This window comes from Tenacibaculum sp. SSH1-16, assembly GCF_040104435.1.
Classification (GTDB): domain Bacteria; phylum Bacteroidota; class Bacteroidia; order Flavobacteriales; family Flavobacteriaceae; genus Polaribacter; species Polaribacter mesophilus.
The window spans coordinates 230,687-288,357 of the sequence record NZ_JBECOV010000001.1 but is presented as its reverse complement, the minus strand read 5'-3'; the positions used below and the strand labels follow the sequence as shown (position 1 = coordinate 288,357).

At 30.6% G+C, this 57,671-nt stretch carries 55 protein-coding genes (1 of these 55 cut by a window edge); 31 read left to right on the top strand and 24 right to left on the bottom strand.

Annotation, left to right across the window (positions count from 1 at the left end):
- Positions 1–271 precede the first annotated feature (271 nt).
- The 4 genes from ABMY20_RS01440 (at position 272) to ABMY20_RS01425 (ending at position 3,813) form a co-directional block, all read left to right on the top strand.
- On the top strand, positions 272–2,266 hold the full coding sequence (locus tag ABMY20_RS01440; protein WP_047788452.1) for a urocanate hydratase: 1,995 nt from the start codon (positions 272–274) through the stop codon (positions 2,264–2,266).
- An 11-nt stretch (positions 2,267–2,277) separates the two neighbouring features.
- Positions 2,278–2,805 (top strand): DUF4136 domain-containing protein, encoded by a 528-nt coding sequence (locus tag ABMY20_RS01435; RefSeq protein WP_159613565.1) that lies wholly within the window; start codon positions 2,278–2,280, stop codon positions 2,803–2,805.
- Between the two features lie 82 nt (positions 2,806–2,887).
- Complete coding sequence (locus ABMY20_RS01430; protein WP_159432107.1) at positions 2,888–3,052, top strand: DUF5522 domain-containing protein; 165 nt, start codon at positions 2,888–2,890, stop codon at positions 3,050–3,052.
- Between the two features lie 53 nt (positions 3,053–3,105).
- Positions 3,106–3,813, top strand: coding sequence for a DUF4197 domain-containing protein (locus ABMY20_RS01425; RefSeq protein ID WP_159613567.1), 708 nt, complete (start codon positions 3,106–3,108; stop codon positions 3,811–3,813).
- A gap of 1 nt (position 3,814) precedes the next feature.
- Here ABMY20_RS01425 and ABMY20_RS01420 read toward each other — a convergent pair whose 3' ends face one another.
- Both ABMY20_RS01420 and ABMY20_RS01415 read right to left on the bottom strand, forming a co-directional pair.
- Positions 3,815–4,534 carry a LytTR family DNA-binding domain-containing protein gene (locus ABMY20_RS01420; RefSeq protein WP_349264452.1) on the bottom strand — a complete coding sequence of 240 codons (720 nt, stop codon included), beginning with the start codon at positions 4,532–4,534 and terminating at the stop codon, positions 3,815–3,817.
- Entirely contained in the window at positions 4,531–5,559 is a 1,029-nt protein-coding gene (locus tag ABMY20_RS01415; protein WP_173359871.1) for a histidine kinase, read from the bottom strand. Before ABMY20_RS01415 ends, ABMY20_RS01420 begins: the two co-directional genes overlap by 4 nt.
- Before the next feature lie 206 nt (positions 5,560–5,765).
- Between ABMY20_RS01415 and ABMY20_RS01410 the strand changes: the two genes are divergently transcribed.
- Both ABMY20_RS01410 and ABMY20_RS01405 read left to right on the top strand, forming a co-directional pair.
- A complete protein-coding gene (locus ABMY20_RS01410) occupies positions 5,766–6,635 on the top strand; it encodes a DUF5694 domain-containing protein (RefSeq protein WP_349264451.1) in 870 nt (289 codons plus the stop codon).
- A gap of 227 nt (positions 6,636–6,862) precedes the next feature.
- Entirely contained in the window at positions 6,863–7,060 is a 198-nt protein-coding gene (locus ABMY20_RS01405) for a hypothetical protein (RefSeq protein ID WP_047788449.1), read from the top strand.
- Here ABMY20_RS01405 and ABMY20_RS01400 read toward each other — a convergent pair.
- On the bottom strand, positions 7,043–7,801 hold the full coding sequence (locus ABMY20_RS01400) for a helical backbone metal receptor (protein WP_073181601.1): 759 nt from the start codon (positions 7,799–7,801) through the stop codon (positions 7,043–7,045). The genes ABMY20_RS01405 and ABMY20_RS01400 overlap by 18 nt on opposite strands.
- 33 nt (positions 7,802–7,834) lie before the next feature.
- Entirely contained in the window at positions 7,835–8,605 is a 771-nt protein-coding gene (locus tag ABMY20_RS01395) for a LytTR family DNA-binding domain-containing protein (protein WP_159613575.1), read from the bottom strand.
- Between the two features lie 379 nt (positions 8,606–8,984).
- Between ABMY20_RS01395 and ABMY20_RS01390 the strand changes: the two genes are divergently transcribed.
- The 4 genes from ABMY20_RS01390 (at position 8,985) to ABMY20_RS01375 (ending at position 18,452) form a co-directional block, all read left to right on the top strand.
- On the top strand, positions 8,985–12,059 hold the full coding sequence (locus ABMY20_RS01390; RefSeq protein WP_349264450.1) for a TonB-dependent receptor: 3,075 nt from the start codon (positions 8,985–8,987) through the stop codon (positions 12,057–12,059).
- A 10-nt stretch (positions 12,060–12,069) separates the two neighbouring features.
- Entirely contained in the window at positions 12,070–13,266 is a 1,197-nt protein-coding gene (locus ABMY20_RS01385; protein WP_349264449.1) for a RagB/SusD family nutrient uptake outer membrane protein, read from the top strand.
- 455 nt (positions 13,267–13,721) lie between these two features.
- A complete protein-coding gene (locus tag ABMY20_RS01380; protein ID WP_349264448.1) occupies positions 13,722–16,790 on the top strand; it encodes a SusC/RagA family TonB-linked outer membrane protein in 3,069 nt (1,022 codons plus the stop codon).
- A gap of 12 nt (positions 16,791–16,802) precedes the next feature.
- A complete protein-coding gene (locus tag ABMY20_RS01375; protein ID WP_349264447.1) occupies positions 16,803–18,452 on the top strand; it encodes a RagB/SusD family nutrient uptake outer membrane protein in 1,650 nt (549 codons plus the stop codon).
- 102 nt (positions 18,453–18,554) lie between these two features.
- Here ABMY20_RS01375 and pyrF read toward each other — a convergent pair whose 3' ends face one another.
- Positions 18,555–19,370 (bottom strand): orotidine-5'-phosphate decarboxylase, encoded by an 816-nt coding sequence (gene pyrF, locus ABMY20_RS01370; protein ID WP_349264446.1) that lies wholly within the window; start codon positions 19,368–19,370, stop codon positions 18,555–18,557.
- Between the two features lie 63 nt (positions 19,371–19,433).
- Between pyrF and ABMY20_RS01365 the strand changes: the two genes are divergently transcribed.
- The 8 genes from ABMY20_RS01365 (at position 19,434) to ABMY20_RS01330 (ending at position 24,409) form a co-directional block, all read left to right on the top strand.
- Positions 19,434–20,510, top strand: coding sequence for an ABC transporter permease (locus ABMY20_RS01365; protein ID WP_349264445.1), 1,077 nt, complete (start codon positions 19,434–19,436; stop codon positions 20,508–20,510).
- A complete protein-coding gene (locus ABMY20_RS01360; protein ID WP_159489905.1) occupies positions 20,511–20,984 on the top strand; it encodes a thioredoxin family protein in 474 nt (157 codons plus the stop codon).
- A gap of 59 nt (positions 20,985–21,043) precedes the next feature.
- Positions 21,044–21,802 carry a triose-phosphate isomerase gene (gene tpiA / locus ABMY20_RS01355; RefSeq protein WP_349264444.1) on the top strand — a complete coding sequence of 253 codons (759 nt, stop codon included), beginning with the start codon at positions 21,044–21,046 and terminating at the stop codon, positions 21,800–21,802.
- On the top strand, positions 21,802–22,635 hold the full coding sequence (gene prmA / locus ABMY20_RS01350) for a 50S ribosomal protein L11 methyltransferase (RefSeq protein WP_349264443.1): 834 nt from the start codon (positions 21,802–21,804) through the stop codon (positions 22,633–22,635). Before tpiA ends, prmA begins: the two co-directional genes overlap by 1 nt.
- 5 nt (positions 22,636–22,640) lie before the next feature.
- Entirely contained in the window at positions 22,641–22,916 is a 276-nt protein-coding gene (locus tag ABMY20_RS01345; protein WP_047788437.1) for an ATP-dependent Clp protease adaptor ClpS, read from the top strand.
- A 2-nt stretch (positions 22,917–22,918) separates the two neighbouring features.
- Entirely contained in the window at positions 22,919–23,191 is a 273-nt protein-coding gene (locus ABMY20_RS01340; RefSeq protein WP_047788436.1) for a hypothetical protein, read from the top strand.
- Positions 23,192–23,651: 460 nt separating this feature from the next.
- Complete coding sequence (locus tag ABMY20_RS01335) at positions 23,652–23,981, top strand: hypothetical protein (RefSeq protein ID WP_156166988.1); 330 nt, start codon at positions 23,652–23,654, stop codon at positions 23,979–23,981.
- Between the two features lie 2 nt (positions 23,982–23,983).
- Positions 23,984–24,409, top strand: a complete 426-nt coding sequence (locus tag ABMY20_RS01330) for a hypothetical protein (protein WP_047788434.1) — start codon at positions 23,984–23,986, stop codon at positions 24,407–24,409.
- A gap of 39 nt (positions 24,410–24,448) precedes the next feature.
- On the opposite strand, the gene ABMY20_RS01325 is transcribed toward ABMY20_RS01330, so the two are convergent.
- From ABMY20_RS01325 to ABMY20_RS01295, 7 genes are all read right to left on the bottom strand, one after another.
- Positions 24,449–24,709, bottom strand: a complete 261-nt coding sequence (locus ABMY20_RS01325) for a hypothetical protein (protein ID WP_047788433.1) — start codon at positions 24,707–24,709, stop codon at positions 24,449–24,451.
- Between the two features lie 21 nt (positions 24,710–24,730).
- Positions 24,731–25,012, bottom strand: a complete 282-nt coding sequence (locus tag ABMY20_RS01320; protein WP_047788432.1) for a hypothetical protein — start codon at positions 25,010–25,012, stop codon at positions 24,731–24,733.
- Positions 25,013–25,016: 4 nt separating this feature from the next.
- Positions 25,017–25,985 carry a deoxyhypusine synthase family protein gene (locus ABMY20_RS01315; protein WP_047788431.1) on the bottom strand — a complete coding sequence of 323 codons (969 nt, stop codon included), beginning with the start codon at positions 25,983–25,985 and terminating at the stop codon, positions 25,017–25,019.
- 74 nt (positions 25,986–26,059) lie between these two features.
- Complete coding sequence (locus ABMY20_RS01310) at positions 26,060–26,839, bottom strand: RMD1 family protein (protein WP_053056642.1); 780 nt, start codon at positions 26,837–26,839, stop codon at positions 26,060–26,062.
- 1 nt (position 26,840) lies between these two features.
- Positions 26,841–27,779 carry an agmatinase gene (gene speB, locus ABMY20_RS01305; protein WP_125343535.1) on the bottom strand — a complete coding sequence of 313 codons (939 nt, stop codon included), beginning with the start codon at positions 27,777–27,779 and terminating at the stop codon, positions 26,841–26,843.
- A 14-nt stretch (positions 27,780–27,793) separates the two neighbouring features.
- Positions 27,794–29,185 carry an arginine decarboxylase gene (locus ABMY20_RS01300; RefSeq protein ID WP_349264442.1) on the bottom strand — a complete coding sequence of 464 codons (1,392 nt, stop codon included), beginning with the start codon at positions 29,183–29,185 and terminating at the stop codon, positions 27,794–27,796.
- 411 nt (positions 29,186–29,596) lie between these two features.
- Positions 29,597–30,124, bottom strand: a complete 528-nt coding sequence (locus tag ABMY20_RS01295; RefSeq protein WP_047788428.1) for a mechanosensitive ion channel domain-containing protein — start codon at positions 30,122–30,124, stop codon at positions 29,597–29,599.
- 94 nt (positions 30,125–30,218) lie between these two features.
- Between ABMY20_RS01295 and ABMY20_RS01290 the strand changes: the two genes are divergently transcribed.
- The 9 genes from ABMY20_RS01290 to ABMY20_RS01250 all read left to right on the top strand — a co-directional run bounded on the left by ABMY20_RS01290 (position 30,219) and on the right by ABMY20_RS01250 (position 40,918).
- Positions 30,219–31,052, top strand: a complete 834-nt coding sequence (locus ABMY20_RS01290; protein ID WP_073181576.1) for a universal stress protein — start codon at positions 30,219–30,221, stop codon at positions 31,050–31,052.
- A 2-nt stretch (positions 31,053–31,054) separates the two neighbouring features.
- Positions 31,055–31,432, top strand: coding sequence for a hypothetical protein (locus ABMY20_RS01285; protein WP_047788426.1), 378 nt, complete (start codon positions 31,055–31,057; stop codon positions 31,430–31,432).
- 9 nt (positions 31,433–31,441) lie between these two features.
- Positions 31,442–32,506 carry a magnesium/cobalt transporter CorA gene (gene corA / locus ABMY20_RS01280; RefSeq protein ID WP_047788425.1) on the top strand — a complete coding sequence of 355 codons (1,065 nt, stop codon included), beginning with the start codon at positions 31,442–31,444 and terminating at the stop codon, positions 32,504–32,506.
- Positions 32,507–32,544: 38 nt separating this feature from the next.
- Positions 32,545–32,976: a hypothetical protein gene (locus ABMY20_RS01275; RefSeq protein WP_349264441.1), complete on the top strand. Its 432-nt coding sequence runs from the start codon at positions 32,545–32,547 to the stop codon at positions 32,974–32,976.
- A gap of 104 nt (positions 32,977–33,080) precedes the next feature.
- Entirely contained in the window at positions 33,081–36,827 is a 3,747-nt protein-coding gene (locus tag ABMY20_RS01270; RefSeq protein WP_349264440.1) for an efflux RND transporter permease subunit, read from the top strand.
- A 55-nt stretch (positions 36,828–36,882) separates the two neighbouring features.
- A complete protein-coding gene (locus ABMY20_RS01265; protein WP_349264439.1) occupies positions 36,883–38,052 on the top strand; it encodes a TolC family protein in 1,170 nt (389 codons plus the stop codon).
- 4 nt (positions 38,053–38,056) lie between these two features.
- On the top strand, positions 38,057–39,757 hold the full coding sequence (locus ABMY20_RS01260) for an efflux RND transporter periplasmic adaptor subunit (protein WP_349264438.1): 1,701 nt from the start codon (positions 38,057–38,059) through the stop codon (positions 39,755–39,757).
- Between the two features lie 13 nt (positions 39,758–39,770).
- Positions 39,771–40,217, top strand: coding sequence for a heavy-metal-associated domain-containing protein (locus tag ABMY20_RS01255; protein ID WP_349264437.1), 447 nt, complete (start codon positions 39,771–39,773; stop codon positions 40,215–40,217).
- Between the two features lie 122 nt (positions 40,218–40,339).
- Positions 40,340–40,918 (top strand): DUF1801 domain-containing protein, encoded by a 579-nt coding sequence (locus ABMY20_RS01250; protein WP_073181564.1) that lies wholly within the window; start codon positions 40,340–40,342, stop codon positions 40,916–40,918.
- A 73-nt stretch (positions 40,919–40,991) separates the two neighbouring features.
- On the opposite strand, the gene ABMY20_RS01245 is transcribed toward ABMY20_RS01250, so the two are convergent.
- Both ABMY20_RS01245 and ABMY20_RS01240 read right to left on the bottom strand, forming a co-directional pair.
- On the bottom strand, positions 40,992–41,435 hold the full coding sequence (locus ABMY20_RS01245; RefSeq protein WP_047788419.1) for a carboxymuconolactone decarboxylase family protein: 444 nt from the start codon (positions 41,433–41,435) through the stop codon (positions 40,992–40,994).
- Between the two features lie 383 nt (positions 41,436–41,818).
- Positions 41,819–42,013: a hypothetical protein gene (locus ABMY20_RS01240; RefSeq protein WP_349264436.1), complete on the bottom strand. Its 195-nt coding sequence runs from the start codon at positions 42,011–42,013 to the stop codon at positions 41,819–41,821.
- A gap of 216 nt (positions 42,014–42,229) precedes the next feature.
- On the opposite strand from ABMY20_RS01240, the gene ABMY20_RS01235 reads away from it, so the two are divergent.
- From ABMY20_RS01235 to ABMY20_RS01220, 4 genes are read left to right on the top strand one after another with little or no spacing between them, the layout of a single operon-like run.
- A complete protein-coding gene (locus ABMY20_RS01235) occupies positions 42,230–42,985 on the top strand; it encodes a hypothetical protein (protein WP_349264435.1) in 756 nt (251 codons plus the stop codon).
- Positions 42,986–42,987: 2 nt separating this feature from the next.
- Positions 42,988–43,410, top strand: a complete 423-nt coding sequence (locus ABMY20_RS01230) for a DUF5675 family protein (RefSeq protein ID WP_349264434.1) — start codon at positions 42,988–42,990, stop codon at positions 43,408–43,410.
- Positions 43,388–43,639 (top strand): hypothetical protein, encoded by a 252-nt coding sequence (locus tag ABMY20_RS01225; protein WP_349264433.1) that lies wholly within the window; start codon positions 43,388–43,390, stop codon positions 43,637–43,639. Before ABMY20_RS01230 ends, ABMY20_RS01225 begins: the two co-directional genes overlap by 23 nt.
- Positions 43,629–43,799, top strand: a complete 171-nt coding sequence (locus ABMY20_RS01220) for a hypothetical protein (protein WP_349264432.1) — start codon at positions 43,629–43,631, stop codon at positions 43,797–43,799. The genes ABMY20_RS01225 and ABMY20_RS01220 overlap by 11 nt, the downstream gene beginning before the upstream one ends.
- 489 nt (positions 43,800–44,288) lie before the next feature.
- Here the strand turns inward: ABMY20_RS01220 and ABMY20_RS01215 are convergent, their stop codons facing one another.
- The 10 genes from ABMY20_RS01215 to ABMY20_RS01170 form a co-directional block, all read right to left on the bottom strand.
- Positions 44,289–47,354, bottom strand: a complete 3,066-nt coding sequence (locus ABMY20_RS01215) for a hypothetical protein (RefSeq protein WP_349264431.1) — start codon at positions 47,352–47,354, stop codon at positions 44,289–44,291.
- Positions 47,354–49,111: a hypothetical protein gene (locus ABMY20_RS01210; RefSeq protein ID WP_349264430.1), complete on the bottom strand. Its 1,758-nt coding sequence runs from the start codon at positions 49,109–49,111 to the stop codon at positions 47,354–47,356. The genes ABMY20_RS01215 and ABMY20_RS01210 overlap by 1 nt, the downstream gene beginning before the upstream one ends.
- Before the next feature lie 74 nt (positions 49,112–49,185).
- Entirely contained in the window at positions 49,186–50,142 is a 957-nt protein-coding gene (locus ABMY20_RS01205) for a hypothetical protein (protein WP_349264429.1), read from the bottom strand.
- A gap of 11 nt (positions 50,143–50,153) precedes the next feature.
- Positions 50,154–53,417: a DNA repair protein Rad50 gene (locus tag ABMY20_RS01200; protein ID WP_349264428.1), complete on the bottom strand. Its 3,264-nt coding sequence runs from the start codon at positions 53,415–53,417 to the stop codon at positions 50,154–50,156.
- Complete coding sequence (locus tag ABMY20_RS01195) at positions 53,414–54,064, bottom strand: hypothetical protein (protein ID WP_349264427.1); 651 nt, start codon at positions 54,062–54,064, stop codon at positions 53,414–53,416. The genes ABMY20_RS01200 and ABMY20_RS01195 overlap by 4 nt, the downstream gene beginning before the upstream one ends.
- On the bottom strand, positions 54,034–55,389 hold the full coding sequence (locus ABMY20_RS01190; RefSeq protein WP_349264426.1) for a hypothetical protein: 1,356 nt from the start codon (positions 55,387–55,389) through the stop codon (positions 54,034–54,036). Before ABMY20_RS01190 ends, ABMY20_RS01195 begins: the two co-directional genes overlap by 31 nt.
- A 171-nt stretch (positions 55,390–55,560) precedes the next feature.
- A complete protein-coding gene (locus ABMY20_RS01185) occupies positions 55,561–56,223 on the bottom strand; it encodes an ATPase (protein ID WP_349264425.1) in 663 nt (220 codons plus the stop codon).
- 76 nt (positions 56,224–56,299) lie between these two features.
- Positions 56,300–56,836, bottom strand: coding sequence for a hypothetical protein (locus tag ABMY20_RS01180; protein WP_349264424.1), 537 nt, complete (start codon positions 56,834–56,836; stop codon positions 56,300–56,302).
- A 229-nt stretch (positions 56,837–57,065) separates the two neighbouring features.
- Positions 57,066–57,344, bottom strand: coding sequence for a helix-turn-helix domain-containing protein (locus ABMY20_RS01175; protein WP_349264423.1), 279 nt, complete (start codon positions 57,342–57,344; stop codon positions 57,066–57,068).
- 265 nt (positions 57,345–57,609) lie between these two features.
- Positions 57,610–57,671: the final stretch of an RteC domain-containing protein gene (locus tag ABMY20_RS01170; RefSeq protein ID WP_349264422.1), read on the bottom strand. 784 nt of this gene lie beyond the right edge of the window; only the last 62 of its 846 coding nucleotides appear in the window; its start codon lies off the right edge, out of view — the gene reads right to left on this strand; it ends in the stop codon at positions 57,610–57,612.

Genomic DNA, 57,671 nt, shown 5'->3' with positions numbered 1-57,671 from the left:
AAAGGTACAATTTATTGTTAGGACAAGAGTAAAAATACAAGAAGAAGAAAAATTTATACTTTTTAAAGATGCTGTTTTTAACTGTATAGACTTATATTTGTGCAAACTTCAAAGAAATGGATTTTTTAACTCTAAAATATAAAAAGAGGATTGAAGCTCAGTACCACAGAGCCGATATCCGTTATCCATAGTTTTTTCATTTTTACGATTATAAACAGATTTAAAATTAATAAGTTTTCATTTTTTAATTGGAAACTATAAACCGTATAAAATGACTTTTAAAGAACAAATAAAACAAGGAATACCTACTACATTACCTCCAAAAAAGGAGTATGACACCACCATAAATCACGCACCAAAACGTAAAGAAATTTTAACTGATGAAGAGAAGAAATTGGCTTTACGTAATGCATTGCGTTATTTTGATAAAAAACATCATTCAGCTTTATTACCAGAATTTGCTGAAGAATTAGAGAGGTACGGACGAATTTATATGTATCGTTTCCGTCCTGATTATAAGATGTACGCGCGTCCTATTGAAGAGTATCCAGGGAAATCAGAGCAAGCAAAAGCGATTATGGTAATGATTCAAAATAATTTGGATTATGCAGTAGCACAGCATCCTCACGAATTAATTACTTATGGTGGTAATGGAGCAGTATTTTCTAATTGGGCACAGTATTTATTAACCATGAAGTACTTATCTGAAATGACCAATAAACAAACTTTGGTAATGTATTCAGGACACCCAATGGGATTATTCCCATCACATAAAGATGCACCAAGAGTAGTGGTTACCAATGGCATGATGATTCCGAATTATTCAAAACCAGATGATTGGGAAAAGTTTAATGCGTTAGGAGTAACTCAATATGGGCAAATGACAGCAGGAAGTTACATGTATATAGGTCCACAAGGAATTGTACATGGAACAACAATTACTGTGTTAAACGGATTCAGAAAAATAGGAAAGTCTCCAAAAGGTAATTTATTTGTTACTGCTGGTTTAGGAGGAATGAGTGGTGCGCAACCAAAAGCAGGAAATATAGCAGGTTGTATTACAGTGTGTGCTGAGGTAAATCCGAAAATAACGCAGGTTCGTTTAGATCAAGGTTGGATTGATGAAAAAATCACCGATTTAGATGAATTAGTAGCACGTGTTAGAAAAGCAAAGGAAAACGAAGAAGTTGTTTCGTTAGCATATTTAGGAAACATCGTGGATGTTTGGGAAAAGTTTGCTGAAGAAAATGTGTATATTGATTTAGGTTCAGATCAAACATCGTTGCACAATCCATGGGCAGGAGGTTATTATCCAGTAGATATGTCGTTTGAAGAATCAAACGAAATGATGGCGAATAATCCAGAGTTGTTTAAAGAAAAAGTACAAGAAACCTTACGTCGTCACGCAAAAGCGATTAATAAACATACAGAAAAAGGAACGTATTTCTTTGATTACGGGAATGCCTTTTTATTGGAAGCGAGTAGAGCAGGAGCTGATGTAATGAACCCAAATCCGATGTTGGGAAGAGAGTTCAAGTATCCTAGTTATGTACAAGATATTATGGGGCCTATGTGTTTTGATTATGGTTTTGGGCCTTTCCGTTGGGTATGTACTTCAGGAAAACCAGAAGATTTAGCCAAAACGGATGCGATTGCTTGTAAGGTATTGGAGAAAATTATGAAAAAATCTCCAGAAGAAATCCAACAACAAATGGCAGATAATATTCAGTGGATTAAAGGAGCGCAAGAAAATAAGTTAGTTGTAGGTTCACAAGCACGTATTTTATATGCAGACGCTGAAGGACGTATGAAAATAGCAGAAGCGTTTAACAAAGCAATTAAGAAAGGAAAAATTGGTCCAGTAGTCTTAGGTCGTGATCATCATGATGTATCTGGAACTGATTCACCTTACCGTGAAACTTCTAATATTTATGATGGTTCGCGCTTTACAGCAGATATGGCAATTCATAATGTAATAGGAGATAGTTTTAGAGGAGCTACTTGGGTTTCTATTCACAATGGAGGTGGAGTAGGTTGGGGAGAAGTAATTAATGGAGGGTTTGGCATGCTTCTTGATGGTTCTAAAGATGCATCAAGGCGCTTAAAATCAATGCTTTTCTGGGATGTGAATAACGGAATAGCAAGACGTAGTTGGGCACGAAATAATGAAGCTGTTTTTGCTATTAAACGTGCCATGGAAGTTGAAAAGAAACTAAAAGTTACACTTCCAAACTTAGTGGACGATGCGTTATTAGAAAACATGTAAACTCTTAGAAAATGAAAAATTTAAAATTACTTTTTTTGCCAATTGTAGCTTTACTAATTACTTCATGTAGTTCAGTAAGAGTAGTAACGGATTATGATACACAAACAGATTTTAATCAATACAAAACGTTTGCGTTTTACAAAACAGGCATAGACAAAGCTCCAATCTCTGATTTAGATAAAAAACGTATTATGCGTGCTATTGAAGCAGAGTTGACGGCGAAAGGGATGACAAAGTCAGCTACCCCAGATGTTTTAGTGAGTTTGTTTACAAAGTCTCGTGAGCGTATTAATGTGAATGATAATTTCTATGGAGGATTTTACTATCCATGGTATTATGGACCAAGTCCAGTAACTGTTTCTCAATATACCGAAGGTACGTTGTTTATTGATTTGTTAGATGCTGACAAAAAAGAGTTAGTATGGCAAGGGATAGGAACGGGAGCTTTGAGTACAAGTAGTGTAGAAAGAAAGGAAGCTCGTATTAAAGAATTTGTGGCTGAGATTATGGCGGAGTATCCACCTAACGCTAAAAAGTAAGATTTAAATTTTTTAAGATATACAAATACGTTAAGCAGAGCTATAAAGTCTGTTTAACGTATTTTTTTATGATATTTGTAGTATGAGAAATAAGATATTAAAACCCACTCCTGATGAGTATTATACTAATGAGCAAGGGTATAGGGTTTTTAAAGAAGCGTATCATTTACGACGAGGATATTGTTGTAAAAGTGGTTGTAAACACTGTCCGTATGGATATGATAAAAATACCGATAGTTTCAAATAAATGTGACAATAAATAGTTTATTGTTTCTAATAGATAAAATCAAACAAGTAGACATGAAAAAAATTACAGTATTCTTTATTGCACTTACTTTTATGGGATGTGCAGAATTACAAAAAGTAGTAAATCAATTACCACAAGGAGGGGTGTTAACACAAGAACAGATTGGTAATGGTTTGCGTCAAGCTTTAGATAACGGAATTCAGCATCAAGTAACTAAATTAACTTCAAAAGATGGTTTTTATAAAAATGACTTGGTAAAAATTTTATTACCAGAGGAATTACAAGCAGTAGACAAGGGGTTGAGAAAGATAGGTTTAGGTAATTTAGCTGATGAAGGATTAAAAGCAATTAATAGAACTGCTGAGGATGCTGTAAAAACAGCAACTCCAATTTTTGTAAATGCTGTTAAAGAAATTACATTTAATGATGCAAAGAATATATTATTAGGAGCAGATAATGCTGCAACTTCTTATTTAGAAGGAAAAACAACTTCTGCGTTATATGCTGAGTTTAATCCAGTTATTAAAAACTCATTTTCGAAAGTAGGAGCTGATAAAATTTGGTCAAACTTAATCACGAAATACAATAGTATTCCGTTTGTTAAAAAAGTGAATCCAGACTTAACAGACTATGTAACAACTGAAGCGTTAGATGGTGTGTTTACTATGATTGCGGTTGAAGAAAAAGGAATACGTAATAAAGTAGGGTTACGTAATACAGCATTATTGCGTCAGGTATTTGCGTTACAAGATAATAGGTAAATTATAATTGCTTACTAGCAATTTTTTCAAAAAAGGACTTTCTGTAGGTGTTACCAATAGGAAGTTCTTTTTTTTGTATCCATAATGAATCGTTTTCAATTTTATCAATAGCCTTAATTGAAATAATGTATGACCTGTGTGTTTGGATAAAATTATCTTCAGGTAAACTGCTTACTAGGTTTTTTAAGGTGCTGTAAGTAATAATTCGCTCATTTTTTAAGTAAACTGAAACGTAGTTTTTTAAGCCTTCAATAAATAGAATATCATCTAAAAAAACTTTTGAAAACTTGTTTTTTCCATCTGTTTTTAGAAAGAAATAATCATTTTCAGTGTTCTGGTTTATTTTTTGGTCTGACTTGGTAATTTTTTTATTAACTTTTAAAACAGCTTTGTAAAATCGGTCAAAATCAAAAGGTTTTAGCAAATAATCAATAGCAGCAATATCATAACTCTCTAGGGCAAATTGAGGATAAGCTGTCGTAAAAATGATATTAGTTTTATTACTAATAATTTTAGACAATTGTATGCCTGTAATTTCAGGCATTTGTATGTCTAAAAAAACTAAATCAATAGTCCCTTTTTCTATTTCTATTAAGGCTTCTAACGGATTTGTGTAAGTACTGTTTACTGAAAGAAAAGGAACTTTATCTACATACTTTTCTAACAAGCGAATAGCTGGCGGTTCATCATCAATGATAATACAAGTTAGTTGTTTACTCATAATGGAAATTGTAGGTATGCGTTAAAAATATTATTACTTTGCTGAAAAGTTAGTAAAAAATTGTCATTATATAGAACTTCTAATCTTTTTCGAATGTTTTCGGTTCCAATACCAGTTTCCATATATTTTTCAGAAGTGTTTGTGTGGTTTTCAGTGGTAACTACCAAGCTAATATCATCAATAGTTATGTTTATATTGGCAGGTTTATTCGGGTTGTTTATAACTCCATGCTTACAAACATTTTCAATAAAATTGATTAAAATTAACGATGGTATTTTATGGCTTTTAGGATTTCCGTGAATAGTTAAACTAACATAAAAATTACTTTCATATCTACGTTTAAAGAAGTGTAGATAGTCATTAAGAAACTGTATTTCATTTTCTAACAAAACAAAATTTTCAGATGTTTCATAAGTAACATAACGTAGTAGATGTGAGAGTTTTAAAATGTCGTTAGCAGTTTCTGGTTGTTCATCATATAATTCTATGTAAAAACCATTAAGTACATTAAATAAAAAATGTGGGCTTATTTGAGATTTTAAAGTGGTTAATTGTGCTTGTTGATGTTTTATTTCTAATAAATGAAGTTTGTTTTTGTTTTCTCTATATCTAAAAAATAAATATACCAGAGTACTATATAAAGAAGCTTTAAAGCTGAAAATGAAGCTATCGAAAAAATAAGTAAAAACTATACTTTGATTGTTAATGTTGTAATTATTAATATTGAATAATATGGGAGATAGAATTTCTTCTAGTAAAAAACGAATTCCTGCAAAAACAAAAACCATAAAAATAACCGAAGCTCCAAATAGTATATACTTTTTCGTATTAAAAAGTCTAGGGAGTAAATAGTAGTAGTTAAGAAAATATACCGTAAAAAAACTAATACTAAATGTTAGTGTAAAAAGGAGGGAGTAATTTATAGGTAACCTGTTAGATGAGGTAAAAAAATTCCAACCAAAATCTAATAAAATTAGTAGGGCTATAATGAGTAAGTTGTATTTTAATTCTTTTGAAAACTTCATTATTCAAAAATAAGTGGAATATTCTTTAAGAGATTAAAAATAGGATAAATCAATGTTTTGTTATTACAAAAGCATGTTTTTATAAAACTAACATGAGTTCTTTGTTAAAAGAAACTGTTTGTTTAAAAGAATTAGAGGTTGGTGTAATAAAAATTGGTATACTGAATTAACAATGTACTCTTGTGTAAAATTTTAAATACAAAAGAATGAAGAAATATTTAGTATTGTTATTTGGGGTATTGTTACAGTTTTCTTGTCAAAATAAAGAAAAAAAACTATTAGATAAAGACCAGGCAATTTTGAAGCCTTATGCATCTTATTATCCAAGTAGTAAAACCAAAGTGTTGGTGGTTGGAACCTTTCATTTTTCTTATCCAGGGTTAGATTATACTAAAACAAAAGAAAATGATAAGATAGATGTGCTAAGGGAACCAAAAAAATCAGAAGTAACAGAATTAGTAGAATATATCAAAAAGTTTAAACCAACTAAAGTAGCTATTGAAGCAAAACCAAGTTGGAATATGAATAAAAGGTATAAAGAATATAAAAAAGGGGAGCACAGAAACGAAAGAGGTGAAGATTATCAGTTAGGGATGCGTATAGCAAATGATTTTAATTTAGATACTATTTACTCTATAGATGCAAATACATTAAGTAATGATTTGTCTAAATTAAACCCTGAGTTCATGAAAGAGTTATCGAAAGATTATGACTTTAAATCAGATGATCCTTATAGTAAAATGGTTCAAAAATCATTTGATGAGGACGCTAAAATTCCTTCTAAAGTGAATTTACTAGAATATTTTAAACACATGAATTCTATTGAGGGGCACAAAAATAACTACGGTGCTTATTTGGTTGGAGATTTTAAATTGGATAATAATAGAGGTGCAGATTTTTTATCTATTTGGTGGTATAACCGTAATCTTCGAATTTTTAGAAATATTCAGAAGATAGACCATACAAAAGAAGATAGGGTTTTAGTAGTTATAGGTAATGGACATGCGTCTGTATTAAGGCATATGATAGAATATTCCCCAGAATATGACTTTGTAGAATTCAGTAGTTTACTATAAAATAGAAGAAGTTTTATAGAGATAGTTTAGATAAAAAAATAATTTTTGGATGGTATATGATATTTTTTGAAGATTTTAAGAGTAGAAATATGATTTGTAAATTACAGAATAAGGGTTGTTAATTATAATAAAAGAGGGTTTTCCCCTTTTTTATTATTTGTAGGTTTTTATGTTTTTGTAAATCAAATAATTATGTATATTTATAATCCGTGTTAACCCAATTATAAATGTCAAGAATTAATCAATTACGTAGATACAGAAAACATCTTGAAGAGAGATATCTAAGGTTGGTTGAGACAGCTAATGATTATAAATATGAAGATGAGTGCAAAAGTGATCGCTCAGCATTCAAAGCGATGAAGATATTGGAAAAACTAAATAGAATAAAATATTTAGATGAAGATATGTCAAGCCCTGTTGTGTAACTCCTTAAAGTAATCAAAAGCTTTTAACAGTCTACTACCGTACCAAGAAAAGTATTCACCGTCAACCAATATAGGAGTCAGGTTGTTAGTGTGTTCTATAATCTCAAGAATGTGTTTTTCTTTGAAAGGAAAAGGTTCAGAAGAAAGTAAAATTAATTCTGGTTTTTTCTTATTGATATTTTTTATGTCAACTTCTGGATACCTTTTTTCGTTAGCATAAACATTTTCAAATTTGTTTAATTCTAGCAGGTGATTTATAAACGTATTACTTGCTGCAACCATCCAAGGATTTCTCCAAATAAAATAAGCAACTTTTCTACTTTTTTTATTTTTAATAAACTTTTTAAAATCAATTATTTTTGACTCTAATTTATTAGTTATTTTTTTAGCTTCAATTTGCTTCTCAAAAAAACTTCCGTACAAAGAAATTAACTCTATGGAGTCTGTAAGTGTAAAAATATCAGAAACATGGGTAAACGCTACTTGCTGGCAGGCTTCTACTATTTCTTTGGTGTTTTCTTCTCTGTTACAAAGAATAATGTCTGGTTGAAGCTCTTTAATTTTATCTATTTTTATGTTTTTGGTGCCACCAACAATAGTTTTTGTTTTAGTTAAGTGTGTTGGGTGAACGCAAAATTTTGTTATTCCTAATATATTGTCTTCGAGACCTAAATCAACTAAAAGTTCTGTTTGACTAGGAACTAAAGAAATAATTCTTTTATATTTTTTGTTAGTGTTCATTAAACAAAATTAATGATTCAAAAGAAAGGATTGTTATTTAACTCCCATAAGTTCTTGAAAATCTTTTTTATAGCTTTTACTTACTCTAAAGGTTTTGTTATCGTTAATTTTTACATCTGTCTCACCATAATTGGAAGTGATGATCTCATCAATAAAATTAGAGTTGATTATAGTAGATCTGTGAATTCTAACAAAAAAATTAGAGTTTAACCTTTTAATTATGCTTGATAAAGATTCACGCAGTAGATACTTTTTATTATCAGTAGTGAAAATTTCTACATAATAACCTGAAGCGGATATATATTTAATAGCGTTTCGTTCTAAGAAAATTATTTTGTTTCCCGATTTAATATTAATCTTGGTTCCTTTTACAGGCATTTCAATAGGAGTCTTCTCTTTTACTAGATCTATGATGTTATCTAAATCTGAAAGTTTTTCTATTTTCTTATAATCAATAACCTTTTTAATAGAAGCATAAAAACGATCTTCTTTTAATGGTTTTAAAAGATAATCAAAAGCAAAGTAGTCAAAAGCTTTCACAGCATGTTCGTTAGAAGAAGCTGTGAAAATAAAAATAGGCTTTTTAGGTAGAGTTATTTTTTCGATAATATCAAACCCAGTCATATCGTTTATTTTGGTGTCAAGATATACAACATCTGGGTTTAAAGTGTTGATTTTCTTTATAGCGTCTAAGCCATTAGAACATTCATCAATAATTTCTATAAAATTATAATTACTTAGTAATTTTTTAAACCTTAATCTAGCAGCTTTTTCGTTATCAACGATTAGAATAGATAATTTCATTTACATTTTGTTTTCTTAACAGATATAACATTCGAACCTAATGAGGGTCTTAAATTTAAGCTAGTTAAAAATTAGTTAAAATAAAAGTCAAAATTTAAGAATGTCAAATTAGCTCTATAGACATTGAAGGGGACCAATATTTAATTATAATATTAAGACGCTGCAAAAATAAAGAAGAATCTTTTTCTAATTGAACTAAAATAAGTTTTTTTAAAAGAATTAACATTATTTAGTATTTGGTTGTTTTATTCTTTTTAAGTCTCACTTCTTAAAATTGTTTTTTCGCATCAAAATAAAGGATGTTAACTTCAAATAGCTGTTAACAAAAACTTATAGCCTTTAGATTTACAACTGTTAATTAATAAAAATTTAATAATTTATGAATCTACATTTAAAAAATGTGATCTGTGTTTTATTCTTTTTCAGCTTTATGCTGAATGTGAACGCACAGGAGAAAAAAATCACTGGAGTGGTGTCTGATAGTTCAGGGCCTTTACCTGGTGTAAATGTAATTTTAAAAGGAACAACCACAGGTACTGAGACAGACTTTGATGGGAAGTATTCATTAAATGCAAAAGAGGGAGATATTTTAGTGTTCAGTTTTGTAGGAATGAAAGTGACTGAAAAAGTCGTAGATGCAGGATCAGAGCTTAATGTTTTAATGCAAGAAAACGCTAACTTATTAGAAGAGATAGTCATTGTTGGATATGGATCAACTTCTAAAAAGGACTTGACAGGATCGGTAGCAACTATAGGCGTGGAACAGTTACAAGATAAGCCAGTAGCCAATGTAACACAGGCTTTGCAAGGTAAAACTTCTGGTTTACAAATTGTAAGTACAGGTGGTAGAGCAGGTGATGCTACTCAAATTAGTATTAGAGGTAACGGTTCTTTAAGTGCTTCAAATAGTGCTTTATACATTATTGATGGTGTGCCACAAGAAGATATGTCAGGGATTTCTCCTGAAGATATTAAGAGTATAAGTATCTTAAAGGATGCTGCTTCTACTGCAATTTATGGATCTAGAGCCTCTAATGGAGTTGTTTTAATTCAGACAAATAGAGGAGGATATCAAAAAGATATATCCGTATCTTTTAATACTTCTTATGGTTTTCAAAATATTATAAAAAGACCTAGTTTATTAAACGCGGAGCAATACAAGCAAGTATCAGATGCAGCAAGAATAAACTATGAGCAAGATATTGCTTCCGGAGCTTTAGCTGGGCCAAAAGATCCAACAATTTTAACTCCATTGCCAAATAGTCCTTATAATACTGATTGGTTGAAGCTAGTATTAAGAGATAATGCTACAGTTAAAAGATATCAATTTAGTGTTGCTGGAGGAGGAGAAAATACAAGAGCATATTTATCAGCGTCTTTATTTGATCAAGAAGGAATTATTAAAAAGGATAATTATAAGATCGGGCGTATAAAGTTAAATGTGGAGCAGAAGATGAATGATTATGTAAAGTTAGGAGTAAATTCTTACTTTTCTTTTTCAGAAGCAACACCTTTTGCAGATGATAATAATACATATCAACCTTATTCAAATGCGTTAGGAGCAAGACCAGATGTTAGTCCTTATGATGCAGACGGTAATATAGCTGTTCATAACTTTTCAAACCCATTATTTGCTTTTGAAAGACAAGTGACTGACAAGTGGCAAAACTTGGGAGGTACATTATTTTTCGATGTAACCCCTATTGAAAGTTTAGTATGGCACTCAGCTTTTAGTGGTAACATAAGAAGTAATAGATACAATAGATATGATGCTCCTAACACAAGAAGAGGTTTAAATGGAGATGGAGTACCAACAGGTTACGGTTACTATAGTACAGAGAATAACAGAGATTATTTAATTGAGAATACAGTAACCTATACAGATAGGTTTGCTAATGATAAGCTAAAATTAACATTATTAGGAGGACACTCGTTCCAGAAATGGGAATATGAAGATTCTTTCGTATCTGGAGAAAACTTTCCTTCAAGTGATTTGAGTTGGTTAGTTTCTGCAGGGGAGATAAATCAAGGACGTAGCTTTTATAAAGCAATGGCATTAGAATCATATTTTACAAGGTTGCAGTTATCTTGGGATTCAAAGTATCATTTTATGGTGTCAACAAGATATGATGGGTCTTCAAAATTTACTAAAGAGAACAGATGGGGAAGTTTCCCAGCAGCATCTATTGGATGGACCATTTCTAACGAGAAATTCTTTAATGTACCGGCGATTAATGAATTAAAAGCAAGAGCTTCTTTTGGATATACAGGTAACCAAACAGGTATTTCTTATGCTTCAGGGCAAAGCTTGATAGGTTCTGGTGAAAACTATGATCAAGCACCAGGTTTAGCTGCTACCACTATTTTTAACCCTGACTTAAAGTGGGAGAAAGGTCAAGCTTTAAACTTAGGTTTAGACATTACTTTATTCGATAGGATAGATGTTAATTTAGATTATTATGAAAAAGAAACTCAAGATCTTTTAAGTAGAGTTAATGTACCACAAGAAAGTGGATTTAGAACTATGTTAGCAAATGTAGGTAATATTTCAAATAAAGGATTCGAAGCTAATATTAATGCAAGAATAATCGAAAAAGAAAATTTCAAATGGAATTTTGGAGCTAACTTTTCATATAACGATAATGAAGTGTTAAAGGTTGGATCTGAGACAGGACAATATACGACAGGGTTCACTTCTATTGTTAAAGAAGGAAGTGCTTTAGGTTCGTTCTTTATATTAGAATCAGCAGGAGTAGCTTCAGAAGAGTATACATATAAAGATGCTGACGGGGTTGATGGACAAACAGTTGCTGCTGGAGATATGATTTATGTTGATCAAAATGGTGATGGTAAAATTACTGATGAGGATAAAAAAGTATTTGAAGGAGGTATAGCTCCTATTTATGGTGGTTTTAATACTTCTATTGAATACAAAGGATTTGATTTAGGAATTAGTGGGCAGTACTCTATAGGTAAAAAAGTATACGCACTTTTTAAAGAGGACGGATTAAATGGAGGAGCAGTCGGAGCACCATCTTATTCTGAAAATATGTTAACAGAAATGTTAGACTATTGGACACCAACAAATACAAATGCTTCTAATCCGAGGCCTCATTTATCTTCTGAAATTTCTGCATGGAACACTCAAAGATCTAGTAGATACTTAGAAGATGCAGATTATTTAAGAATTTCAGATATTACTTTAGGATATAACTTTAACTTCTTAAAAGATTCAGATGTGAAGTTTATAAAAAGTTTGAGACTTTATGCTCAAGTAAGAAACCCATTTACATTTACTAAATATTCTGGTGGAGATCCAGAAGTAAGCTATGTAGATCAAACAGCTCAAAGTGGTCAAGACAGAACTGACGGAAGTAAAATTGAAGCTGGAGTTGATTTAGGTGGTATTCCTAACGTTAAATCGTTCTTAATAGGGTTAAATGTTAAATTTTAAAAAAATGAAGATGATTAAAAAAATTTCAAAAATACTTTTCATTGGGCTGTTTGTGGCTTTAACTACATCTTGTAGCGATCAGTTAGATATACCTTCTGAAGCATCTTTAGATGCAAATGCAAACTTAGCAACAGAAGATGTAGACAAGCTATTAACAGGGCTGTATAAAAAAATGAGACACCCTAATCAGTATGGGTATTTCGCTATCATGAATACTGAAATTATGGGAGACAACTATAAGCCTGTTAAGTTTCAGTGGTTTCAAGTGCAGAACTTTTATGAAAATAAAGTGCCTGCTGGTGACATTTTATTAAGTTATTTCTATGCAGATTATTATGCAGGTATTGATAGAGCTAATACTATTTTAAAAGTACCTTCAGCAAATGAAGCACAAAAAGGAGCAGCACGTTATAATAGAGCTTTAAGTTACTTAAGATTATATGATATGTTTGAAAGAGTTCCTTTAATTGATGAAAATTATGATAGAACACCTATTGCACCATCTTCAAAAGAGGATGTATTAAACTTTATCGTTGAAGATTTAAAATATGCAAAGGAAAATTGTGTAAGCTTTAACGGACTTAGTTTGTTAGAAAGTCAAAAGACTCCTACAAAAGAAGCAGCTTCTGCTCTTTTAGCAAGGGTTTATAGAGTACAAGGAAATATAGCAGCAGCTGGAGTAGAGGCTGAAGAATTAATTACATCAGGAAAGTTTGCTTTATCGGCGAACCCTTTAGAAAGAGATCCAGAGGTTATCTTTATGTATAAAGGTAATAAAGCAGAAGAGGTTGGCTCTTGGGGGTGGATTATGAGTCCAGAGGCTAGAACATGGAACTGTTTTGCAGCAGCAGATGATTTAACAGCTCTAGTTAAAGGAGAAGATACTCGCAAGATTTTATTTGATTTCGATGGTAAAGAAGCTAATGGCGGTTATATATATTCAAAGAAATATAAAACAGAAGACAATTCTGACTTATTGGTTTCTAGAATTGCTGAGATGTATTTGATCTCTGCAGAAGCAGGAAATACAACAAGATTGGATGAATTGCAAGCGGCTAGAAAATCTTCTTTAACATTGGCAGAAGAAAGACGTTTGGAGATGTCATTTGAATGGACAAGATGGGAAGATTTGAAATTAGAAGGGAAAACTTCTTATATTTTACCTTACCCAACTAGAGCAGTAGATTCAAATCCATTACTTAAGTAATTTTATTTAGATATTCCCCTAAAAAGAAAGGGCTGAGTTTAAACTCAGCCCTTTTCATATTAAAGTAGTAGTTTTTCAGTTCAAAAAAGGGGTGATTCAAATCAAAGTTATAATAATGAAAAGTTAAGCTTAATACATTTGCTGTAACTTATACCAACTTTGTTTTCATTGGTGTAATTATTTGAATTAATTATTATAAAGTCAAGGAGTCATTAACCTTGGCTTTTTTTGTTTTATAAATAGTTGTTTTGTTGTTTTTTATCTTCTTTTATCTTTTTTTGTTATTTTTTTAACTTTTTTTATGTTAAAATTATAGTTTTTTTAGTTTTATTTTATTGTTTTTTTAATTTTATAAGATATCAATTTTAAGGCTCTTGTAGTGAGAGTTTTAAGTTTAAAAATTTTAATTTATGAAATTAAAAAATTACCTATTGCTAATATTAATACTTGTAAATATGTCAATATTAGCACAAGAAAAAACGGTTACAGGAACAGTAACTGATAAAACTGGAGCACTACCAGGAGTTAGTGTTATTATAAAAGGTACTAATAAAGGTACTGAAACAGATTTTGATGGGAAGTATGCCATAAAAGTAAACCAAGGAGATATACTTGTTTTTAGTTTTGTAGGGCTTAAAACTATCGAAAGAACAGTTGGAGTAATTTCTATTTTAAATATTAAAATGGAAGAGGACGCTAACTTGTTAGACGAAGTGGTAGTTGTAGCTTATGGGACTACTACTAAAGAAGCATTTACAGGTTCAGCGAGTGTTTTAGGTGTAAAAGATTTAGCCACACGTAACGTAACTTCTCCAATTGCAGCTATTGAAGGTCGTGCAACAGGTATACAATTTACATCATCTGCAGGTCCAGGAGCATCACCAGATATTGTAATTCGTGGTGTAGGTACATTAAATGGAGATACTGACCCTTTATTTATAGTGGATGGTATTCAATATGAAGGAGAGTTAAATACAATAAATCAAGAAGATATAGAGTCTTTTACAGTACTAAAAGATGCCTCTTCTACATCATTATATGGTTCAAGAGCTGCTAATGGAGTTGTAATTATTACCACCAAAAAAGGAAAGAAAGGCGGAGTAAGAGTTAACCTTACTGCTCAATCTGGAGTTGTGGCAAACGGTGTTCAAGCATATGACCAAGTGTCGCCAGGTCAGTATTATGAAGTTATGTGGGAGGCTCTGAAGAATTCTAGTGCTGGTGGAGGTGACCCTGCATTTGCTAGTGCAAATATTTATAATCAATTAGGTTATAATCCGTTTGATGTGCCAAATGATCAAATAGTTGGAGTGGATGGAAAGTTAAATCCTAATGCAAGTGTTATATATAAGAGTCTTGATTGGTTTGATGAACTACAACAAACTGGAATTAGAAATAACTACAATGTAGGTATATCAGCAGGAGGTGATGATCATACAGTATATTTTTCAGCGTCATACTTGGATGAAGAGAGTTATGTTGTAACATCTGGTTTTGAGCGTATAACAGCAAGGTTAAATGCTGATTTTGATGTAAGTGAGAGTATCAAAATTGGAGGTAGTGCGAATATTGCGCTTACTGAAGCAAGAGGTCCAAGTTCAGCAGGAACAGGAAGTATTGTTAACCCATTTAGTTTTGCATTAGGTATGGGGGCTATCTATCCAGTATATGTGAATGATTTACAAGGAAATATTGTAAGAGACGAATTTGGAAATCCTGTTTTTGATAATGGAGAAGGGTATGCTGAATATAATATAGGTTCCAGACCCACTAACCAAGGTCGTCATGCACTTCAAGAATTGTTACTTAATAATGAGAGAGATAAGGATAATACTTATGGATTTAGGTTTTATGGAGATATTAAACTTTTAGAAGGACTTAACTTAAAAGTAACTTACGGTAGAGATATTAATGAGTTATTTGAGAGAGAATATGAAAATGCAATTATTGGAGATGCTCAGCCAGATGGAAGGCTAAGTGAAGACCGTGGAAGAAGAGAAGTAGAAAACTTTAATCAAATTTTGACTTATGTTAAAAGTTTTGGTAATCATAATTTAGAATTACTTGCGGGACATGAGAGCTTTGAAAGAACTCTCTCTAATATAGAAGGGCTAGCCACAATACAAGCAGCTAATGGAATTTTTGAGTTTGCTAACTTTTCAAATATTGTTGATTTAGATGGTGCAACTTTTGATAAGGCCATTGAAGGGTATTTTTTTAGAGCGAATTATAACTATAATAACAAATATTATCTAAGTGGTTCTGTTCGACGCGATGGATCTTCTGTGTTTGATATGGATAAAAGATGGGGTACTTTTTATTCTGTAGGTGCTTCTTGGCGTATTGATCAAGAAAGCTTTATGAAAGATGTATCTTTTATAAACAGATTAAAGTTAAGAGCTTCATATGGGGAAGTAGGTAATGATGATTTGTTAGATGAATACTTATCACAAGCTCGATTTTCAATAACATCCAATGCAGCTAATCCAGCAATTATTTTTACAGATATTGGTAATGCTAATTTGCAGTGGGAAACCATTGAGAATTTTGATGTAGCATTGGAGTTTGCGCTGTTCGATAACTTTTTAGATGGTTCTGTAGAATATTATAAGAAAAATTCAACAGACTTACTTTACCTTTTGCCTATTGCACCAAGTAATGGATTGAATGAAGTTCCGGTAAACGCAGGAGATATGTTTAATTCAGGTTGGGAAGTAGGATTAACAGCTCATCTTTTTAATAAAGAAAATTTTAAATGGGACTTAACATTACAAGCTTCTACATTCAAAAATGAAATCACAAAATTACCAGATCCATTTATAAATGGATCAAAACGTTGGGCTGAAGGTAGGTCTAGGTTTGATTACTTTTTACTAAGGACAGCTGGTGTAGACCCTGATAATGGAGATCAGTTGTTCTATATGTATGAACAAGATGAGAATGGAGAAAGTGTTCCTGTTTTAGATGCAAATGGAAACATAGAAACGACAAACGATTGGCAAGAAACAGAAAGAGCCTATACAGGAGACTCTTCAGTACCAGATCTTTTAGGTTCAATTTTAAATAAAATTACATATAAAGATTTCACTTTTGATTTTTTAGTTACCTATGGTGTAGGTGGAAAAGTGTTAGACAACGCATATTCATCTATGATGCATAGTGGAAGTTATGGAAGATCTTTGCATCCAGATATATTGAATGCATGGAGACAACCTGGAGATATTACAAATGTTCCGAGATTGGAAAATGGAAATCCTGATTTGGTTAGAACTCAATCAGACAGGTTTTTAACTGATGCTTCTTTCTGGACATTAAAAAATGTTAACATAGGTTATACATTAGATAAAAAAGTTGTAGAGGCGCTTAAAATGGATAATATTAGGTTTAATTTATCTGGAGAGAATTTATTCTTAAAAAGTGAGAGAAAAGGTTTAGATCCTCAATATGACTTATCAGGAGTATCACCTGGTGATGATTTTTCACCTCCAAGAATTATTTCTTTTGGTATTAACGTTTCATTCTAAAAAAAAATCATTATGTTAAATAAATTAAAATACTTATTAATAGCTGTTATTCTTATTTCGATAACATCTTGTAAAGAAGACTTTCTTGAAAGAACCCCAACAGATGCTATTTCTGCATCTGATGCGTTAGCTAACGAAACAAATATGCAATTAGTTCTTGATGGAGTGCATAGAGGATTGTATTCTCAGTCTCAAGATATATTTCCAGGTGGTAACACAGCAAGGGCAAATAACCATTATTGGGTTCCGTTAGGAGATAATTTGTCAGGAGGACTTATTCATAGTGCTAGCGCTAATAATTTGTCATGGAGAGATGCAATGCAATGGAACTCACATACACAACCAACATCGCTAACAAATGAATTGTTATGGTATCATAGATATAACATTATTTTGCATGCGAACCTGTTGATTAATGGGATTTTAGAAGGAAACTTGACAGAAACTCCAACATTAAATACAATTTTAGGGCAAGCTTATACGTATAGAGCTTATGCGTATTTATCTTTAGTGCAACATTATGGTCGAGGATATTTGATAGGTAACCCTAGCACAGATCCTGGTGTGCCTATACTTTTTTCTTCAGAATCACCATTTACTAGTGAGCCAAGATCAACAGTTGAGGAGGTTTATAATCAAATAGGACAAGATTTAGATGCTGCTATTAGTGCTTTTGAAAACGGATCATCAAGACCATCAGGAGGGCCAGAAGTAAAGTCTCAGTTAAATATAGATGTAGCGTATGGATTAAAAGCTAGATGGGCTCTTTCTAAAGGGGACTGGCAAACAGCTGCTGATGCAGCAGTAGCTGCACGTCAAAATTATCCATTAATGAATGAATCAGATTGGAAATCAGGTTTTAATACAAATAATTTGTCTGAAGTTATTTGGGGAAGCAACGTAATAGATACGGAGACGACATTTTTCCGCTCATACTTTTATTTAGCTAGCAATACTTTTAATGGAAGTCAAATTAGAAATAATCCAAAAATAGCAGATAGAAGATTGGTAGATGCAATTCCTAATACAGATTATAGAAAAGATGTTTTTTTACCAGATGCGCCAAATTCAAATACTTCAGCAGCAAATGGAGAAGGTGGCTGGGAGAATAATACCAACCCTTTATATACCACAGAAGAAGAGTTTGATGCAGCTATTATAAGTATTAAGTCTGAATATGGGTTAGTTTCTGGTCATAATACACATCCGTACATGCATTTTAAGCTGAAGCAAAAAAACCCAGGATCTATTGATCCTGATGATGTAATTTATATGCGTGCTTCAGAAATGTATTTAATTGAAGCTGAAGCTAAGGCAATGATGAATGATATTGCTGGGGCTCAAGCAGCTTTAAAACCTTTAGGAGAAGAACGTGATAGTGCTTATGATGTAACTATATATAACACACAAGAATCTTTAATGGATCATATTAAGTTTCAAAGAGGAGTAGAATTATGGGGAGAAGGGTTTGGATATACAGATAAAATCCGCTGGGATGAAGGTATAGATCATGCCGCTGATGGAGGTTCTGGAGCCTCTGCAGTGCTCTACCAAGGAGCTTATCAGGTAGAAAAACCTTCTTTAAATGATGACTGGATTTTTAAAATTCCTCAAGCAGAAATTAATGCGAATCCAAATATAACACCAAGTGACCAAAACTAAAAGAGTTGTGAATAAGAAACTAATTACATTAAATTTTTGTTTTCATTTAATGTAGTTATTTGAATTAATCATAAGCCAAGGACTCATTAACCTTGGCTTTTTTTATTTTAAAATATTTTCCATTTGTTGTTGTAACTCTTTAGCTTTAGCAGCAGCAGCCTCAGCAAAATCATTCTCGTTAGAAGCATAAATAATTCCACGAGAAGAATTAATTAATAAGCCTATAGTATCCTTAGTCATCCCGTATTTACAAACTTCTTCTAAACTACCTCCTTGGGCACCAACCCCAGGAACTAATAAAAAGCTTTCAGGAATAATTTTTCTGATATCAGCTAAATATTCAGCCTTCGTAGCGCCAACTACGTACATTAAATTCTGTGAGTTTTTCCAAGATTTAGAAGTTTCAATTACTTGTTTGTATAACTCTTTACCATCAACAGTTTTTGTTTGGAAGTCAAAAGCGCCTTGGTTAGAAGTTAAAGCCAACATAATAGTATGTTTATCTTCAAAAGCTAAAAAAGGTTCAACAGAATCTTTTCCCATGTATGGAGCAACCGTTACCGAGTCAAAAGCTAAGTCTTCAAAAAAAGCTTTTGCATACATGGTACTAGTATTACCAATATCACCACGCTTAGCATCAGCAATGGTAAAAATTTCAGGGTGTTTTTCGTTTAAGTAATTAATCGTTCTTTCAAGAGATTTCCAGCCTTTAATTCCATAAGCTTCATAAAAAGCAGTATTAGGTTTGTAAGCTACACAAAGATGGTGAGTAGCATCAATAATAGCTTTATTAAAGGCAAAAATAGGATCTTCCTCTTGAAGTAAATGTGCTGGAATTTTGTTTAAATCAACATCTAATCCAATACATAAAAATGATTTCTTTTTTTGAATTTCAGATACAAGTTGTTGTGTTGTCATGTGTTGTTGTAAAAGTTAGGCAAAAGTACATAAATTTAGCAGTTTCTGTTATCTTTGTTATATATGTTTCAATATATCGTTAACAAAATTTTTTATGGATTCTTAACACTGTTTGGGGTAGTTACTGTAATATTCTTACTGTTTAATATCTTACCCGGTGATCCAGCTCGTATGATGTTAGATCAGAGAGAAGACACCGAACAACTACAAAATATTCGAAAAAAATACGGATTTGATAAACCTGTATTCACGCAATATTTGTATTATTTGAATGATGTTTCTCCGTTGTCGTTTCATAGTAAAAACACAGATGATTATACCTTTTTATTAGAAGAAAAATACAATGCGCAACACTTATTTTCTATAGGAAATATAGAGGTGGTTGTAAAAACGCCGTATTTACGTCAATCATTTCAAAAAAATGGAAAAAATGTTTCCGAAGTAATTAAAGAAACGTTACCCAATACAGCAATTCTAGCGGTGGTAGCCATAACCATTGCTTTAATTTTAGGAATTATTTTAGGAGTCTTTTCAGCCTTATTTAAAGATACATTTTTTGATAGAATCATAGCAGTCATTAGTACTTTAGGAATGAGTGTTCCTTCTTTCTTTTCGGCAATTTTATTTGCTTGGTTATTCGGTTTTGTATTACACAAGTACACAAGTTTAGAAATGACTGGAAGTTTGTACGAAGTAGATGATTTTGGTGAAAGAATGCATATTCAATGGAAAAATTTAATACTACCAGCAATAGTGTTAGGTATTCGCCCGTTAGCAGTAGTAATTCAGTTAATGCGAAACTCGTTGTTAGAAACGCTGAGTCAAGATTACATACGAACTGCAAAATCAAAAGGGGTAACGATGTATCAAGTAATAAAAAAGCACGCCTTAAAAAACTCATTAAACCCAGTAATAACAGCAATTTCTGGATGGTTTGCATCTATGTTAGCAGGTGCGGTTTTTGTAGAGTATATTTTTAACTGGAACGGATTAGGAAAAGAAATAGTAAACTCGCTAAATACTCTTGATTTACCCGTAATTATGGGAGCTGTTTTAGTAGTGGCTACGTTATTTATAATCATAAATATTATAGTAGATATTTTATATAGCTGGTTAGACCCTCGAATAAGATTACAATAAATGAGAACATTTTTTTTATTAACAATCATAGTTTTTTTATCAAGTTGCGCTGTTTTTCAGCCAAAACATTTTACTGAAACATCTTTGAATGAAGAATTACTAACTTTAGAAAGAGAGTCAATTTCATTTAAGGAAGTCTTAAAGCGAAATAAAGGCAAAAAGATATTTGTACAAATATTTGCAACCTATTGTCCCTATAGTCAAAAGAGCTTTAAAGATGTGCTTTCGTTTCAAAAGAAAAACTCACAATTTGAATATGTGTTTTTATCGGTAGACCATTCGTACCATGATTGGAAAAGAGGTTTAGAAAGTATTCCTGTTAAAGGACAGCACTATTACATTCAGAAGAAAGGTAAAGGTGAACTTGGAAAGTTTTTAAAACTAAAAACAATTCCACGATTTTTAATTGTTGATGAAGAAGGAAGTATTGAGATATTTAAATCGTCAAAGGTGTCGGATAAATTAATTCGTTAAAGCCTAGAAAAAATGTAATTTTGCAAACATAAAATCAATAACCAGAAAAAATAACACACGTGAGACAAAAAATAGTTGCAGGTAACTGGAAGATGAATAAAAACCTTGATGAAGCAAAAGAATTAATTGAGGGAATAAAGGAAGAAGTAAAAACTGGTTTAGAAGAAGGTACTAGAGTGATAGTTGCTCCTAGTTTTGTAAACCTAGAGTCAGCAGTAAAAAACACTGAAGAATCACTTGTAGAAGTTGCCGCACAAAACATGCATCAATCTAAAAGTGGAGCGTTCACAGGAGAGGTTTCAGCAGATATGCTAACAAATTTAGGTGTTAGCATAGTAATTTTGGGGCATTCTGAACGTAGAGAATACTTTGGTGAAACGGATGAGTTATTAGCTCAAAAGGTAGATGCTGCTTTGGTGAACGGATTAGAAGTAATTTTTTGTTTTGGAGAATTATTAGAAGATAGAAAGTCAGGAAATCATTTTGGGGTGGTTGAAAGTCAGGTTAAAAAAGCATTGTTCCACTTAAAAGAAGAAGCTTTTAAGAATATTATTTTAGCCTATGAGCCAGTTTGGGCTATTGGAACAGGAGAAACAGCTTCATCAGAGCAAGCACAAGAAATGCATGCTTTTGTAAGAGAAATTTTTGCTAAAGAGTATGGAAAAGAAATAGCAGATACCATTTCAATTTTGTATGGAGGAAGTGTAAAACCAGCCAATGCTAAAGAAATTTTTTCTAAGCCAGATGTTGATGGAGGTTTAATAGGTGGAGCGGCATTAAAAGTTGAAGATTTTGCAGCAATAATTAAATCAATTTAATGGACAATATTTATATAGAATATACTTTTGAAGTAACACCAAAAGAACCAACTACAGAAATTCTAATCGCTGAGTTAGGTGCCTTAGGGTTTGAAAGTTTTGTTGAAAATGAAAATGGAGTTATAGCATATATCCAAAAAGAAGATTGGAATAAAGATATTTTAAATGATGTTTTTGTTTTAAACTCAGAAGAGTTTTCAATTGACTATAAACACAAAGAGATAGAACAAACGAATTGGAATGAAGAATGGGAAAAGAATTTTAATCCTATTCAAGTAGACGATTTGGTTAGTATCCGAGCTCCATTTCATGAAAACCCTGACTTGAAGTACGATATCGTTATTGAGCCAAAAATGAGTTTTGGTACAGGACATCATGAAACTACATACATGATGGTACAACATTTGATTAATTTAGATGTAGCGAGTAAAAAAGTACTAGATATGGGGTGTGGTACAGGGATTTTAGCAATTTTTTCAGAAATGAAAGGAGCACAACCTATTGATGCTATAGATATTGATGCTTGGTGTTATGAGAATTCATTAGAGAATGTAGAAAGAAATAACTGTAAACATATTTCGGTTTATGAAGGAGATGCATCTTTATTAAAAGGGAAAAAATATGATGTTATTATAGCGAATATCAACCGAAATATTTTGTTAAATGATATGGAAACCTACACGAGTTGCTTAACTGAAAAAGGAGTTTTATTATTAAGTGGATTTTATAGTGAAGATATTCCAGTGATTGATAATGAGGTTTCTAAGTACAGTTTAACATTAAAAGATACCATAAAAAGAAATAATTGGGTAGCTTTGCAGTATCAAAAATAAAACAAATGAGTACGATAGAAAAAATTCAAGAAGAGCTTGATGTTTTATTAAATGAAACAAGAAAGCATGAAATTGTTTTGCATAACGATGATGTAAATACTTTTGATTTTGTAATTGATAGCCTTGTAACTGTATGTGATCATACATTAGAGCAGGCAGAACAATGTACTATCTTAGTACATTATAAAGGTAAGTGTTCGGTTAAAACAGGAGAGTATAAAGATTTAGAACCAAGATGCTCTAAATTATTAGAATTAGGTTTATCAGCAGAGATAATATAAGAATGGAGAACATTTTTAGGTATTACGAATTTTCAGGTTTTTTAAAAGATAACTCAGGAACGTTTCAAGAAAACGAAATAAGTTTTTCGGAACTGAACAAAGAACATTTTTTAATTTTTGAAAAAAAAGATTCACAATATAACTTGTACGTATCAAAATACAGCTCAAAAAAGAGTATAGGGAAGGAGCCACCAGAAATACTGGAGCTATTGATAGAAAATTACGATAAGTCTATACCAGAGCACAGAATAGTACTTAGAAAATATTTATATTAAAAACTCAAAATTTATTTTGAGTTTTTTTTATGTTTTTAGGTGACCAAATTAAAAATATAGTGTCATAATAATGTAAGCAAAATAAAAGAATATAATTTTTTAAAAGATATTACCTCTTAAATGCATAACTTCTCTTTTTTGCCTAAAGCTTGTAAAGGGAAGTTATTTAATTTTTAAAAATAGTAGTAGTTAGTTTTTATACTAAGTTTGGTTAGACGAAGAGGCCTTAAACTATAAGTTTAAGGTCTTTTTATTATTGTTTTTTTAACTAAAAAAAATAAAGATAAAGTAAAAAAGAATGAAAAATAATGTATCTTTATATAGATAAATAAACGCTTATGTAATATCATTTTCTTTAACACCACGAGCAAAGCTAAAGAGTAGCTTTTGCTAAAAGAAGCTTGGACTTGTTGTGGTTAATATCCAAGGAAAAAGTTTAATAACTATAATTTTAAAGAAAATGAGAAACATTATAATAAAAACAGTTTTTATTTTATTTGTGGGAGCAAGTTTATCTTTTACTACAAAACAATATAAATTTACAAACCCTATTAAAACTTTAGCAACTTTTCAAGGCTATGATGAATATGGTTTTACTTTTTCGTTTATAAACGAAGAAGGAGATGAAGATGTAGTAACTTTTGAAACTATATCAGATAAAATATTAAAAATGTATAATTTAAAAGATAATAAGTTTTTAGAGGAAGAATTTGAAATCATATATGAGTATAAAAAATCAGATGATGATATTGAAGAACCTATATTACAATCAATAAAAAAAGTAAAATAATTATGAGTATTGTAGATTTATATGAATCAAGCAAACATAGAAATAATGTAGCGCATTTTAATGCTATTTTTAATTTAGCCATTGTTGATGGAGATTTAAATGAAGATGAAGAAAAATTAATAAATCGTTTTGCTAGGAAACTAGATATAACAGAAGATGAGTATAATGAAATAATAAAAAACTCACAAAAACACCCTGTAATGCCCCAAGCAAAAACTGATGATAGGTTAGAACGTTTGTTAGATTTATTTAAAATAATTTACTCAGACCATCAAATTGATGAAGCAGAATTAAAATTAATTTTACGATATGCTATTCAACTCGGTTTTTCACAAGAAAAAGCAGAAGAAATTATTTCTAAAACTATAAAAATTTTTAGTGGTAAAATTGATTTAGATCAGTATAAATTGATATTAAACATTCTATAAAAAGTAAAATCCCATTCTAAACAGAATGGGATTTGTTTTTTAAAGTAACTGTAATTTTTCTAACTTAAAAATTACAAGATCTTCATCGTCTACATCATCAAAAATTTCTTTGTACGTAATTTCAAAACTTTTGTTTTTATAATTAGATGATTTCAAGTCTAAATGTTCAAGATTCTTTTTGTTGATTTGTTCAAAATCAATAATATCTCCATTTTCTAATTCAAAAACATAATAGCCGTTTGTATATCCTTGATAAACGCCGACTAATGTAACTGTTTGTTGTGAGTTATAATAAGCCATGGTTTAAATACAGTTTACTATTTATTCATTATCAAAGTCATCAGCTATTTCAATTTCATCAAAGGTATCGTCATTTTCTTCATCGTCGGTTTCATGGTCTTCCATTGACTGTTGTAACTGAGAACTTATTTTTACTAAAAAAAGAGTATCTTCGGTATTTACTTCTACCGCTTTTATTGTTTCTCCTTTACTATTTTTAAAGGAAATAATATCTGAATGATCATATCCATCAGGATATCTTTCTACCAATAAATCTAGAATATCAGTAGTTAACTTGGCATAGTCTACAATAACTCTCTTCATAAGGCTACATTTTTAATAAATAGGCAAATATTAATGGAGCAACGATAGTTGCATCACTTTCTATAATAAACTTAGGTGTATCGATGTCTAATTTCCCCCAAGTAATCTTTTCGTTAGGAACAGCTCCTGAGTAAGAACCATAGCTAGTCGTTGAATCTGAAATTTGACAGAAATAACTCCAGAAAGGAGTGTCTTCTCTTTCTAAATCTTGATATAGCATTGGTACTACACAAATAGGAAAATCTCCAGCGATTCCACCACCAATTTGGAAAAACCCGATACCGTTTTCTGAGTTTTCAGTATACCAATCAGCTAAGAAGGTCATATATTCAATACCAGACTTCATAGTTGATGCTTTTAGCTCTCCTTTTACTACATAAGAGGCAAAAATATTTCCCATAGTACTGTCTTCCCATCCAGGAACAACAATTGGTAAGTTCTTTTCTGCTGCTGCATACATCCACGAATCTTTTAAATCGATTTCATAATATTCCTCTAAAACTCCAGATAATAATAGTTTATACATATATTCATGAGGAAGATAACGTTCGCCAGCTTCTTCTGCATCTTTCCAGATTTTAAAAATATGTTTTTGTAGGCGTCTAAAAGCTTCTTCTTCAGGAATACAAGTGTCTGTAACACGATTTAATCCTTTTAATAATAAATCCCACTCATCTTGTGGAGTTAAATCACGGTAGTTAGGAACTCTTTTATAATGAGAGTGCGCTACTAAATTCATGATGTCTTCTTCAAGGTTGGCTCCTGTACAAGAAATGATGTGTACTTTGTCTTGACGAATCATTTCTGCAAAAATTTTTCCTAATTCTGCAGTACTCATGGCTCCTGCTAGAGATACTAACATTTTAGAGCCTTGTTCTAATTGTGCTTCGTACCCTTTGGCAGCATCTACTAGTGCAGCTGCATTAAAGTGTAAAAAGTATTTTTCTATAAAATTTGTTATAGGTTTGTTCATCTTATTATTTTTTTAAGCTTATAAAACTGCTTCTTTAATGCTAGAAGTAATAACTTTATAAGCCCTTGTGTTTTTTAAATTAGCTTTTCAATAATTACCTGTACTACTTCAAAAAGAATTAGAAGAATGATGATCCATTCTAGCATGCTACTGTACTTATGTTGTAGTATATCGTTAAATAAATCTAAATTTTCTTTAATTACGTTTAAACTATTTTCTATTCCTTGATGACGTTTTAAAATATCTAATTCATCTTTTAGTTTATAATCTAAATCAGACAAGTCTTTGTTATTCCAAGCAACATCTGGTGAGTCAAAAACAAATAAATTTTCAGCAATATTATTTTTTAAATTTAAGGTTTTACCAATAAATTTTCGCATTTGAATTTTAGAAAGTTTAAAACTTCCTGTCTTTTCTAATTGCTTTGAATACACTAATGTTTTATCGTGCAAATCAGATGTTTTGTTTACATAGTTCATCAATGCTACCGATTGTGCTAGGTTAAGCATAATGATATGTGCTACATCATCATTTAATTCTTTAATTTGAATAGTTCCGAAATCAACTTCTATAGTATCAGAAAAAGTGATATTATATTTTTCTGAGGGCAAGTTGTTGATATTTGAATTTTCTTTATTAATTAAAAAACTAACAATTTGATTAATTAAATCATTTGTACAGTTCATAAAAACAACACTTCCATAATCTTTTATATAGATGTATGAATTGTTTGTGATTTTATATAGTAAAAAAGAATGTTCTCTTTTTACTAACTCATACGATTCAAACTGAGAGCGAATAGCACTTAGTGCTATTCGTCTTTCAAGATGATATGCAATTGTTTGTAAGTGCATTTTAGTAATCGTCGTCGTCGTTTTTAAACTTCGCTAATTTGTTAAATGGAGAGCTTTCGTCATCATCGTAATCTTCTTCATCTTCCATAGTAGAAGAAAACTTATAGCTCAACATTTTATAATATAACTTAGCTGCTAAAAAGTCTGATGATTTTTCATTTTCGTTAGGGCATAACTCCACAATATCAAAGCCAACAACGTTTCTTTCAGTAAACACTCTTTTTAAAAACTCTAGGGTTTCATAGTAAAATAATCCTCCTGGTTCCGGTGTTCCTGTACTTGGTAATAGCGACGGATCAATAGCATCTAAATCAAAAGTAATAAAAACATTACCTGTTAATTGATCAATAACTTCATCCATCCAGTATTCATTTACAGCCATATCGTGTGCAAAAAAGACTTTATCCATATTCATAGATGACTTTTCTGATATGTCCATACTGCGAATACCTACTTGTACTAAGTTAGTTGTTTGACTCGCTTCGTATACAGCACAAGCATGATTGCAAGAGCTACCATCATATTCCTTGCGTAAATCGGCATGTGCATCAATATGTAAAACAGTAAGGTTGTTAAAACATTCGTTAAAAGCACGGATAGTACCGATAGAAATTGAATGTTCTCCACCAAAAAGTGTTACAAACTTATTTTTATTAATAAATTTTTTAGTTGTTGCATGCACAGCTTCTACCATAGCTTCTGGAGAAGAATCTTCTGTAACAGCATCCGCTAAATAAACCCCTTCTTTATATACTTCACTGTCAGTTTCTATATCGTACAACTCCATGTTTTCTGAAGCATCTAAAAAAGCTTCAGGACCTTTGTCAGCTCCTTTTTGCCAAGTACTAGTTCCGTCGTAAGGAACAGGGATAAGTACTACTTTAGCATTTTCTAATTTAGCGTATTGGTCAGGTATTCCTGCGTAATTTCTTTTTTTCATCTTAATATTTTTTACTAGTATCCTAAAATTGATAATAGCTCTTCACTCTTTTGTTGTTCTTTAAATAGTTTGGTGGTTAAATCACCGTTTTCGTTTATGTCAATTAATATATGTTTTGGAGTTGGGATTAAACAGTGTTGTAATCCGCCAAAACCACCAATAGTTTCTTGGTATGCTCCCGTATTGAAAAAGCCTACGTATAAAGGGCTTTCTTTTTCGTATACAGGTAGGTATATTCCGTTTACGTGTTGTTCAGAATTGTAATAATCATCGCTGTCACAAGTTAAACCGCCTAATAAAACACGTTCGTACCTATGATTCCATTTGTTAAGAGGAAGCATGATAAAACGTTTATTAATAGCCCAAGAATCTGGTAAGGTGGTAATGAAAGATGAGTTAATCATGTTCCATTTTTCACGATCGTTTTGTTTCTTTTGGTATAACACTTCGTAAATAGCACCTCCAGCTTCTCCAACAGTAAAACTTCCAAATTCTGTAAAAATATTAGGAACATTTACACCTGCCTCTTTACAAGCGACATTAATTTGGTTTATAATTTCGTCTACCATATACTCATAGTCGTAATCAAAAGCCAATGAGTTTTTTATAGGGAAACCTCCACCTATATTTAAACTGTCTAAGGTTGGGCAAACTTTTTTAAGCTTGATGTACACATTTAAACATTTCATTAATTCGTTCCAATAGTATGCGTTGTCTCTAATACCTGTGTTGATAAAGAAGTGTAACATCTTTAATTCAACTTGAGGGTTATTAGCGATTTCACGCTCGTAAAAAGATACGATATTTTTGTATCCAATACCTAAACGGCTAGTATAAAATTCAAACTTGGGTTCTTCTTCAGAAGCTATACGAATTCCTACTTTAAATTTACTTTTAGTTTCTTCTAAAAGTAAATTTAGCTCTTCATAGTTATCTATGATTGGAATACAGTTTGTATGCCCTCCATCAATTAGACTAACAATATTAGCGATGTATTGATCGCGTTTAAAACCATTACACAACACAAAAGCATCATCACTTAGCTTTCCTTCTTTTTTTAATGACTTTACAATGTCAATATCAAAAGCAGATGATGTTTCGATGTGAATATTATTTTTTAAAGCTTCATCTAATACGTATTTAAAGTGAGAACTCTTAGTACAGTAGCTGTAATTGTAGTTTCCTTTGTAATTGTGTTTTTCAATAGCATTATGAAACCAAGCTTTAGCTTTATTTATATTTTCTGATATTTTTGGTAAATAAGTGAACTTTAAGGGCGCACCATATTGCTTGACTAATTGCATTAAGTCAATACCATGAAAAAATAAGTTGTTGTTTTCTGTGTGAAACTCCTCTTGAGGAAAATCAAACGTTTGTTCTATTAAGTCTTTATATTTAGTATTCATTATTATTTTTAGTTGTATCTGTTTTTTGAGTACAGATAGATAATTCAAAAAGCAGTTAAGGCATGCGCCAAAACTTTTTTAAATAAATTGTATAACAAGTATCATTGTTGTTGTTATAACAAACAAGATTGTTAAACCAAAATAATATGAATAGTTAGACTCTTAAAGCTAAGCAATCACCGCACTGTTTATAAAAATTCAGTGGTAGAGAGTATTCAGGAATGGAAGAATCCTTAATTTTTTCGTTGTGTTTCCAAAACACTAAATAACCCTTAATCTTCCCGTAAAAGTTATTACCGAAATAAGTAAAACGTAACATTCGACTTATATAATAAGATGCCGTAAATGTAAACTATTTTTTAATACAACAAACTTTTTTTTATTTTTTTTAAATATTTGTTGTGTAGTGTGTTAAGTGTTGTTTTGCCTTTTTATTAACTCAATTCCTTTGTAAAGAATAATAGTATTAGGGATAGTTATTTCTCTCTTTTCTTCTGGCATGTATAAAAGAACGTAAAAACCTGTAATGTTTTTTACCACACCTTGTAAATCGAAGTCTTTATCAATAATTTTTATAGTATCACCTATACGCATTGGATGATAAAAAAATAAGATGATGCTAGCTGTTAGGTTTGATAAGATAGACCATTGGGCAAAGAAACCAACCCCAAGTACAGCAAGTATTGAAGATGCAAAAACAATTACTTCTTTAAAATTAATACCAAAAATAATTAAAGAAATAAAGAGAGCTAATGTGTAATATAAAAAGTAACTTAGGTTTAGTATCAGTTTTCTCCTATGAGGTTCAATAGCATTTTTTACAATGTAAGATCTAGTTAACTTTTTTGTTACATGAATTAAAAAAAATAATGAAGCTGTCAAAAGCAAGAATTGTAAAAAAGGATTGTATATAGATAACTCTAGAAAGCGATTTTTCATTATTATATTTTTATACAAATATACTTCTGGTTTTTTAAATATAATCTCAAAATAAAAAATTATATTTGATTGAAAACCATAATTATATATCGTTATGAAGAATGTTTTAATACCCTATAATTTTTCAGAAGCAGCTATTAATGCTTTAAATTACACAAAACAACTGTTTAAAGGTGTTGAGGTAACTATTTATTTATTAGATGTGTATGTAAGTCAACCATCAGAATTATTGAGCGACGAAGAAAATGAAAAATGGTTTAATGAAATGGATAATGAAATTGAAGATGAATTAAAATACCTAATTGAAGTCTTAAGAAGAGAGAATACCAGTTTTAATTATGAGTATGTTGTAGCATCAAACTCATTAACAAAAGCGGTTACTAAAACAATTGAAGAGAGGAATATTGATGTAGTAATTACGGGTACAAAAGGAGCAAAAAGTTTAGCAGAAACATTTATTGGTACAAATACCATGAAAATGATTAATGTAGTTAACAAATGTCCAATACTTGTGGTTCCTATGAATTATAAGTATAAACCATTACATCAAATTGTATTTTCAACAAACTACAAAAGGTTGTTTACAGTGAAAGAATTACAATTTTTAATTAATTTAATCACAATTAAAAAATGTATGTTAGAAGTTGTGAATCTTTCAGAGGAAAGTTTTTTATCAGAAAATCAGCAAAGGAATAAAGTGAAATTGAGAGAATTATTCCATGAATTAAATGTTGAATATAAAAAAATAGATTGGAAAGACTCTGAGACATTAACTTTAGAAAATCATATAGAAGAAACAGAAAGCGAGTTATTGGTTTTAATAAACCATAAGTATAATTTTTTTAACCGATTGTTAGAAGAAAATGTAATAAAAAAATCAGCATTCAACAGTAAAATTCCTATATTAATACTACCAGAAATAACTTAATTATGAAATTTACGGAAGAGTTTTATAAATGTATAGCTAACCTGTTCTATGCAGTTTCTATGGCCGATAAGAATATGACTGTAGAAGAAAAAAGAAGCATTGTTAAAAGAGTAGAAATAAATTGGTCTACTTCAGAAAATAAATCTGATAGCGAACTAATTTATGAGACTATAAGAGGATTAATTAAAGAAAAAATAACTTCTGAAGAAGCCTATGAAAACTTTAAGGCTTACTATTTGGCACATAAAAAAGAATTTTCAAAAAAAGTAATTCATGATCTTTTAGCGGCGTCACACGAAATTTCTGATGCCTATGCTGGAAAAAATAAGTCAGAACTCATAATTTTGGCAAAGTTGCATAAACTATTAAAACTTGCTTAAAAATAAATTATGACTCGATTTATAATAAAACAAAAAAATACAAAACATGTAATTCCTGGAAGTCCAGTTTTTGTAGGCAGTCAAAAAGAAGAAAATACAAGAATCCGATTAATAGGGTATGATGAAACTGAGTTTATAGAAGTTGAGTTAAAAGCAATAAATGAATTAGAAAACTATATAAATAAATACAAGAGACTTTGGATTAATATAGATGGCTTACATGACGTGGATTTAATAGGAGAGGTTGGGGAGTTGTTTGACATCCATACACTTGTTTTGGAAGATGTAGTAAATACCGATCAAAGACCAAGAGTAGATATAGAGGATTATTATATTTTTACGAGCATCAAAATGATGTTTTTGAATAAAGAGAAGCATCAGTTAGAGGCAGAACAGGTTTCTATGTATTTATTGAAAAATATACTTATTACTTTTCAAGAGCGAAAGGGAGATGTTTTTGAGCCGGTAAGAGAAAGGTTGCGTAATAAAAAAGGAAGAGTTAGGAGTTATAACGTAACATATTTAAAGTATTGTTTATTAGATGTAATTGTAGATAATTATAATTTCTTAATGGAAACCTTTGGAGAAAAAGTAGAAGATTTAGAAGATAAAATCTTACTTCAACCTAATAAAAATATATTACAAGAAATTAATAAATATAAAATAGAACTTAATTACTTTAGAAAAGCAATAAGACCAGCCCGAGAAGCAATAAATAACTTTAAAGCTTTAAAAACAGAATTAATTACTAAAAAGGAACAACCTTTTTTTAATGACTTACATGATTTAGTACAACGAAGTTATGACTCAGTTGAAAATTATAAAAACATGTTAAGTGAGCAATTAACGGTATATTCAACGAATGTAAATAATCGTTTGAATGATATTATGAAAATACTAACCATATTTTCAGTAATATTTATTCCTATTACTTTTATAGCGGGTATATATGGGACAAACTTTGAGTATATACCAGAACTTAGGTACCGTAGTGGGTATTTTGTAATGTGGGGAGTTATCTTGCTTACAGTGTTGATTATGTTAGGGTATTTTAAATACAAAAAGTGGTTTTAAGGATTGTTTAAGTTTTTGAAATTTAATTTTTTGTACTTTTGTGTTGTAAAATGAAAAAAGTATTTCATAAAATAGCATCTATTGTAATAGCTTTTGTAGTGTTGTTATCTACAATGTCATTTACCGTTAATAGTCACTTTTGTGGAGACATGTTAGTGGGTACAAGCTATTTTGTAAAGGCTGAATCTTGTGGAATGGATATGAAGCAAGAAACAAAATCTGAAGACTGTTCAGTGATGAAAAAGAATTGTTGTCAAGATGTGGCTTCAGTAGTTGAAGGTCAAGATACTTTAAAGATTACATCTTTGGATCAACTATCTTTTGATCAACAAGTCTTTATAGCTTCATTTTACTATAGCTATATTAATTTATTTGAAGGAATTCACAATAAAGTAATTCCTTTTAAAGATTATACACCTCCACTGGTCATCAAGGACATTCATGTACTTGATGAAGTATATTTAATATGATTTTTAAACAATAACTAGTTATCCTTTAGAGAAACTCATTAGGATGATTTGTCGTATTCGATGTTTTTTTAACATCAATGTTTAATTGTTTAAAATCATTTTTTATGCTAAATAAAAGCATTAAATTTTTAATAGAAAATAAACTGGTAGCAGTTATATTACTCGTTTTATTTGTAGGATGGGGAACTGTAAATGCACCATTTAATTTAGATACAGACTTTTTACCAAGTAATCCTGTAGCGGTTGATGCCATTCCAGATATTGGGGAAAATCAACAAATTGTTTTCACAAAGTGGGATGGACAATCACCACAAGATATAGAAGACCAAATAACCTATCCATTAACAACATCTTTGTTAGGGATTTCAGGAGTAAAAACCATTCGAAGTTCTTCTATGTTTGGATTATCTAGTATTTATGTCATTTTCGACGAAGGTGTTGATTTTTACTGGAGTCGCTCAAGAATTCTAGAAAAACTAAATTCATTACCAAGTAATTTATTGCCAGAAGGAGTAAGTCCGTCTTTAGGACCAGATGCAACAGGATTAGGTCAAATTTTTTGGTATACATTAGAAGGACGAGATGAAGAGGGAAATGTAACTGGTGGTTGGGATTTGCATGAATTACGTAGTGTACAAGATTACTATGTGAAATATGCGCTTTCATCTGCAAACGGTGTGTCTGAAGTAAGTTCAATAGGAGGTTATGTTCAAGAATACCAAATAGACGTAAAGCCAGAATTGATGCGTCAATACAATATCAGTTTACAACAAATTGTAGCGGCAGTAAAACAAAGTAACCAAGATATTGGAGCGCAAACGATAGAAATAAATCAAGCAGAATATTTAGTTCGTGGTTTAGGATATGTAAAGTCTATAGCAGATATTGAAAATGCTGTAGTAACTGCTAAAGATTATACTTCAATACGAATAAAAGACATCGCAAAAGTATCGTTAGGAGCTGAACCCCGTAGAGGGATTTTAGATAAAGAAGGTGCTGAGGTAGTAGGAGGTGTAGTGGTAGCTCGTTACGGAGCAAATCCTTTAGAAGTAATTACAAATGTAAAGGCAAAGATTAAAGAGTTAAGTGCAGGTTTACCAAGTAAAGAGTTAAAAGATGGTAGAACTTCTCAATTAACTATTGTTCCGTTTTATGATCGTACAGAGTTGATTCATGAAACGTTAGATACGTTGAATGAAGCACTTACGTTGGAAATACTAATAACCATTTTGGTAATTGTTGTAATGGTTTTCAATTTAAGAGCCTCTGTATTAATATCAGGATTATTACCTGTGGCAGTGTTGATGGTTTTTATTGCAATGAAAGCCTTTGGAGTAGATGCAAACATTGTAGCCTTATCAGGAATTGCTATTGCCATTGGAACCATGGTTGATGTCGGGGTTATACTCTCCGAAAATATTATAAGTCATTTAGAAAAGGACGAGAATAAATTACCGATAAATACATTAGTTTACAATGCAACAGCAGAAGTTTCAGGAGCAATTGTAACTGCAGTAATGACAACTATTATTAGTTTTATTCCAGTATTTACCATGATTGGTGCTGAGGGAAAATTATTCCGCCCACTAGCATTTACCAAAACTTTCGCTTTAATAGCAGCTATTATAGTAGCATTGTTTTTAATACCACCATTTGCAGCTGTCTTATTCAAGAAAAAAGAGTTGACAAAAAACTTTAAGTATTTTATAAATGGAGTTTTAATAGTATTAGGTATTACAGCTGTTTTTTACGGAAGTTGGCTAGGAGTTGTATTAGTAGCTTTTGGAGCTGTACAATTTTGGAGTAACTATTTAGGAAAAACAAAGGTTAGTTTTTCACTTTTCACTTTTCACTTTTCATTTTCAGTAAATACCATCAATATCGTTATATCTGCATTAGCAATTGTAGGTTTGTTAGCAGAATACTGGAGACCTTTAGGAGTAGATAAAAGTATTGTAACCAACCTTTTATTTGTAGCGCTTATTTGTTTCGGATTGTTAGGCTTTTTCAGTTTACTTCAAAAATATTACAATCAGATATTACAATGGGCATTGAATAATAAGCTACTGTTTTTAACCATCCCGCTAACAGTATTAACTAGTGGATTCTTAATTTTTAAAAATACAGGGAAAGAGTTTATGCCTTCGTTAAATGAAGGATCATTTTTATTGATGCCAACTTCTATGCCTCATTCAGGTGTAGAGGAAAACAAACGAGTATTACAACAGTTAGATATGGCGGTTGCTAACATACCAGAGATAGCTACGGTAGTTGGTAAAGCAGGAAGAACAGATTCAGCGTTAGACCCCGCGCCTTTATCAATGTATGAAAATGTGATTAACTATAAGCCTGAGTATGCATTAAATTCTGATGGAGAACGCCAGCGATTTAAGGTTGATGAAAATGGTGATTTTATACTGAAAGAAGGAATGTCATTACGAGCGAAATATGGTGAAGCGTGGCAATCTATTGATGCAAATAAGGAACTTATTCCCGATGAAGATGGAGAGTTTTATCGTAACTGGCGTCCGCACATCAAATCTCCAAACGATATTTGGAACGAGATCGTAAAAGTAACCAAGTTGCCAGGAGTAACATCGGCACCTAAATTACAACCTATTGAAACTCGATTGGTAATGTTACAAACAGGAATGCGAGCTCCAATGGGGATCAAAGTAAAAGGACAAGATTTAAAACAAATTGAAGCTTTTGGAGTAGAACTTGAAGGAGTTTTAAAAGAGGTTGAAGGTGTTAAAAAAGAAGCTGTTTTTGCTGATAGAATTGTAGGAAAACCTTATTTGTTAATTGATATTGATAGAGAAAAATTAGCGCGCTACGGAGTTGCTATTCAAACGGTACAAGATGTGTTGAAAGTAGCGGTAGGAGGTATGCAATTATCACAAACGGTAGAAGGAAGAGAGCGTTACGGAATTCGAGTTCGTTATCCAAGAGAATTACGTTCCGATCCAACGGATTTAGAAAATATTTATGTGCCAGTAGCCAAAGGAGCTCCAATTCCGCTAAGTGAATTAGCAACGATTCGTTATGAGCAAGGACCGCAGATGATTAAGAGCGAAGATACTTTCTTAATCGGGTATGTGTTGTTTGATAAGTTAGATGGTTTTGCTGAGGTAAATGTTGTAGAAACTGCTCAAAATGTAATTCAACAAAAAATAGATTCAGGAGAATTAGTTGTTCCGAAAGGAATATCCTATCAATTTACAGGAACTTATGAAAATCAGTTAAGAGCAGAAAAAACACTGTCGATTGTGGTGCCATTAGCATTGATGATTATCTTTTTAATACTGTATTTTCAATTTCGTTCATTAGCTACTTCGTTAATGGTATTTACTGCAATTACTATTGCTTTTGCAGGAGGGTTTATTATGATGTGGTTGTACGGGCAAGATTGGTTCTTAAATTTTAGTGTATTTGGAGAAAACTTGCGAGAGCTATTTCAAATGCATCCAATTAACTTGAGTGTTGCTGTTTGGGTAGGGTTTATTGCATTGTTCGGAATTGCAACCGATGACGGTGTAGTAATGGCAACTTATTTAACGCAAACCTTTAAAAGAGATAAACCTCAAACAATCGAAGCCATTCGAGCATCTGCATTACACGGAGGAAACAAACGTATTAGAGCATGCTTAATGACAACAGCAACTACTATTTTAGCCTTGTTGCCAGTATTAACTTCAACAGGAAGAGGTAGTGATATTATGATTCCAATGGCAATTCCTGCTTTTGGAGGAATGATTATAGATGTGACTTCATACTTTATAGTACCAGTACTGTACAGTTGGAGGGAAGAATTTTTATTAAAACGAAAAACGAAAAGAGATGAGTTTTAAAATGAAAAATAAAAAAGTAGTCTTGTTTCTTGTTTCGATAATCTTTTCATTTAAAATGCAAGGACAAGATCTACAGGAATATATAAACATTGCCTTAGAAAATAATCCAGAAGTACAGCAGTTCGATACAAAGTACAAGCGTATTTCAGAAAAGAAGGAGGAGGTAAATACACTACCCAATACTGAATTTGGAGCGGGTTATTTCGTAAGTACACCAGAAACACGTACAGGTCCGCAGCAATTTAAACTTTCTGTAAAGCAAATGATTCCTTTTTTCGGAACCATAACAGCACGAGAAAACTATGTGTCTTCATTAGCTGATGCAGCTTATCAGGATATCGTAGTTGTAAAACGTAAACTAGCAACATCAGTAGCACAGTCGTATTACAGGCTTTATGAGGTTAAAGCAAAACAAAAAGTATTAGACGAAAATATTGCGTTACTTGAAACGTATGAAAAGTTAGCGTTAACTTCTGTTGAAGTGGGAAAAGCTTCCGCAGTAGATGTGTTAAGGTTACAAATAAGACAAAACGAGTTAGCACAACAAAAAGAAGTGTTACAAGAAACTTTTTTAGGAATGCAAAAAGCATTTAATAAACTACTGAATCAAGATGTTAATACATCAATTTCAGTGGTTGATAGTTTGCATATTTCTAAAGAAACGGATAAAATACAACCAAGTACTTTAAAGTTGCATCCAGAGTTGGTGAAGTTTGACAAGTTGTATACTTCTGTAGAAAAGTCTGAATTCTTAAACCAAAAAGATAAACAACCAATGATTGGTTTTGGACTTGATTATGTGAATGTTGGTAAACGTACAGATATGAACGTGGTAGATAATGGAAAAGATATTGTAATGCCTATGGTGTCGTTATCAATTCCCATTTTTAATAAGAAAAATAAATCTATAAGCAAGCAAAATAAGTTACAGCAAGAGGAAATTTTATCGCAAAAGGAACAACGATATAATATGCTGGAGTCTGTATTATACAGAGCAGTTTCAGATAGAAAAGCATCTGTAATAAGTTATCAAACACAACTTAAAAATTTAGAGCAAGCTAAAAATGCAGAGCAAATTTTGGTAAAAAGTTACGAGACAGGAACCATAGATTTTAACGATGTGTTAGATGTTCAAGAATTACAATTGAAGTTTCAAACGAATATGATAATGTCAGAAGTAGCTTATTATACACAAAGTGTCACTATTAATTATTTAATAAAGTAAACAGATGAAAAAATATATAATATACATAGTAATTTTAATTGCTGGGGTATTCTTAGGATGGCTACTTTTTGGTGGAGGTTCTTCAAAAAGTGAGGCAGCTCATGACCATACTACAGCAGAAAAAGGTAAAATGTGGACCTGTTCTATGCACCCACAAATTATGCAACCAGAACCGAGAGATTGTCCTATTTGTGGAATGGATTTAATTCCAGCGGAAGCTGGAGCAGAAGGGTTAGCAGTAAACCAGTTTAAATTAACTAAAAATGCGTTGGCATTAGCAAATGTACAAACAACTGTGATTGGCAATGCTATAAGTGCTGATAATACAATTACACTATCAGGAAAAATAGCAGAAAACGAAAAGTCAAATGCAGTACAAGTAAGTTATTTTGCAGGAAGAATAGAACGTTTAAATGTGAACTTTACAGGAGAAGAAATAAGAAAAGGCCAGTTGTTGGCAACAGTATATTCTCCTGAATTGGTAAAAGCACAGCAAGAATTATTAACAGCAGCGTCAGTAAAAGAAAATCAGCCAGCATTGTATAAAGCAGTTAGAAATAAGCTAAAATTGTGGAAGCTGTCTGAAAACCAAATTAATCAAATTGAAAAAACAGGGAAAGTCAAAGAAAACTTTCCTGTGTATGCTACAGTTTCTGGTACAGTATCAGAAAAATTAGTAGAACAAGGAGATTATGTAAGTCAAGGACAGGCCTTATTAAAAATAACAAATCTGAGTTCAGTATGGGCGAACTTTGATGTATATGAGAATCAAATCAGTAATTTTAAAGTAGGTCAAAATATATCAATTACTACAAATGCATATCCTAACGAAACTTTTAAAGCAAAAGTTTCGTTTATCGACCCTGTGTTAAATCAAGAAACTCGTACGGTAACTATACGTGCTGTTCTTAACAATAGCAAAGGAAGGTTTAAGCCAGCTATGTTTGTTATAGGAAAGGTGGAAGCTACAGAAAAGCAAACAGAACAACAATTGAGTATTCCAGCTACAGCAGTTTTATGGACAGGAAAACGTTCAGTTGTATATATAAAGCCTGACGCAAGTAAACCAGTTTTTGAAATGCGAGAAGTGGTATTAGGAAGAAGAGCAGGAGAGAGCTATTTAGTAGAGAAAGGGTTGAAGTCAGGAGAAGAGATTGTTACGAATGGTGTGTTCACAATTGATGCATCAGCACAACTTCAGGGAAAGAAATCAATGATGAATCATACAAAAGAGATTATGGAATCTTTTAGTACATCAAAAAAGTTTAAAGAGCAATTGCAAAAAGCTTATAAAGCCTACATTGTCTTAAAAGATGCTTTGGTAAAAACTGATGCAAATGCAGCAAAAATAAGTGCAGGCAACCTACAAAAAGCCTTAACATCGGTTGATATGAAGTTGTTAACGAATGAAGAAGCTCATAAACAGTGGATGCAATTAGTTCCTGCATTAAAATCAAGTAATGAAGAAATTACAAAGACAACTGATGTTGCTATACAACGAAAATATTTTAAAGTATTATCAGAGCATTTTATTATGGCAGTTCAATCTTTCGGGATAAGTGAGGTTACCTATAAGCAATACTGTCCTATGGCAGATAGTGATAAAGGAGCTTATTGGTTAAGTAAAGAGAAACAAGTGTTAAATCCATATTTTGGTGAGGGTATGCTAAAATGTGGTGAAGTAAAAGAAATAATTAATAATTAAATATCAATTCAAAATGAAAAAAGTAATCTTAGGAGTAGCTATGTTGGCTACAATTGGTTTAGTAAGTTGTAAAAATGAAGCTAAAAACGAAGCCGAAACAAAAGAAGCACAAACAGAGCAAACAACAACTCAAGAAGTAGCGATGACTACTACAACTTTTGGAGTAAGAGGTAATTGTGGAATGTGTAAAAATACAATTGAAAAGGCAGTAAATGGTATTGATGGAGTAGCGTCAGCAGATTGGGATAAAGTAAGAAAACAAGTTAATGTATCGTTTGATGGTTCTAAAACAAATGTAGATGCAATTCATAATGCTATTGCAGCTTCAGGATATGATACTGATAAGGTAGCAGGAAATGAAGAAGCTTATGGAAACTTACCAGGATGTTGTCAATATGATCATGGAATGGAAATGAGCTTAAAAGGTGAAGTAAAAGCAGACGAAACGTCTAACCACTAATTGGAAAAAAGTGTAACGAAGTTTATATCGTTACACCTTTTTAAGTTATACTTAAAAAATCAATAACTTTAAGCAAAGTTTCTGTTGAAGCTGCATATTAAAAAAGAACACAAAAAGTTGTAATGGAGAAAGTAGATAAATACATAGAAAAAATAAAAAACTGGAAAGAAGAAACAAAGCTGTTACGACAAATTTGCTTGGACTGTGGTCTTGAAGAAGATTTTAAATGGATGCATCCTTGTTACACCTTTCAAGGAAAAAATATTGTATTGATTCATGGTTTTAAAGATTATTGTGCACTACTTTTTCATAAAGGCGCATTGTTAAAAGATACAAACGAGGTTTTAATTCAACAAACAGAAAATGTACAATCTGCTCGTCAAATTAGGTTTACAAAGCCAGAAGAAATAGTTGTTATAGCAAAAACGATTAAAGAATATATTTTTGAAGCGATAGCAGTTGAAAAAGCAGGTTTAAAGGTGGAAACTAAGAAAACTTCAGAATTTGAAATGGTAAGTGAGTTTAAAGAAACCCTAAAAGAAAACTCAGATTTACAAAAAGCTTTCGAAGGCTTAACACCAGGAAGACAAAGAAGTTACTTACTGTATTTTTCTAAAGCTAAACAATCAAAAACACGTTTGTCAAGAATAGAAAAGTCCATACCTAAAATGTTCCAAGGTAAAGGACATAATGAAAGGTAATAAAGCTACTCAAAAAGAATAGCTTTATTGAAAATTTAGATAAGACTTTATTTATTAATCTTATAACAAACCATTATGATGATTGATGAAACATTAGTGTAGATACTGCAATACGATTCCAAATATTAATTTCTCCTATTTGTATAATAATTTGTGCTATTTCATTATCGGTAAAGTGTTCCTTAAGTTCCTGAAAGGTGTTTTCTGATAATCCATTATTACTTACTTGTGTTATTTCATCAGTAGCAGCTAACAAGGCTTTTTCTTTTTTAGAAAATAAAGGAGATTCTTTCCAAGCGCTTAAAGCAAAAATTCTGTTTTGTTTTTCTCCATTTTTTAGAGCCTCCGAAGTATGCATTTCTATACAATAAGCACAAGAATTAATTTGAGAGCTTCTTATTTTTATAAGATTTTTAATGTCTTTTGAGAGGGATGTTGTTTCAAGATATTTAAAAATTTCTAAAATAGCTTTGTAAGAATTTGGCTCTAATTTTTGAATGTTTAGTCTTTGTTTCATGATTTTTATTTTATAAAATCAAAGGTATTATTATGACTATTGTTACAACTTAAGCTGGTTTAAGAAAGAATAATACTCTTCTATTAGAAGTAATTTAAAAAAATCAATTTGATTTTTATGTAGTATGTTTTGAGTAGGAAATATTATAAAAAATAAAACCCTGTTAGAAATCTAACAGGGTTTTTGTGACCTCGGCAGGATTCAAACCTGCTTCCTAAATCTTAGTATTATAAAGGCTTTCTGAATTTCAAAGAATTTAACTATCCGATTAACTACCTTTTTAATTGAATAGAAAAGCCGACAATTATGTCTCGTTTGTTATAGTAAAGATACGGATTTACACTCACTAAATCAATACAAAATATGGTAAATAAAATGATTGTTTAAGCAATGTATTGCTTTATTATTTCTTCTTCTATACCACTATATTCTGCAAATTCTTTGATAGTAATAAACTGATAAGATTCTTTTCCAAAGAAGTTTTTAATGTCTTGTAATAACTTACGTCCATAACGTTCACTTCGTCCAGTAATACGCTGAATATCTTTTGGGTATATGCAAGCTCTTTTTCGGTTCATAATACTTTATGTATGCTTAAACTATACTTAAAATAAAAAGCATCTTTATCTATGGTGATGATGCGTTGTTAAAATGTTGACAACACGATAGTGTTATCAATATTTTAATGACATTTTGGGTTGTATCGGAATAGAAAACAGAAAACGGAACGTCATTTTTTATTCTGTACCATAAAGTTACGTGATTTGATAATATTAATCAAAAAATGAATAATTATGGCAAGACAAACAGGTATTATTAAACTAAAAGGAACTATTGGAGATATTTCCTTTTATAAAAGTTCTGACGGACACTTAGCAAGAGCTAAAGGAGGTGTTGATGCAAATCGTATTGCAAATGATCCAGCGTTTCAGAGAACGCGTGAAAATGGTTCTGAATTTGGAAGAGCTGGTAAAGGTGGAAAGCTATTGAGAAATGCTATTCGTATTTTATTGCAAAATGCAAAAGACAAACGTGTAACAAGTAGATTAACCAAAGATTTAGTAGCAGTTGTAAAAGCTGATACTACTAATGAGCGTGGTTTACGAACTATTCAAGATGGGGATTTAAGCTTGTTAGAAAGCTTTGAGTTTAATTTGAATGGTAAGTTAGCTACTACGTTGTTTGCTGCATATACGAATGCTTTTGACCGTGTTTCTGGTGATGCTACATTAAACTTAGCTGCATTTTCTCCAACGGTAAGAATTGCTGCTCCAGCTGGAACTACACATTTTCAAATTGTGATGGGAGCTGCAGAATTAGATTTTGCAAGTGAATCTTCTTCTTTCCAAAATGATGAGACTGCTATTTTACCATTAACCTCAGCAGATACTGCACCGATTGCTTTAACAGCTTCGTTGTCTGCAAACTCTACTTTACCAGTTGTACAAGTGGTGGGTGTTAAGTTTTATCAAGAGGTAAACGGACAAATGTATGACCTTAAGAACGGTTCTTACAATGCTTTAGCGGTTGCTATTGTAGATACTCCGTAATTATGGAATTGACCTTACATAGAGCCTATTTTAAAGAGGGTACAAATGGTACTCTCTTTAGCTCTGGTAAGTATTTATGCCAAACCATTGAATTGCCCTGGAGAAACAACCAAAGAAATATTTCTTGTATTTCTGAAGGAAGGTATGAAATACAACCACGTTTTTCAAGGAAGTTTAAACATCATTTAATTCTTAAGAATGTAGCAGATAGAAGCTTTATTTTGATACATCCTGCAAATGATGCACAACGAGATTTAGAAGGTTGTATAGCTCCTGTAACGTATTTGACTGGTATTGGTAAGGGATTGCATTCTAGAGATGCAATGCAAAAATTATTGTCTTTGGTATATCAAGCTAAAGACCGAAAAGAATCTATTTATATAACCATTAAATCTGTGAATTATGAATTTAGTAGAACGTTATAAAAAACCTACACCGAAGTTTTTCAAATTATTACGCAATATTGGAATTGCATTAGCTACTGCAGGTGGTGCCATTATAGCTGCTCCTGTAACAATGCCAGCAATTGTAGTTACTGTTGCTACCTATATGACTGTTGCGGGAACTGTCGCTACAGCTGTAAGTCAAGCAGTTGTTAAAGATGTTGACAAACCTAAAAAAGAAGCACCAAAAGATGCTGTTAATGGACCATAACACAAAGTCTGGAATAGTTGGAGGTACATTATTATCCACATTTTTAAATGTGAGTTGGGATGATATTCTGTTTACTATTGTAATGGCTTCAATTGGTGCAGTAGTTAGTTTTATTGTGTCTTTACTTCTTCGGTGGATAGTGAAACAATTAAAACCTTAATTTTTTCAAAAGAGAAACGAAAAACTATAAAAAAGGAAAGACAAAGCAGGTTTATCAAACACGATAGTGTTTACCTTGGCTTTGTTTTTCCTTTTTTCTTTTTAAAATAACTAGAGTTTTATTCCGGGGCAGAGTGTCGTAAGTGGAAGTGATTTTTGAAAGTAAGCAAGGAAAAGATAAATAAAGAGCGTTGTGTGCAACGTTCTTTTTTTATGCGCGGTGTTGAGGTTTGTGATTGTAATGAGGAACGAATGAAATGAACATACCGCAGGCATATTGAAATACTTTTAAAAATTGCTGGAACTTACACCGCTAAAAGGGTGGTGGGGAAAAAGAGGAAAAGGTTGAGAGTTCTACACTTTCTTTTTAGTTCTGAATTGTGCGTGGATAAAGCGGCTATTTTACATAATGGAGTTATGGCTACCTGGAACTTGTGGAAGAGTACCATAACTACCCATTATGTAACTTAGCTTTGGGTGAAATTTTATACTAATTTTCACTTCGTGAGAGCTCAAATTTCTTAAAATCAGTATTTAAAAAAGAGAATTTTTTCTCAAAAAGCTTCGCTATTTTATTACTTGCAGTAGCGAATATTACTTGTCTTGATTCATTGATTACTATACTTCTTAAATAATCTAAAAACGAAAGAATGTTTAGATCATCAGTATATGTTACTGGGTCATCAAAAATTATCAAGTTTGGTCCTTTAGAAAGTTTCTTATTTAATGCCAGGAAAATTGAAAGAGCTAAGGCACTTCTCTGACCAGTACTAATCTGAGATATAGGCACTATAGCATTAGTATTTTTTTTGTGTAAAACTATATTACCTGAGTTAATTGATAGTTTAGAAAATTCTTTTGGTGAGTGGATGCTTGTAAAAATTTCACTTATTTCATTTTCGTTTTTTTTAAAAAAACTATCTAAAACCTTTTCCTCACTATCTTCAACAATAATCTTATTGAGAACCTTTAAAGCTGATTTTGCTCTTTCGATTTTTGGTAATATTTTTTCAATTTTACTTTCTGCGGATTTAATTAATTTATTAGCTAAAGTAAGTTCTTCAAATTTAATTTTTTGTTCTTTAAATATTGAAAATGTTTTATTCAATCGCTCTAGACTATGTCTCATTTCAATAATAAAATCATCTTCTTTAAAATTGATGTAATTTTTTAATTTTTTAAAATATTCCAAATAGGATTGATATTCCTTTGTTTGAAATTCAATTTCTTCATTATACCTATCTCTACTAAAATTATCACCTAATAGTTCATTAACTTTTAGATCTAATTTAGATATTTCTTCTTTTATTACTTTAATTTCTTCTTTATCACTATCGATTATTCTTTGAGTGTCACTCTTCTGGGTTTCAAAAGCAATTTTATTTGTTGCTTTAAATTCTAAAATTGGATATTTGGATGATATTTCTGTTTTAAGTTTAAGGAAATTCTCTAAATCGAATCCTTCTAACTTCAATTCTAAAATCAAGGTTGTTAATTTATTTAATTCTTTTTTCAAAGAATTAAATTGGGATTTTTCTATATCTATTAAGGGTTGTAATTCTGATATTTTAACTTTCAACTGATCCTCAGTATAATAACTGTTGAGTAATTCCTCATATTTTTTTGATTGATTTAATTCAAGTTGAATTTTTGATATTTCATCTTCAAGTTCTCTTATATTTTTATTAAATGTTTCAATGTTTTTTACACCTTCTTTATCTTCATATTCAGTTTGTACTTTGGCTATTAACTCTGACTTAGTGTGAGGTGTTTCACACAATGGACAAGCATCTAAATGTTCTTTTGCTTCAATGTACTCTTTTCCGTAATATTTTATATCTACTATCAAAGCGTTGATTTTGTCTAAGGTGCTTTTTAAGATTTTAAGCTGCTCTTTACTTCGTTTTAACTCTGAAGTTTTTATAGCTAAAATATTTTTTTTACTTTCACTAAATTCTTGAAGTGTTAAGTCGCTAGTAATAATTCTACTAATATCTAGATCTTCAATTTCTTTTAAAAACATTTCTATTTTGCTAATTTTCTTCTCAAGTAATTTAAAATCTTCATCAACAGTTTCAATTCTAAAAGATTTAGGGTTCATTAAATAAACAAGAGCATTGTCAATTAGCTTAACATTTGCCTCATTATTTTCTATATTTTTGTGATATCCACTAATGCTCTTAGTTAACTCTTTTTTCTTAAACGTTAGGCTTTGTAAATCAAGTTTTAAAGTTTCTAGCCTACCTATTTTCTTTGAAACATCAGACTCTTTAGCAACACTTGAGTGTACTATTGAGTTAAGTAATGAAAATGCATTTCTGTAATCTTGTTCAAACTTCTCAGGTTTATCATTTATAGTTTTGGGAATAAAACCAATCCATTTCAGTTGTTTAGCTTCAGCTAAATATTCCTGAAATACTTTATCTGGGTTAGAAATCTGTTTTAGCTTTTCCTTTTGAGTAAGTGCATTTTTCTTTATTTCTATCTCACGATTACAATCATCATTAAAATTATTCAATTGTTTAGAAAACCTGTCTTTAAATTTTATTATTCGCTCTCTAATTGCACCAAATTCAGTCCCTAAGGCTATGGCAGAAAGGTATGCAATCAAATCACTACCGTTCGTATTGTTAGACAAATGATAAGCACTATCACTATTATAAAAATTATAGCGGTTAAAACTATGGTGAAGTGTATTTGACCCACGTTGATTGTAACGTGTATTATACCAATAATAGTTTCTAGCTTTAAATTTTGGAATAGAATTATTATAAGAATCTTCTAACTCATCTAGATTAACTTCATACTTTGCTTTTATCGCACCAGATTCAGGAAAATTGTTTTCATTTCTAACATTATTTCCTGTAATTAGTAACTCAATAGCTTCCATGAGTGATGTTTTTCCAACACCATTAGGACCAGTTATTAAATTAACTTTTCCAAATCTAAAATTTCGTTTTACAGGAAAATCACGATAATCGTTATTTAAACTTAAAGATGAAACTTCATCTAAAATAAAATCTTGTGTCTCATCTGGTCTAGAATCTATTGGTTGAAGCTGTTTTAATTCTTTAGTATTATCATTAAGATAACGAGGAATAGCATCAACATAATTTTCATTACTGAATACTTCTTGTAAGTCTGCCTCAGTTAATTGCGCTTTCCACTTTTCAACTATATTTTCTTCTGCTGCTGAAATTGCCTTCTCATAACTTAAATAACGTTGTAGTTCATCTAAGGTAAAAACAAATTTTCTAGCATAAGTTTCGTCTTTTTCTATCTCTTTTTTAATCTTGACTGAAATAGAGTCTCTTAGAAATATTAGATAATAATTCCATTGAAGGTTTCCTTCTGAGTTGAAATAATCTTTTGCTAAATATTTCTCTTGAAACTCATTGAGATTAATATCTTGGTTCTCGTAATCAATATCAAAGATATATTTAGCAACTATATTCTCTCTAAATTTTTGATTAACATATAATTGTTTTCTACTCTCACTATAATTTGTAATGGTGAAATTTGAAGGAAGTATTTTATTAATATTTTCTATTTTCATTATTTAGTTATTGAGGTAAGTTTAGACTGATCTACTTTAGTATAGTTTGGTACATCAGTAGCTTCATTATCATAATTATTCGCAATCATATTGGGTTTATACCACACTACAATTCTCTTATTGCCCAAATCTTCAACAGGAAACAATTTAGTTAGTTTATGCAACATTTGTTGTGCTTCAGCTTTTGTGGAAAGACCAATAAATGCAACAGTAGCAATTTGATTGTCGTTACTAACTAAATTATAGTTATAATTAATTGTACCTCTATTTAAGAACATAACCTCTTTACAGTTATTCTTAAACGAAGCGATTATATCGGGAAAAAGATTAGGGTTTTTCAATACATTAAGGTTAAGGTCTTCCACTTTTCCAATTTGGGAAGTACGGTAATCTTTTCCTTCTGAATCAAATGTTACCATAAATCTTCTAATAGCTTCTGTATCGTCAAGCAAAAAGCTTTTAAGCTTATTAACTGTATGCCAATTTGAACCAGTTTGAACTTTTGATAGTTCTCCAGAGGTTATTGTTATCAAACGTTCTTTATATAACATACTTAAATCAGGATCATTTAGATTCTGACTCTGAATTTGAATTCCGTTAATGAATTTCTGAAAACCATCGCTAGTATTTGGGACTGGTAAAAAAGTTTCTAATTGTTTATCATAACTAAAAATTTCTTCTAATTCAGGTCCTCTTCGTCTGTTTGCTGGTACTGGCGCTAAGCCTACTGCTGGTTTACGGATTCTTAAATAGAAAAATTCAATCTCTGGGGTAAAATAAAAATTATGCCTATTTGGTTTCATATAAACATAATAGAGCCCTTTTTTGTGGTTGTCATCAATTCGCTTTTCCTCTAGAAAACTATTATTAACAATATGCTCAGTTGTAATTGAAATATTAGATTTACAATATTGACTAAAAAAATTAGGTATACCGGTTGCACTACCTTCAGAACTCCAATTTAAAGATATAACATCCTTATTAGACCTCTCTAAAATATTACGTCTGAAAGTTCGAAAAACTCTGTGACTAGGTTGTGGATTCATTTGAATACTAAGAATTATAAATGGCCTTGTATCCCAAAAACCAGGTGAATTAGGGAAAATATTCGTTCCATCAAAAACCATTGCATCAGAACAAATTACTGTCGCTAGATTAATTGAATCTTCTGAATTACGAAGAATGTATAAATGTTCTCCTGGAATAATTTTTTGCTGTTCTAAATTATTGTTCCAAACACCCATATGCTGTGTTTTAAACTGAATAAGAACTATCAATTTTTCTTGCTCTTCTGGATTATTAGCCTTAAAAATATATAAGCATGGGTCTAATAACACTCCGCCTGGGGCATTGTCAATATGATCATTGAATATTACTTCTATATTATTTTTACCATTATAATTTTCTTGAAACTCTGTAACTTCAGAAGGTGTTATAGATTCACATCCTAGTACCCATAATTTATTGTTGTTAGGCGCTCTATTGTAATCATCTAAAACATGTGTTATGCTAGTCCAAGGACAAGAATACTCTGGTGTAATAACCAAAGAAGAATTATTTGCTTTTGCTTGGGATAAAAAATCATTGAACTTGACACTTTCGGCTTGACTATTTTGATTGCCAAAAAAAGTTTCATCAAAGTGAAATACACCTTTATGTTGCAGTAATGAAATACTATTAAGATTAGTGTCTCTTCTTAAGATTTCTAAATCAATAGTGTAATTATTAAGTATTTGGTCTATAAAAGTAAAAGTCATTAATGTAAAATTATTTTGTTCTTATTCACAGTATTTTTAAAATAAAAATTAGCGGATTAACGCTCTAATTTCAACTAGGAAATTCCTTTGTTTTTTAATAAAGCTATCAAATCCATTGATTCTTCTTCAACCCATTCATTGTTATCTATTAAGTTATTTATTATTTCTATTTGAGTATCTGTAAAATCTTCTTCATTTAAACTAGATAACTTCTCCCTTTTCCATTTACTATTATGATGAGGTGAATTTACAGGTAATGTATCGTTTAAATCTTTTGGTTCTAATAAACCTATTTCTGCTTTTTTAGATTTAAATATATTTTTTATTCTTGAAAATATTTTTAATCCGTGGTAATCCCAATCACAAAAATAAAATACAGGGTGAGTTAATTTCTCTAGAGGTAAATCTAATAATGGTTTCGTATTATTGCCACCTACATACCATAATTCAATTCCTCTTTTTTTATACTCAATAGGTACTTTCAAGCAAGCAATATTTTCACAAATAACTATGACTTTAGGATTTGTACAATCTACTACTATTCGCCATAAATTATTCCTTGGGTCTTTTTCTGGAAATTCATCAATCTCCAAAAGTTTTAAAACATCTTTCTTTAAGCCTGGTTTATTTGATAAATATTTAGCACCTTTTCTTTTGAAAACTCTATTCGAAAAAGTATATTCTGTAGTTAGGTTTTTGCTTAACTTCTCTTTATTATTGAATATAAAAATTAATGATTCCAAATCTGATTTATCATATCTTTTATGAGCATTATTATCTATTCCTGATAGATCAAAAAAAATATTATAGTATTCAAAAACCTCTTTAAAATGTTGCTCATAAAAAGTATTATATCTTAACGTTGGAACAAGAATGTCATGATTCCCAACTTGATATTTCATCAACTTTTTTTGTCTATATAAAACTTGATATATAAAATCATCATTCAATATTTTTAAACGAGTTTTCTTCTTTTCGTATAATTGATTTAATCCTTTAAGGTATCTCCATTCTATGTCTCTCAAAATCACAAATGTTATATTTAATTAGAATCTATAAATACAGGAATAGGTGGGTAATTTACTTTTCTATCTTCTTCCAAATTATTTTGAAGTAAGTATATGTTTTGATTGGTTGTACTCACTTTATTTGGCGATATAGAGAGTGATAATAACTGATAGTCATTACTTTTTGCTATTTCATATAGCATATCGAAATTACTTCCTAAACCTTCTGCTTCATCTATAGGCATAAAACGAACACCTGGTCTAATTTTTTTAGAACTTGATTTTTCGTTTTCAATCAATGATAATCTTGCAATACAAAGCAATGCTATAGCAGAGTAAGTTTGACTTGTACTTCCGGCATTTTTACCTTTATTAGACTCAATAGTAAAGCTTAAGTCATAATATGATTTAGGGTTTAATAATTGCTTATATGATGGTTTTATATTTTTTGGACCTCCACATCTATGAAATGCTTCAATCATTTTCTCTTCTAATGAAACAAAGCTTTCTAATCCTTTACTGAATTCTTTTAGGTCGTCTAAAAGATTATTTCCAATACCTAAAGCTGATTCCTCATTAATTTTATCAATAAAATCCTGCATCCATTCTCTTGGATAAGATTTATTTATTTCATCTCTTAAATGAGCTTTATGATTACCTGTAATAACTTTATCATCATCACGTAAGAACTGCCTAACTCTTCTAATATAATCTAATTGATTACTTACCTCTGCATTTACCTCATCTATTATAGTATTTAATCTTTGAAGTTTTCTTCCATTTAGCTCTTGATTTTTAATATTAATGTCCTTTAATCGTTTATTGATTTTTTCAATAATATCTTTATCTAAAGTTTCACCATCATTAAATATCTCTGAAGATAAAATTTCTTCGCATAATCCAATAAAGTCACCTGTATTTTCATATCGAGAATAATTATTTTCCATATATCTTCCTGCGACTGTATTGTAAAAACCTAAAAAGGAATTCTTCTTATTATCAAATTCGTCTTGTAATTCTTTAATTATGGATTCATTTAACTCTTCTTTAGAGTATTCAACTTCATTAATATCTTTTTCAAAGATTGTAAAATATTTGTTTGAAAGTTCCTTTGCCTTTCCTTCAAAGTGAGATATTCTCTCATCTAATTCTTTTAGTAATTCTGTTGGATTAATATGTTTTCTTTGCTCTTGTAAAAAGGCTTGAAATGTTTTGTAATAATTACCTTTAGAATTAGATAAAGTGTCTAATATTTGTTTACTATTATTAATAACCTCTTTTTTGTATTTGTACTTTTTTTCTAATTCATTTAGATTTTCAGGATGTATAACTTTAGGTAAGTCTTCTAGTTGTGTTTCAAGATTATTTTTTAAGGTATTTAATTTGGTTCTTCTAGTATCTATTTCACTATATTTTTTCTTCGCATCTATAAAATCATCTGACATCTTTGTTGATTTTTCAAATAGTGAAGCATACTCATCAAGTTCTTTTAGTTCAAGACTATAAAAATCATAATTATCTAAATCATCATAATCATTTTTAGAGTTCCAAGCTTCAACATATTCCTTTGGATTATCTAGGTTTTCAAAGACTCCTTGAAGTTCAATTAATTTTACCTTTTTAGATTTTAATTTTTCAATATCAGCATTCAGACTTATACTTTCATTCTTAAAAAACTCTATAATCTCTTCTTTTTCCAAAGTATTAAAAACTCTATCTCGCTTTTGAATTAATGGAACAAACTCTTTTATTCCGTTTAGGTTTAACCAAAACCCATTTTCAGTTTTTTTATAAACACTAAAGTTCTCTATTAATTCTTTAGGTGTAGGGATATATCTGTGGTTAATATTGCTTGGTTCTTCTACTATAAGATTTTCATTTTGATATTTATGAAGAATACTTTCTTCTTCAATAGATAATTCTCTATCTAAATTTAAAGCCCAATATGCTAAAGACTTTTTATTCTCGATATCATTGATTCTATTCAATTTTTCTTTGCTAGATATCTCTTCGCTTATTTCTTCCTTTTCTTTTTGCAGTTTAAGTATAATGCCTTTATCCCAAGTTTTACTACTAAAAAAAGGAAATAATTCTCTTGTCTTTAACTCTTGTTTTAAGACATTAATCTTATCAATTTTATCTTTTGATTTATGGTAAGATATGTACTTATTTAAGATATCATCTTTACTACAATTTAATTGTTTCATCCAGCTATGGAATTTAACAATTACTCCATTTTTTATTTTTAAATCTTCTTGAAGTTTAAAGGCTGTTTTAAATTCCGTTTCTATCCCTTCAATACTTTTATTGAGTTCATCAATTTTTGCTTTGGCTAACGTCGCCAAAAATGAAAGATTAGATTCACTTCTATAAAAACTACTGATAGCATTGGTAATCTCTTTTTTTCCAGAAATTAATTCCCTCTTTAGATAAGTATATTCAGCTAATAAGAACTCTTTTTCAAAACTCTCCTTTTCATCTTTTTTAGCTAATAATTCAACTAAATCATTGTGCTTGTTGTTGAGCATTTCAATTTCGTTGGAATTGTCTTTGAACTTCTCAACATCTGAACTTAAATCTTTAACAGCTTCTTTAAACAACCTTTCAAATCTGTTTTCTGCCTCATCACCAAATAAGAAATTTTTTAATTTATCACTTTTAGAAATATCTAATGATTCTCTTGAAAAGGCTTGAATTATTTTAGAATAATTTTTTAGTACTTTTTCGTTTTTTGAAACATCTACTGGAATAATATTATTCTCGTTGTTGCAAAGTATTTTGTGATACATCTTTGTGGTTGCCCAAGAAGTACATGTGTAGCCTAAAGTGTTAAAAATATGCTCTTTTAATTGTTCAATGGGTAATGTATTATCATTATCAATAAAATCATTAACACTTACTAACTTGCTAAAAGGAATTAATTTAGTTTGTTCAGAAAAATCATTCGCATTTTGAATTATAAACATTTGATATGCACCTGTGCTTTCTAAATATATTCCTATAACTACATATTGATTTTTTTCTATTTCAATATTTAAAAAAGCATAACCAAAATCTGTTCCTCTGCCATCAGTTTTTAACACCATTGTTTTTGGTAACCTATCATCCGCACTTTGTGTAGGTGAATGAAAAGAACTTGTTCCAACAAAGATTAATTGTAGTAAATCTGAAACTAAACTTTTCCCAGAACCTCCTTCGCCAACAAAATCTGTTCTAAAAGAATTAAACTCATAATCAAACCTTTGATGATGAATAATATTTAGAGTAGACAACCTTTTTATTTTTGGGTACTTTTTCATTTTAATTCCTTAAGTATTTCATCTATAGATAGAATTTCTTTTTCATAAAATGTTACCAACCTATCAAAAGCAGGTAAAAGTTCAAATTCATCATCGTTTAATTTTATCCAACCAATTTTATTAAATTCATTTAAAGCTGACTTAACTGTACTATCAATAGCATTATCATTTAATTTCCCAGGGTTAATATTTTTTGATTTACCTATCAATCGATATAAGCCTGGTTTAATATCATCATAGTCAATACGTATTTTTTTCTTCAATTCAGAAACCGAATTTAAATCAACTTCTCTATGGATATTTATTATCTCATTAACGATGAAACCTATTATAATATGTTCGTTCTTTAGATAATGCCTATGGTTTTTACTAATGTTGCCTCTACTATTTGGGTCATCAAAATCGAGATAATAATATTTATCTGGATATTCACCACCAGAAGACAAACTAACATCAAATAGTTCTTTATAATAAAGTTTCAAGCTTTCTTCATTTTCAACAATATAATTGTACAACTCTAGTTGCCTACCGTATTGTTGAATATGAACTCCATCTTTTAGCTTATAGTCAATTTTAGCAAAGAGTTGTTTTGTTTCTTTATTGTATAGAAAGCTATCTATTGTCTCTTTTGTACTTCCATCTTCCATAATGTAATGTCTTTAAATTTGCTGTTTTTTTCTAATTCATTATTCATCAATACAGATATTTTGTTATTGTTCCGCACAGTTCTAATAACATTATACAAAGCAGAAATAGCCACTTGCACATCATCTTCAGTATTTAATATTTTGAAAAACATTTGACTTAAGTTTACTTTTTGTCCTAGCTCAATTTCTGATAGAATAAATGTTTCCCAATCCATTACTTTTTTCTGTTGAGATATTTTGCTTTCTACTTTTTCTTGGTTCTTTTTCATCAAGCTATTGTTTTGCTTGTATATCTGAACCTTACGAGGTTTAGAAGGAAAAAGCTCAATATCTTTTTTTAGGATTGTAAAGCTTGGTACATCCAAATGAATTTTGGGGGCTTGAAGCTGATTTGGGAAAATAATTTCTTTTCTACCTTCTATATATTCGATGGTACTATTATCTAGAACATATCTCGTAAATTTTTGAACTTTTGAATTAAACCTTGGTCTATTTAAAGCAGTAAATAATTGCCTAATCCTTGGTTGTATTCTCTCTAATTTTTTATCAATAGTATTAAGACGAATATTTGTGTAACTGATAAAGGAATTTACATCTGATATTAAATCATTGATATATGGATTATCAATTCTTCTTTTTTCTAAAAGTGTTCTGATAACCTTTGTTTGTTCATAAGCAGACCTCAACTCTTTGTTTTGTTCTTTAGCATTATCTAAACTATTCTCAACACCTCTTAGTACATCTATAAACTTTAGTTCGGAAAAATCAGAGTCTTTTTTTAATTGTTCAACCGAATTCGCAATTTGTTTTTCAAGAAAATCTATTTGCTCCCTTAATTTAGGCTCAAAGTTTTTATAATGAATTTCTAACCAATTTTGTAAACTTTCAATATCATCATCTTTAACCATTTTTAATAAAGAAATAATATCGTTACAGAGTACTTTTATTTTAGTAGGACTGAAAGCTCCTTCAAGAGTGGTTTTTGCATGTTCACAAAATTTATATGCATAATCTTTAAACACATATTTCTGTGTTTCTTGGTCATAATCTAAAAAGTATTCTTGTAGCTCATAAATATAGCCACTGTAATCTTCAGTTTGATGCCTAATTTGTGGTTTAAAAATTTTAACGAAAGCATTATGAATATCTTTTTCAGTAAACTGCTTATCTATGAAGTTGTCTTCTGTAATTTGCTCATATAAATAAATGATAGCTAATCCTATTTCACGATTAGGAAACAATTGAGCATAAGTTTTACTTTCTTTAATTTCATTAAAGAAGTTGAACTCTATTTTTTTGTTAGCATTATTTTCTATTATGCTCATAAATGACTATATATAATATAGTGAGGGATCATTTACATAAAGGAAGAATTTATAGATGAATAGGGGACTTTCATTAATTCTTTTTCTCTCACACTTTTTCAATGACATAAATGTAAGAAAATTTAATCTTTTTTAATACGGATTACCGTATTTTGAATTTTAATATTAGAGTTATAATCTTTTGTCTTTACTTTCTTTATCAAAAGCTATCAAATTGAAGAGCTGACGCATACGTGAACGAACTCGATTACCATACCGTTCTTCTAATTCTTTTGCGTTGAGGTTGGTTGTGCAATGTGTTTTGATTTTATATTTTAAAAATAAATCGTAACGAGATAAAAGCACTTCTCCCATGACATTACAATCTTTCCCATAATGACGACCAGAAGGTTCTACACCTAAATCATCAAAACAATAGAATTTATCATTACCATAATCTTCAATAGTCTTGTAGCCTAAATGATTAAAACTAAATACTGTATTACGACAAGGAATAATTTTATAACTCTTTTTATGTGGTACAATATGTCTTAGTAATTTCATCAATGATGTTTTTCCACAACCTACTGGACCCGTTAAGAGAATCCCTTTTTGTAAATCGATATTTAACTTTTTAGCATAGTCTTTATCTTCGATAAAATAAATACAAAGTGTAAAGAGTATTACCTCATCTTCTGAATAGAGTTTGAACTTATCACCAAATAATAACTTTCCTTTTACCTCTAGGTATTCTAATATCTTTTTGAAATCATAATGAATGTGATCTTGTTTTAGTTCTCCTAATTGGTATTCGATACCTCCTTCTATTATGATATGTGGTGTTCTAATATTCATTTTTATTTATTATTCGACCTTGGAGTTATGAATCCTGCGCTCCAATTTATAGACCTCCGGATTATGGTTCCGGATATCATAGTGGTTCGTTATAATTTTTATCGTTACTTACCTTGAGGTTGTCCATATTTGGGACAGTTGTTTTTTGTTTGTATTGGTTTTCAAAATCTTTTTTATCTGAATTTTTAAAATTCTTGTTTTGACTGTTTATATTGTTTAATACTGTTTTATTATGTTTATATTTAGGTACCAATGCTTGTCCACTGCTTGTCCCGATTTTGGGACTGTGTTGGTACAGTACTTGTCCAGAGCTTGTCCAATTTTTGGTTAACTTGATTTTACTACCTCGATATGGATTGTGTGATGGTTGATATTCTATATATCCATATTTATCTAAATCTTTTAAGCATCTATGATAGGTTGATTTTGAACCAATTTTAGATTGTTGCATTACCTCATCACGAATAACAAAAAACTCTTCAGGAAACCGAGTGCTATTCCACACTTGGAATAAGGCCATATATAAACTTATGTGTGTTGGGTTTAATCGATTGTCTTTTAAGAACTCTTCGAATACTGTGTTGAGGTGAGTTATGTAGTTTACTTCAGGCATTTATTATTGAATAACTTTTTTTGTGTTAATACTTTTTCTTGATAAAAAGTATTCAAAAATCAAGACTAACTTTTCCTTTTAATTGAATTCTACGTTTTATTCCGTATTCGAATCCAGACGGCAAGCTCTTTGGATTCTCCTGTACTCCATAACCTTGAATTCTACTAAAAGCAAAATAGGTCGACTTTAAAGGTCTATACTCAAATGCGAATCTGATGTCGTTTAAAAACTAGAATTTGTTATGGATTTTGTTTTCTTCTATAACTTTTAGGATCTCCTCATAATCGTAATAAATAACTCCACCGACTTTTGAGTAGGGAAGTGTACCGTTAATTCTTAGGTTTTGTAATGTTCCTGGAGAAATACTTAATAGTTCTCTAACTTCTGTAGATTTTAACCATTTTTTTGGTTTAAGTGTAGTTTTTGAATTGATTAGTTCTTTAATTTCTCCTAATAATTCTTGTTTGAATTCTCTTAAATCGTCTGTTGTAATAATTGATGTTGGCATTTGTAAAACTGTTTTTAATAAAGAAGCTGTAGAACCTAATTAAGTTCAAAGCAGCTTCTTTGAGTTGATTTGACTTTCGTTTTACAAATCTGAGTTAAATTGTAGTAATTTATTCACAAGTCATACCCAAGGTGGGTGATTTTATGCGTTCATTTTTAACAGGTTACAATGTTTTGGTTTGTTGTTGTATTATAATGTGTTAATTGTTAAAAGCTATTAAATTTTATGAATATTTCTATTGACTTCAAAAGACCCAAGTTGGGTATTATTCATCTGCGTTTCGCATCCTTTCTGTTAATGATTCCTTGAGTTTATCTATAAATTTTG

What these genes read in the sequence shown, in the direction of transcription:
- ABMY20_RS01420 (WP_349264452.1), bottom strand. Translation starts at nt 4,534, where the DNA reads ATGAGTAAACAACTAACTTGTATTATCATTGATGATGAACCGCCAGCT.
- ABMY20_RS01360 (WP_159489905.1), top strand. Translation starts at nt 20,511, where the DNA reads ATGAGAACATTTTTTTTATTAACAATCATAGTTTTTTTATCAAGTTGC.
- ABMY20_RS01395 (WP_159613575.1), bottom strand. Translation starts at nt 8,605, where the DNA reads ATGAAATTATCTATTCTAATCGTTGATAACGAAAAAGCTGCTAGATTA.
- ABMY20_RS01210 (WP_349264430.1), bottom strand. Translation starts at nt 49,111, where the DNA reads ATGACTTTTACTTTTATAGACCAAATACTTAATAATTACACTATTGAT.
- ABMY20_RS01255 (WP_349264437.1), top strand. Translation starts at nt 39,771, where the DNA reads ATGAAAAAAGTAATCTTAGGAGTAGCTATGTTGGCTACAATTGGTTTA.
- ABMY20_RS01195 (WP_349264427.1), bottom strand. Translation starts at nt 54,064, where the DNA reads ATGGAAGATGGAAGTACAAAAGAGACAATAGATAGCTTTCTATACAAT.
- corA (WP_047788425.1), top strand. Translation starts at nt 31,442, where the DNA reads ATGACTCGATTTATAATAAAACAAAAAAATACAAAACATGTAATTCCT.
- ABMY20_RS01215 (WP_349264431.1), bottom strand. Translation starts at nt 47,354, where the DNA reads ATGAAAATAGAAAATATTAATAAAATACTTCCTTCAAATTTCACCATT.
- ABMY20_RS01415 (WP_173359871.1), bottom strand. Translation starts at nt 5,559, where the DNA reads ATGAAGTTTTCAAAAGAATTAAAATACAACTTACTCATTATAGCCCTA.
- ABMY20_RS01235 (WP_349264435.1), top strand. Translation starts at nt 42,230, where the DNA reads ATGGCAAGACAAACAGGTATTATTAAACTAAAAGGAACTATTGGAGAT.
- ABMY20_RS01380 (WP_349264448.1), top strand. Translation starts at nt 13,722, where the DNA reads ATGTCAATATTAGCACAAGAAAAAACGGTTACAGGAACAGTAACTGAT.
- ABMY20_RS01435 (WP_159613565.1), top strand. Translation starts at nt 2,278, where the DNA reads ATGAAAAATTTAAAATTACTTTTTTTGCCAATTGTAGCTTTACTAATT.
- ABMY20_RS01390 (WP_349264450.1), top strand. Translation starts at nt 8,985, where the DNA reads ATGAATCTACATTTAAAAAATGTGATCTGTGTTTTATTCTTTTTCAGC.
- ABMY20_RS01185 (WP_349264425.1), bottom strand. Translation starts at nt 56,223, where the DNA reads ATGAATATTAGAACACCACATATCATAATAGAAGGAGGTATCGAATAC.
- speB (WP_125343535.1), bottom strand. Translation starts at nt 27,779, where the DNA reads ATGAAAAAAAGAAATTACGCAGGAATACCTGACCAATACGCTAAATTA.
- ABMY20_RS01410 (WP_349264451.1), top strand. Translation starts at nt 5,766, where the DNA reads ATGAAGAAATATTTAGTATTGTTATTTGGGGTATTGTTACAGTTTTCT.
- ABMY20_RS01265 (WP_349264439.1), top strand. Translation starts at nt 36,883, where the DNA reads ATGCAAGGACAAGATCTACAGGAATATATAAACATTGCCTTAGAAAAT.
- ABMY20_RS01440 (WP_047788452.1), top strand. Translation starts at nt 272, where the DNA reads ATGACTTTTAAAGAACAAATAAAACAAGGAATACCTACTACATTACCT.
- ABMY20_RS01240 (WP_349264436.1), bottom strand. Translation starts at nt 42,013, where the DNA reads ATGAACCGAAAAAGAGCTTGCATATACCCAAAAGATATTCAGCGTATT.
- ABMY20_RS01285 (WP_047788426.1), top strand. Translation starts at nt 31,055, where the DNA reads ATGAAATTTACGGAAGAGTTTTATAAATGTATAGCTAACCTGTTCTAT.
- ABMY20_RS01180 (WP_349264424.1), bottom strand. Translation starts at nt 56,836, where the DNA reads ATGCCTGAAGTAAACTACATAACTCACCTCAACACAGTATTCGAAGAG.
- ABMY20_RS01190 (WP_349264426.1), bottom strand. Translation starts at nt 55,389, where the DNA reads ATGAGCATAATAGAAAATAATGCTAACAAAAAAATAGAGTTCAACTTC.
- prmA (WP_349264443.1), top strand. Translation starts at nt 21,802, where the DNA reads ATGGACAATATTTATATAGAATATACTTTTGAAGTAACACCAAAAGAA.
- ABMY20_RS01385 (WP_349264449.1), top strand. Translation starts at nt 12,070, where the DNA reads ATGATTAAAAAAATTTCAAAAATACTTTTCATTGGGCTGTTTGTGGCT.
- ABMY20_RS01325 (WP_047788433.1), bottom strand. Translation starts at nt 24,709, where the DNA reads ATGGCTTATTATAACTCACAACAAACAGTTACATTAGTCGGCGTTTAT.
- ABMY20_RS01400 (WP_073181601.1), bottom strand. Translation starts at nt 7,801, where the DNA reads ATGAACACTAACAAAAAATATAAAAGAATTATTTCTTTAGTTCCTAGT.
- ABMY20_RS01345 (WP_047788437.1), top strand. Translation starts at nt 22,641, where the DNA reads ATGAGTACGATAGAAAAAATTCAAGAAGAGCTTGATGTTTTATTAAAT.
- ABMY20_RS01375 (WP_349264447.1), top strand. Translation starts at nt 16,803, where the DNA reads ATGTTAAATAAATTAAAATACTTATTAATAGCTGTTATTCTTATTTCG.
- ABMY20_RS01405 (WP_047788449.1), top strand. Translation starts at nt 6,863, where the DNA reads ATGTCAAGAATTAATCAATTACGTAGATACAGAAAACATCTTGAAGAG.
- ABMY20_RS01245 (WP_047788419.1), bottom strand. Translation starts at nt 41,435, where the DNA reads ATGAAACAAAGACTAAACATTCAAAAATTAGAGCCAAATTCTTACAAA.
- ABMY20_RS01200 (WP_349264428.1), bottom strand. Translation starts at nt 53,417, where the DNA reads ATGAAAAAGTACCCAAAAATAAAAAGGTTGTCTACTCTAAATATTATT.
- ABMY20_RS01330 (WP_047788434.1), top strand. Translation starts at nt 23,984, where the DNA reads ATGAGTATTGTAGATTTATATGAATCAAGCAAACATAGAAATAATGTA.
- ABMY20_RS01315 (WP_047788431.1), bottom strand. Translation starts at nt 25,985, where the DNA reads ATGAACAAACCTATAACAAATTTTATAGAAAAATACTTTTTACACTTT.
- ABMY20_RS01175 (WP_349264423.1), bottom strand. Translation starts at nt 57,344, where the DNA reads ATGCCAACATCAATTATTACAACAGACGATTTAAGAGAATTCAAACAA.
- ABMY20_RS01335 (WP_156166988.1), top strand. Translation starts at nt 23,652, where the DNA reads ATGAGAAACATTATAATAAAAACAGTTTTTATTTTATTTGTGGGAGCA.
- ABMY20_RS01260 (WP_349264438.1), top strand. Translation starts at nt 38,057, where the DNA reads ATGAAAAAATATATAATATACATAGTAATTTTAATTGCTGGGGTATTC.
- ABMY20_RS01220 (WP_349264432.1), top strand. Translation starts at nt 43,629, where the DNA reads ATGGACCATAACACAAAGTCTGGAATAGTTGGAGGTACATTATTATCC.
- ABMY20_RS01365 (WP_349264445.1), top strand. Translation starts at nt 19,434, where the DNA reads ATGTTTCAATATATCGTTAACAAAATTTTTTATGGATTCTTAACACTG.
- ABMY20_RS01230 (WP_349264434.1), top strand. Translation starts at nt 42,988, where the DNA reads ATGGAATTGACCTTACATAGAGCCTATTTTAAAGAGGGTACAAATGGT.
- ABMY20_RS01430 (WP_159432107.1), top strand. Translation starts at nt 2,888, where the DNA reads ATGAGAAATAAGATATTAAAACCCACTCCTGATGAGTATTATACTAAT.
- ABMY20_RS01310 (WP_053056642.1), bottom strand. Translation starts at nt 26,839, where the DNA reads ATGCACTTACAAACAATTGCATATCATCTTGAAAGACGAATAGCACTA.
- ABMY20_RS01290 (WP_073181576.1), top strand. Translation starts at nt 30,219, where the DNA reads ATGAAGAATGTTTTAATACCCTATAATTTTTCAGAAGCAGCTATTAAT.
- ABMY20_RS01270 (WP_349264440.1), top strand. Translation starts at nt 33,081, where the DNA reads ATGCTAAATAAAAGCATTAAATTTTTAATAGAAAATAAACTGGTAGCA.
- ABMY20_RS01295 (WP_047788428.1), bottom strand. Translation starts at nt 30,124, where the DNA reads ATGAAAAATCGCTTTCTAGAGTTATCTATATACAATCCTTTTTTACAA.
- pyrF (WP_349264446.1), bottom strand. Translation starts at nt 19,370, where the DNA reads ATGACAACACAACAACTTGTATCTGAAATTCAAAAAAAGAAATCATTT.
- ABMY20_RS01300 (WP_349264442.1), bottom strand. Translation starts at nt 29,185, where the DNA reads ATGAATACTAAATATAAAGACTTAATAGAACAAACGTTTGATTTTCCT.
- ABMY20_RS01320 (WP_047788432.1), bottom strand. Translation starts at nt 25,012, where the DNA reads ATGAAGAGAGTTATTGTAGACTATGCCAAGTTAACTACTGATATTCTA.
- ABMY20_RS01250 (WP_073181564.1), top strand. Translation starts at nt 40,340, where the DNA reads ATGGAGAAAGTAGATAAATACATAGAAAAAATAAAAAACTGGAAAGAA.
- ABMY20_RS01340 (WP_047788436.1), top strand. Translation starts at nt 22,919, where the DNA reads ATGGAGAACATTTTTAGGTATTACGAATTTTCAGGTTTTTTAAAAGAT.
- ABMY20_RS01425 (WP_159613567.1), top strand. Translation starts at nt 3,106, where the DNA reads ATGAAAAAAATTACAGTATTCTTTATTGCACTTACTTTTATGGGATGT.
- ABMY20_RS01225 (WP_349264433.1), top strand. Translation starts at nt 43,388, where the DNA reads ATGAATTTAGTAGAACGTTATAAAAAACCTACACCGAAGTTTTTCAAA.